Source organism: Pseudomonas sp. B1-22 (assembly GCF_050474425.1).
Classification (GTDB): Bacteria; Pseudomonadota; Gammaproteobacteria; order Pseudomonadales; family Pseudomonadaceae; genus Pseudomonas.
In genome coordinates this window covers 622,078-677,662 of record NZ_JBCHVH010000005.1, presented here as the reverse complement: position 1 = coordinate 677,662, position 55,585 = coordinate 622,078, and the positions used below count along the sequence as shown (strand labels likewise).

Annotated in this window: 50 protein-coding genes (2 of these 50 running past the window's edge); 33 read left to right on the top strand and 17 right to left on the bottom strand. The window is 67.3% G+C overall.

Features of this window, described 5'->3' with window-relative positions; genetic code table 11:
• Window positions 1–1,069, bottom strand: the 5' portion of a protein-coding gene (locus ACQ5BL_RS21960) for a TonB-dependent receptor plug domain-containing protein (RefSeq protein WP_430293261.1). 1,040 nt of this gene lie to the left of the window's left edge; 1,069 of the gene's 2,109 nt are visible here — the first part of the coding sequence; it begins with the start codon at window positions 1,067–1,069; the stop codon falls past the left edge of the window.
• A gap of 151 nt (window positions 1,070–1,220) precedes the next feature.
• Here ACQ5BL_RS21960 and ACQ5BL_RS21955 point away from each other — a divergent pair, with 151 nt between their 5' ends.
• From ACQ5BL_RS21955 to sixA, 3 genes are read left to right on the top strand one after another with little or no spacing between them, the layout of a single operon-like run.
• Window positions 1,221–2,243, top strand: a complete 1,023-nt coding sequence (locus ACQ5BL_RS21955) for an NAD(P)H-dependent glycerol-3-phosphate dehydrogenase (protein ID WP_243809317.1) — start codon at window positions 1,221–1,223, stop codon at window positions 2,241–2,243.
• An 11-nt stretch (window positions 2,244–2,254) separates the two neighbouring features.
• On the top strand, window positions 2,255–2,596 hold the full coding sequence (locus ACQ5BL_RS21950) for a DUF4389 domain-containing protein (RefSeq protein ID WP_207888232.1): 342 nt from the start codon (window positions 2,255–2,257) through the stop codon (window positions 2,594–2,596).
• Window positions 2,593–3,057, top strand: coding sequence for a phosphohistidine phosphatase SixA (gene sixA / locus ACQ5BL_RS21945; RefSeq protein ID WP_207888233.1), 465 nt, complete (start codon window positions 2,593–2,595; stop codon window positions 3,055–3,057). The genes ACQ5BL_RS21950 and sixA overlap by 4 nt, the downstream gene beginning before the upstream one ends.
• Window positions 3,058–3,101: 44 nt before the next feature.
• Here the strand turns inward: sixA and ACQ5BL_RS21940 are convergent, their stop codons facing one another.
• On the bottom strand, window positions 3,102–3,596 hold the full coding sequence (locus tag ACQ5BL_RS21940) for an MgtC/SapB family protein (RefSeq protein ID WP_243809318.1): 495 nt from the start codon (window positions 3,594–3,596) through the stop codon (window positions 3,102–3,104).
• 269 nt (window positions 3,597–3,865) lie between these two features.
• Between ACQ5BL_RS21940 and ACQ5BL_RS21935 the strand changes: the two genes are divergently transcribed.
• The 8 genes from ACQ5BL_RS21935 to ACQ5BL_RS21900 all read left to right on the top strand — a co-directional run bounded on the left by ACQ5BL_RS21935 (window position 3,866) and on the right by ACQ5BL_RS21900 (window position 11,699).
• Window positions 3,866–5,533: an AMP-binding protein gene (locus tag ACQ5BL_RS21935; protein WP_430293260.1), complete on the top strand. Its 1,668-nt coding sequence runs from the start codon at window positions 3,866–3,868 to the stop codon at window positions 5,531–5,533.
• Window positions 5,534–5,547: 14 nt separating this feature from the next.
• On the top strand, window positions 5,548–5,973 hold the full coding sequence (locus ACQ5BL_RS21930) for a hotdog fold thioesterase (RefSeq protein ID WP_243809323.1): 426 nt from the start codon (window positions 5,548–5,550) through the stop codon (window positions 5,971–5,973).
• Window positions 5,974–6,204: 231 nt separating this feature from the next.
• Entirely contained in the window at window positions 6,205–7,008 is an 804-nt protein-coding gene (locus tag ACQ5BL_RS21925; protein WP_430293259.1) for an AraC family ligand binding domain-containing protein, read from the top strand.
• A 44-nt stretch (window positions 7,009–7,052) separates the two neighbouring features.
• Window positions 7,053–7,700, top strand: coding sequence for a LysE family translocator (locus ACQ5BL_RS21920; protein ID WP_430293258.1), 648 nt, complete (start codon window positions 7,053–7,055; stop codon window positions 7,698–7,700).
• A 237-nt stretch (window positions 7,701–7,937) separates the two neighbouring features.
• Window positions 7,938–8,738, top strand: coding sequence for an alpha/beta fold hydrolase (locus tag ACQ5BL_RS21915; RefSeq protein ID WP_207888239.1), 801 nt, complete (start codon window positions 7,938–7,940; stop codon window positions 8,736–8,738).
• Window positions 8,739–8,747: 9 nt separating this feature from the next.
• On the top strand, window positions 8,748–9,608 hold the full coding sequence (locus ACQ5BL_RS21910) for an alpha/beta fold hydrolase (protein ID WP_207888240.1): 861 nt from the start codon (window positions 8,748–8,750) through the stop codon (window positions 9,606–9,608).
• Window positions 9,609–9,763: 155 nt separating this feature from the next.
• Entirely contained in the window at window positions 9,764–10,582 is an 819-nt protein-coding gene (locus ACQ5BL_RS21905; RefSeq protein WP_430293269.1) for a DUF4892 domain-containing protein, read from the top strand.
• Between the two features lie 67 nt (window positions 10,583–10,649).
• Complete coding sequence (locus ACQ5BL_RS21900; protein ID WP_207888241.1) at window positions 10,650–11,699, top strand: AI-2E family transporter; 1,050 nt, start codon at window positions 10,650–10,652, stop codon at window positions 11,697–11,699.
• 534 nt (window positions 11,700–12,233) lie between these two features.
• Here the strand turns inward: ACQ5BL_RS21900 and ACQ5BL_RS21895 are convergent.
• Both ACQ5BL_RS21895 and ACQ5BL_RS21890 read right to left on the bottom strand, forming a co-directional pair.
• Entirely contained in the window at window positions 12,234–13,514 is a 1,281-nt protein-coding gene (locus ACQ5BL_RS21895) for a CynX/NimT family MFS transporter (protein ID WP_430293257.1), read from the bottom strand.
• A gap of 30 nt (window positions 13,515–13,544) precedes the next feature.
• Window positions 13,545–14,192: a FadR/GntR family transcriptional regulator gene (locus tag ACQ5BL_RS21890; RefSeq protein WP_430293256.1), complete on the bottom strand. Its 648-nt coding sequence runs from the start codon at window positions 14,190–14,192 to the stop codon at window positions 13,545–13,547.
• Window positions 14,193–14,446: 254 nt separating this feature from the next.
• Here ACQ5BL_RS21890 and kdpF point away from each other — a divergent pair, with 254 nt between their 5' ends.
• The 6 genes from kdpF (at window position 14,447) to ACQ5BL_RS21860 (ending at window position 22,612) form a co-directional block, all read left to right on the top strand.
• Window positions 14,447–14,536 carry a K(+)-transporting ATPase subunit F gene (gene kdpF, locus ACQ5BL_RS21885; protein WP_090262021.1) on the top strand — a complete coding sequence of 30 codons (90 nt, stop codon included), beginning with the start codon at window positions 14,447–14,449 and terminating at the stop codon, window positions 14,534–14,536.
• A gap of 8 nt (window positions 14,537–14,544) precedes the next feature.
• Window positions 14,545–16,239 (top strand): potassium-transporting ATPase subunit KdpA, encoded by a 1,695-nt coding sequence (gene kdpA, locus ACQ5BL_RS21880; protein WP_430293255.1) that lies wholly within the window; start codon window positions 14,545–14,547, stop codon window positions 16,237–16,239.
• Between the two features lie 11 nt (window positions 16,240–16,250).
• Window positions 16,251–18,311, top strand: coding sequence for a potassium-transporting ATPase subunit KdpB (kdpB, locus tag ACQ5BL_RS21875; RefSeq protein WP_430293254.1), 2,061 nt, complete (start codon window positions 16,251–16,253; stop codon window positions 18,309–18,311).
• A 195-nt stretch (window positions 18,312–18,506) separates the two neighbouring features.
• Window positions 18,507–19,055, top strand: a complete 549-nt coding sequence (gene kdpC / locus ACQ5BL_RS21870) for a potassium-transporting ATPase subunit KdpC (protein WP_430293253.1) — start codon at window positions 18,507–18,509, stop codon at window positions 19,053–19,055.
• Window positions 19,056–19,221: 166 nt separating this feature from the next.
• Window positions 19,222–21,879, top strand: a complete 2,658-nt coding sequence (locus ACQ5BL_RS21865) for a DUF4118 domain-containing protein (RefSeq protein ID WP_430293252.1) — start codon at window positions 19,222–19,224, stop codon at window positions 21,877–21,879.
• A gap of 40 nt (window positions 21,880–21,919) precedes the next feature.
• Complete coding sequence (locus ACQ5BL_RS21860) at window positions 21,920–22,612, top strand: response regulator (RefSeq protein ID WP_243809372.1); 693 nt, start codon at window positions 21,920–21,922, stop codon at window positions 22,610–22,612.
• Between the two features lie 572 nt (window positions 22,613–23,184).
• On the opposite strand, the gene ACQ5BL_RS21855 is transcribed toward ACQ5BL_RS21860, so the two are convergent.
• Window positions 23,185–24,222 (bottom strand): patatin-like phospholipase family protein, encoded by a 1,038-nt coding sequence (locus tag ACQ5BL_RS21855; RefSeq protein ID WP_430293251.1) that lies wholly within the window; start codon window positions 24,220–24,222, stop codon window positions 23,185–23,187.
• A 107-nt stretch (window positions 24,223–24,329) separates the two neighbouring features.
• Between ACQ5BL_RS21855 and selD the strand changes: the two genes are divergently transcribed.
• Together selD and mnmH are read left to right on the top strand one after the other, a co-directional pair.
• The gene (gene selD, locus ACQ5BL_RS21850) at window positions 24,330–25,364 is read left to right on the top strand and encodes a selenide, water dikinase SelD (protein ID WP_430293250.1); all 1,035 of its coding nucleotides are present in this window, start codon (window positions 24,330–24,332) and stop codon (window positions 25,362–25,364) included.
• Complete coding sequence (gene mnmH / locus ACQ5BL_RS21845) at window positions 25,364–26,464, top strand: tRNA 2-selenouridine(34) synthase MnmH (protein ID WP_430293249.1); 1,101 nt, start codon at window positions 25,364–25,366, stop codon at window positions 26,462–26,464. Before selD ends, mnmH begins: the two co-directional genes overlap by 1 nt.
• Before the next feature lie 4 nt (window positions 26,465–26,468).
• Here mnmH and ACQ5BL_RS21840 read toward each other — a convergent pair whose 3' ends face one another.
• Window positions 26,469–26,930: a thermonuclease family protein gene (locus tag ACQ5BL_RS21840; RefSeq protein ID WP_430293248.1), complete on the bottom strand. Its 462-nt coding sequence runs from the start codon at window positions 26,928–26,930 to the stop codon at window positions 26,469–26,471.
• 59 nt (window positions 26,931–26,989) lie between these two features.
• Window positions 26,990–27,982, bottom strand: coding sequence for an aldo/keto reductase (locus tag ACQ5BL_RS21835; RefSeq protein WP_430293247.1), 993 nt, complete (start codon window positions 27,980–27,982; stop codon window positions 26,990–26,992).
• A 116-nt stretch (window positions 27,983–28,098) separates the two neighbouring features.
• Here ACQ5BL_RS21835 and ACQ5BL_RS21830 point away from each other — a divergent pair, with 116 nt between their 5' ends.
• The 6 genes from ACQ5BL_RS21830 (at window position 28,099) to ACQ5BL_RS21805 (ending at window position 39,373) form a co-directional block, all read left to right on the top strand.
• Window positions 28,099–28,998 (top strand): LysR substrate-binding domain-containing protein, encoded by a 900-nt coding sequence (locus tag ACQ5BL_RS21830; protein ID WP_430293246.1) that lies wholly within the window; start codon window positions 28,099–28,101, stop codon window positions 28,996–28,998.
• Between the two features lie 651 nt (window positions 28,999–29,649).
• Window positions 29,650–30,150: a thiol peroxidase gene (gene tpx / locus ACQ5BL_RS21825; protein ID WP_207888345.1), complete on the top strand. Its 501-nt coding sequence runs from the start codon at window positions 29,650–29,652 to the stop codon at window positions 30,148–30,150.
• Window positions 30,151–30,376: 226 nt separating this feature from the next.
• Window positions 30,377–31,675, top strand: coding sequence for an MdtA/MuxA family multidrug efflux RND transporter periplasmic adaptor subunit (locus tag ACQ5BL_RS21820; protein ID WP_430293245.1), 1,299 nt, complete (start codon window positions 30,377–30,379; stop codon window positions 31,673–31,675).
• Complete coding sequence (locus ACQ5BL_RS21815) at window positions 31,672–34,794, top strand: MdtB/MuxB family multidrug efflux RND transporter permease subunit (protein ID WP_430293244.1); 3,123 nt, start codon at window positions 31,672–31,674, stop codon at window positions 34,792–34,794. Before ACQ5BL_RS21820 ends, ACQ5BL_RS21815 begins: the two co-directional genes overlap by 4 nt.
• Window positions 34,794–37,904 (top strand): multidrug efflux RND transporter permease subunit, encoded by a 3,111-nt coding sequence (locus ACQ5BL_RS21810; protein WP_430293243.1) that lies wholly within the window; start codon window positions 34,794–34,796, stop codon window positions 37,902–37,904. Before ACQ5BL_RS21815 ends, ACQ5BL_RS21810 begins: the two co-directional genes overlap by 1 nt.
• Complete coding sequence (locus ACQ5BL_RS21805; protein WP_243809335.1) at window positions 37,901–39,373, top strand: efflux transporter outer membrane subunit; 1,473 nt, start codon at window positions 37,901–37,903, stop codon at window positions 39,371–39,373. Before ACQ5BL_RS21810 ends, ACQ5BL_RS21805 begins: the two co-directional genes overlap by 4 nt.
• Window positions 39,374–39,380: 7 nt before the next feature.
• On the opposite strand, the gene ACQ5BL_RS21800 is transcribed toward ACQ5BL_RS21805, so the two are convergent.
• From ACQ5BL_RS21800 to ACQ5BL_RS21780, 5 genes are all read right to left on the bottom strand, one after another.
• Entirely contained in the window at window positions 39,381–39,674 is a 294-nt protein-coding gene (locus ACQ5BL_RS21800; protein WP_430293242.1) for a hypothetical protein, read from the bottom strand.
• Window positions 39,675–39,714: 40 nt separating this feature from the next.
• Window positions 39,715–40,311 (bottom strand): C40 family peptidase, encoded by a 597-nt coding sequence (locus ACQ5BL_RS21795; protein WP_430293241.1) that lies wholly within the window; start codon window positions 40,309–40,311, stop codon window positions 39,715–39,717.
• A 145-nt stretch (window positions 40,312–40,456) separates the two neighbouring features.
• Window positions 40,457–41,041: a C40 family peptidase gene (locus tag ACQ5BL_RS21790; protein WP_368735953.1), complete on the bottom strand. Its 585-nt coding sequence runs from the start codon at window positions 41,039–41,041 to the stop codon at window positions 40,457–40,459.
• Between the two features lie 119 nt (window positions 41,042–41,160).
• The gene (locus ACQ5BL_RS21785) at window positions 41,161–41,484 is read right to left on the bottom strand and encodes an antibiotic biosynthesis monooxygenase family protein (protein WP_430293240.1); all 324 of its coding nucleotides are present in this window, start codon (window positions 41,482–41,484) and stop codon (window positions 41,161–41,163) included.
• Complete coding sequence (locus ACQ5BL_RS21780) at window positions 41,481–42,215, bottom strand: CTP synthase C-terminal region-related (seleno)protein (protein ID WP_430293239.1); 735 nt, start codon at window positions 42,213–42,215, stop codon at window positions 41,481–41,483. The genes ACQ5BL_RS21785 and ACQ5BL_RS21780 overlap by 4 nt, the downstream gene beginning before the upstream one ends.
• An 85-nt stretch (window positions 42,216–42,300) precedes the next feature.
• Here ACQ5BL_RS21780 and ACQ5BL_RS21775 point away from each other — a divergent pair, with 85 nt between their 5' ends.
• Entirely contained in the window at window positions 42,301–43,218 is a 918-nt protein-coding gene (locus ACQ5BL_RS21775) for a LysR family transcriptional regulator (RefSeq protein WP_368735954.1), read from the top strand.
• Between the two features lie 57 nt (window positions 43,219–43,275).
• Here ACQ5BL_RS21775 and ACQ5BL_RS21770 read toward each other — a convergent pair whose 3' ends face one another.
• Complete coding sequence (locus ACQ5BL_RS21770) at window positions 43,276–43,665, bottom strand: hypothetical protein (RefSeq protein ID WP_430293238.1); 390 nt, start codon at window positions 43,663–43,665, stop codon at window positions 43,276–43,278.
• A 215-nt stretch (window positions 43,666–43,880) separates the two neighbouring features.
• Between ACQ5BL_RS21770 and ACQ5BL_RS21765 the strand changes: the two genes are divergently transcribed.
• Window positions 43,881–44,207: an I78 family peptidase inhibitor gene (locus tag ACQ5BL_RS21765; RefSeq protein WP_430293237.1), complete on the top strand. Its 327-nt coding sequence runs from the start codon at window positions 43,881–43,883 to the stop codon at window positions 44,205–44,207.
• Window positions 44,208–44,780: 573 nt separating this feature from the next.
• On the opposite strand, the gene ACQ5BL_RS21760 is transcribed toward ACQ5BL_RS21765, so the two are convergent.
• Entirely contained in the window at window positions 44,781–45,704 is a 924-nt protein-coding gene (locus ACQ5BL_RS21760) for a LysR family transcriptional regulator (protein WP_243809349.1), read from the bottom strand.
• Between the two features lie 122 nt (window positions 45,705–45,826).
• On the opposite strand from ACQ5BL_RS21760, the gene ACQ5BL_RS21755 reads away from it, so the two are divergent.
• Window positions 45,827–46,576 (top strand): 3-oxoacyl-ACP reductase family protein, encoded by a 750-nt coding sequence (locus tag ACQ5BL_RS21755; RefSeq protein WP_243809350.1) that lies wholly within the window; start codon window positions 45,827–45,829, stop codon window positions 46,574–46,576.
• A gap of 74 nt (window positions 46,577–46,650) precedes the next feature.
• Here the strand turns inward: ACQ5BL_RS21755 and ACQ5BL_RS21750 are convergent, their stop codons facing one another.
• Together ACQ5BL_RS21750 and ACQ5BL_RS21745 are read right to left on the bottom strand one after the other, a co-directional pair.
• Window positions 46,651–47,739 (bottom strand): FUSC family protein, encoded by a 1,089-nt coding sequence (locus ACQ5BL_RS21750; protein ID WP_243809351.1) that lies wholly within the window; start codon window positions 47,737–47,739, stop codon window positions 46,651–46,653.
• An 85-nt stretch (window positions 47,740–47,824) separates the two neighbouring features.
• Window positions 47,825–49,261, bottom strand: a complete 1,437-nt coding sequence (locus tag ACQ5BL_RS21745) for an ArnT family glycosyltransferase (protein WP_243809352.1) — start codon at window positions 49,259–49,261, stop codon at window positions 47,825–47,827.
• A 119-nt stretch (window positions 49,262–49,380) separates the two neighbouring features.
• Here ACQ5BL_RS21745 and ACQ5BL_RS21740 point away from each other — a divergent pair, with 119 nt between their 5' ends.
• Window positions 49,381–50,442, top strand: coding sequence for a metallophosphoesterase (locus ACQ5BL_RS21740; RefSeq protein ID WP_243809353.1), 1,062 nt, complete (start codon window positions 49,381–49,383; stop codon window positions 50,440–50,442).
• Window positions 50,443–50,528: 86 nt separating this feature from the next.
• Window positions 50,529–52,592 carry a putative bifunctional diguanylate cyclase/phosphodiesterase gene (locus tag ACQ5BL_RS21735; protein WP_430293236.1) on the top strand — a complete coding sequence of 688 codons (2,064 nt, stop codon included), beginning with the start codon at window positions 50,529–50,531 and terminating at the stop codon, window positions 52,590–52,592.
• Here ACQ5BL_RS21735 and ACQ5BL_RS21730 read toward each other — a convergent pair.
• Window positions 52,576–53,442 carry a LysR family transcriptional regulator gene (locus tag ACQ5BL_RS21730; RefSeq protein ID WP_243809356.1) on the bottom strand — a complete coding sequence of 289 codons (867 nt, stop codon included), beginning with the start codon at window positions 53,440–53,442 and terminating at the stop codon, window positions 52,576–52,578. The genes ACQ5BL_RS21735 and ACQ5BL_RS21730 overlap by 17 nt on opposite strands.
• A gap of 191 nt (window positions 53,443–53,633) precedes the next feature.
• On the opposite strand from ACQ5BL_RS21730, the gene ACQ5BL_RS21725 reads away from it, so the two are divergent.
• The 3 genes in view from ACQ5BL_RS21725 to ACQ5BL_RS21715 are tightly spaced (at most 30 nt apart) and all read left to right on the top strand, a layout consistent with a single transcriptional unit that may run on beyond the window.
• Window positions 53,634–54,269 carry an ankyrin repeat domain-containing protein gene (locus ACQ5BL_RS21725; RefSeq protein ID WP_243809359.1) on the top strand — a complete coding sequence of 212 codons (636 nt, stop codon included), beginning with the start codon at window positions 53,634–53,636 and terminating at the stop codon, window positions 54,267–54,269.
• A 30-nt stretch (window positions 54,270–54,299) separates the two neighbouring features.
• Window positions 54,300–54,755 carry a nucleoside deaminase gene (locus ACQ5BL_RS21720; RefSeq protein ID WP_243809361.1) on the top strand — a complete coding sequence of 152 codons (456 nt, stop codon included), beginning with the start codon at window positions 54,300–54,302 and terminating at the stop codon, window positions 54,753–54,755.
• A protein-coding gene (locus ACQ5BL_RS21715; RefSeq protein ID WP_243809362.1) for a CynX/NimT family MFS transporter crosses the window boundary here: on the top strand, window positions 54,752–55,585 show its 5' portion. Its footprint extends 372 nt past the window's final position; 834 of the gene's 1,206 nt are visible here — the first part of the coding sequence; its start codon is at window positions 54,752–54,754; its stop codon lies off the right edge, out of view. Before ACQ5BL_RS21720 ends, ACQ5BL_RS21715 begins: the two co-directional genes overlap by 4 nt.

The window sequence follows — 55,585 nt, the reverse complement described above, 5'->3', positions numbered from 1 at the left end:
GCCTGGCCAGGGCCTGTTCCTGGGCGGTGCCCTTGGGGATGCTCGGCAACGCGTCGCCCAGCTTGTTCACGTACTTCGGGTTGAGTGCCCAGAGCTGCGCCAGTTGCGGGCTGAACACGATCTGCGCCTCGCAGGCGCGGAAGTCCTGCAGGCGCTCCCAATGCTCGGCGTAGCTCTGGACGTAGAAGCTGTGCTGCGGGTTGGCGTCGAAGGTCCAGCGCACGGAGCCGGCGTAGTCGCGGGCGGTCAGGTCGGAGTCGCTGTCGCCGGCGGGAATGCCGTCGAACACCGGGCGGTAGTTGTACGGGCGCTGGTTGCTGCCTTCCTTCGCGGCGATCTGCCAGTCCAGGCTGTTGCGCAGGTCGAGGCTGTGGTTGGCCACCAGGTTGAAGCGGGACAGGCGGCGGCCGTCGCGGTAGTCGCGGTCGAACTGGTCGTGGTCGAAGCCGTCGTCCGCCTGGCCCGAGAGCGACAGGCGATAGTCGCTGGCCTCGCCGCGCAGCCCCTGGCTCGCGTACCAGTCGCGGATGCCGTTCTGCCCGGCGGTGTACTTCAGGCGCGTGCCCTGGCTGTCGGCGGGGTGGCGGGTGAGGATGTTGATCACGCCCATCAGCGCGTTGGCGCCGTAGCTCACGGCGTTCGGCCCGCGGAAGACCTCGATGCGGTCGATATCCTCGATGGCCACCGGAATGTCGCTCCAGTCCACCGTGGCCAGGCCCGGGCGGTACACCGAGCGGCCGTCCACCAGTACCTGCAGGCGGCGCGCCTCGGTGACGTTGGTGCCGTGGTAGTTCACCGTGGCCTGGTTGCCCGACAGGTAGCCGACCATCATGCCCGGCACCAGGCGCATCAGCTCGGGGATGTCGCGGGCGCCGGTGGCGTGGATCAGGTCGCGGTCGAGCACCGTCATGCTGCCCGGCACCTCGGCGGGCGACTGCTTCAGGCGGCTGGCGGTGAGTACGTCCGGCACTTCCACGCGATCGACGAAGAGATCGCCGGCGACTGCCTGGCCCGCCAGCAAGGCGGCAAGCAGGGACAGCGGCAGGGGAGCGCGGGAGGAAAGCTGCACGGAACGGCCTTGTTCTCGATTTTTTCTTCAATGAACGGATGGTAAACGAGGCGCCGTTGTTTGCCAGTCCTGCGATCCGGACTGGTCGCTGCGCGACGGGGCCTTATAATGCCTCAATCGCCGCCACAAGGCGGCCCGTAATGGATCAGACATGACTGAGCAGCAACCGATCGCCGTCCTCGGCGGTGGCAGTTTCGGTACCGCGTTCGCCAATCTGCTGGCGGAGAACGGCCAGCGCGTTCGCCAGTGGATGCGCGACGAGGAACAGGCCGAAGCGATCCGCACCCAGCGCGAGAACCCGAACTATCTCAAGGGCGTGCGTATCCATGCCGGCGTAGAGCCGACCACCGACCTGCCGGCGACCCTGGCCGCGTGCGAAATGATCTTCGTCGCCGTGCCGTCCAGCGCGCTGCGCAAGGTGCTGGAGGGCCGCAGCGAAGCGCTGGCGGGCAAGATGCTGGTCAGCCTGACCAAGGGCATCGAGGCGCAGACCTTCAAGCTGATGAGCCAGGTCCTCGAGGAAATCGCGCCGAAATCCCGCATTGCGGTGATCTCCGGCCCGAACCTGGCTCGGGAGATCGCCGAGCACGAGCTGACCGCCACCGTGGTCGCCAGCGAGGACGAGGACGTCTGCAAGCGGGTGCAGGAAGCGCTGCACGGCCGCACCTTCCGCGTCTACGCCAGCGGTGACCGCTTCGGCGTCGAACTGGGCGGCGCGCTGAAGAACGTCTACGCCATCATCGCCGGCATGGCTGCGGCACTGGGAATGGGCGAGAACACCAAGGGCATGCTGATCACCCGCGCCCTGGCGGAGATGACCCGCTTCGCCGTCAAGCTCGGCGCCAACCCCATGACCTTCCTCGGCCTCGCCGGGGTGGGCGACCTGATCGTCACCTGTTCGTCACCCAAGAGCCGTAACTATCAGGTGGGCTTCGCCCTGGGCGAGGGCCTTTCCCTGGAAGACGCCGTGGCGCGCATGGGCGAGACCGCCGAGGGCGTGAACACCCTGCGGGTGCTCAAGGCCAAGGCCGACGAGCTGCAGGTCTACATGCCGCTGGTGGCCGGCCTGAACGCCATCCTGTTCGGCGGCCGCACGCTGGAGCAGGTCATCGGGGCGCTGATGAGCGGCGAGCCGAAGACCGATGTCGACTTCATTCCCACTACCGGTTTCTGAGGAAGGTCCCCATGTCCGCTGAACGTATGGAAAAAGAATCCCTCGTCCTGCGAGTCGTCTGGATGCTGGTGTTCGCCCTGGTCTGGTTCGTCGCCGAAATCCTGCTCGGCGTCGTGGTGGTGGTCCAGCTGATCTACCGCATCATCTACGGCGCGCCGAGCGGCAGCCTGATGGCCTTTGGCGACAGCCTCAGCCAGTACTTCGCGCAGATCGGCCGCTTCGGCACCTTCCAGACCGAGGAGAAGCCCTGGCCGTTCGCCGACTGGCCGGCAGCTCGCGCCCCCGAGGGTGAGCCGCCGCACAGCGTGCCGCCGGCCGAGCATCCGGCGCGTGACGAAGAGCCCAAGCTGTGAAGCTCTGGCTGCTGCGCCACGGCGAGGCCGAACCCCAGGCCCGCCGTGACTCGGAGCGGCGCCTGACCGCCCACGGCCGCAAGGAAGTGCTCAAGAGCGCGGCCCAGCTCGCCGGCCAGCCGATTGACGGCATCCTCGCCAGCCCCTATGTGCGCGCCCAGGAAACCGCCGAGCTGATCCGTGAGGCCCTGGGCTTCGACGGTTCCGTCGGCACGGCTCCCTGGCTGACCCCGGACGACGACCCCAAGGACGTCCTGCGCTTCCTTGACGGCCGCACCGAGCGCAACCTGCTGCTGGTCAGCCACCAGCCGCTGATCGGCTCCCTGGCCGGCCTGCTGGTTCACGGCAGCCGCAGCGATGCCGTGCCCTTCAGCACTGCATCGCTGGCCGAGCTGGAGGGCGAATGCCCGGTGGCAGGGCTGATGGAACTGATATCGCTGCACCATCCGCGGCACAACTGAGCGCGTGTGATGCCCCAAGAACAAGGCCCCGAAAGGGGCCTTGTTCATCTCAGCGGATCATCTTCGTCGGTCAGCTTGGGCGGCGGCTTGCGGAAGCGTGCATCGATGCGGCGTTCCAGCCAGCTGCCGAAACTGAGGATCAGCAGCGTCAGGACCACCCCGATGGCGGCGGTGAGCGCGTGGCCGCTGCCGCAGGCGATGCCGATCATGGACGACACCCAGATGGTGGCGGCGGTGGTCAGGCCTTCCACGCGGTAGCGGCGCTCGTGGTGGACGATGACCCCGGCGCCGATGAAGCCGATGCCGGTCAGCACGCCCTGGACGACCCGGCTGGCGGCGTCGGCGCTGGCCGGGTGCAGTTGCTGGATGACGCCCACCGCCAGCGCGGCGGCGAGAGCGGTGAGGGCGTGGGTGCGCAGGCCGGCGGGGCGGTTGTGCAGCTCGCGGTTGAGGCCGATCAGGCCGCCGCAGACGGTGGCGATCAGCAGGTTCAGCAGCAGGTCGAGCTGGCCTGGCGGTATCTGGAAGGCTTCCGGCATGGCGTATATCCGTCGGGGGATTCTCGAAAGGGTAGTGCGCCTTCGCTCCCGAGGCGCTGCCGCAGGGCAAATCGTCGCGGGAAATTTCGCCGAAAGTCCCGTGCTAGAGCAGCGGCACTCCAGGTGTAGGACGCACCCTACAAAAGTTCACACTCTCAGCCTTGTTTGCCGGGCCCGTGCATGGAATATTCAACCAAGCAAGTGCTTGGTTGATCCATCGCTCTACCTCTGAGCTACACCTCTGAACAAGAACAACAAAGGAGGGGCACGTGGTTAAAGCAGTCCGATTACCGCTCGAGCTGATCTATCAGCGCGAGACCAGTCACCCGAACAAGCCTTACCTCGTCCAGCCCCTGGGTGGTGGCGAGGTGGAAACCCTCACCTGGGGCGAAGTGGGCGATCAGGCGCGGCGCGCCGCCGCCTGGCTGCGCAGCCTGGAGCTGCCGGCCGGCAGCCGGGTGGCGATCATTTCCAAGAACTGCGCGCACTGGGTCGTCGCCGATATCGCCATCTGGATGGCCGGCCATGTCTCCGTGCCGCTGTATCCCAACCTTACCGCCGACTCCGTGCGCCAGGTGATGAACCACTCCGAGGCGGCGGTGGCCTTCGTCGGCAAGCTGGACGACTGGCCGGCGATGGCCGATGGCGTTCCGCCGGGCGTGCCGACCGTGGCGCTGCCGCTGCATCCGCCGGGGCACTTCGATCACCAGTGGGCCGATATCCAGAAACAGTCGCCGATCCGCGACGATCCGCGTCCCGACGCCGGCACCCTGGCGACCCTCATCTACACCTCTGGCACCACCGGCACGCCCAAGGGTGTGATGCACACCTTCGGCAACTTCGCCTTCGCCGCCAGCCATGCCATCGACCTGTTCGGCGTCGGCGAGCAGGACCGGCTGCTGTCCTACTTGCCGCTGTGCCACGTGGCCGAGCGCATGTTCGTGGAAATGGCCTCGATCTATGCCGGCCAGACGATCTTCTTCGCCGAGAGCCTGGACACCTTCGTCGCCGACATGCGCCGCGCGCGGCCCACGGTGTTCTTCGGCGTGCCGCGTATCTGGACCAAGTTCCAGATGGGCGTGTTCGCGCAGATGCCAGCGCAGAAGCTCGACCGCCTGTTGCGCCTGCCCATCGTCGGGCGCCTGGTCGGCCGCAAGGTGCTCGCGGGCCTTGGCCTGGATGCCGTGCGCTACGCCCTCTGCGGCGCCGCACCGGTGCCCGACGCGCTGCTCGACTGGTACAAGCGCCTCGGCCTCAATGTCCTGGAGGTCTACGGCATGACCGAGAACTGCGGCTATTCCCATGTCTGCCGTCCCGGCGAGCAGCGCAAGGGCTGGATCGGCCGCAACAGCCCCGGCGTGGAAGTGCGCATCAGCGACGAGGGTGAGGTGCAGGTGCGCAGTGGCGCGACCATGCTCGGTTACTACAAGGACCCGGAACGCACCGACGAGGCCATCACCCGTGACGGCTTCCTGCGCACGGGCGACAAGGGCGAGCAGGATGCCGAGGGCAACTTGCGCCTGACCGGCCGCATCAAGGAAATCTTCAAGACCGCCAAGGGCAAGTACGTGGCCCCTGCGCCCATCGAGAACCGCCTGGCCGTGCACTCGCGCATCGAGCAGATATGCGTGGTTGGCGACGGCCTGATCGCCCCGCTGGGGCTCTGCGTGCTGTCGGAAATCGGCCGGCAGGAAGCGGCCAACGGCGCCCGTGGCGAGTTGGAGCAGAGCCTGAAAACGCTGCTGGAAGAGGTGAACAACGCCCTGGACAAGCACGAGCGGCTGGCCGGACTGGTACTGGTCCGCGATGTCTGGACGGTGGACAACGGCTTCCTCACCCCTACGCTGAAGATCAAGCGCAACGTGGTGGAAGGCACCTACGGCCAGCGCTTCAATGAATGGGCGGAGCGTCGCGAGGCGGTGCAGTGGCATGACTGAACGGGGGGACGGCAATGATCTGGCGCAATCAGCCCAATCTGGAAACGCTCAATGCGAACCTGAAGAACACCATCGGTGAAGTGCTCGACATCCGTTTTGAGGCCTTCGATGACGACTCGATCACGGCCAGCATGGTGGTCGATTCACGCACCCATCAACCCTACGGCCTGCTGCATGGTGGCGCTTCGGTGGTGCTGGCGGAAACCGTCGGCTCCACCGCCAGTTATCTGTGCCTGGATAACAGCAAGTATTACTGCGTGGGCCTGGAGGTGAACGCCAACCACCTGCGCGGCCTGCGCAGCGGGCGGGTGACGGCGGTGGCGAAAGCGGTGCACATCGGCCGCTCGACCCATGTCTGGGAGATCCGCCTGCATGGGGATGACGGCAAGCCCAGCTGCATTTCGCGGTTGACCATGGCCATCGTGCCGCTGGAGCGCTGAGTCTGAGAGGGCTCTGGGCAGGGCGGGGCGTGCGAGATTTGTGCGGGGCTCGGCCAATCGCGGACGGAGTCCGCTCCTACGCTCTCTGCTAATCCGCGCCGATGCGGGGTTTAGTGTAGGAGCGGACTCCGTCCGCGATGTTTTCGCCCAATGCCAGGAGCTGGCGCCGAACAACCTGCCGCTCGCAATTTTGTCCAAGACCCACTGTTCCAGCGCCGGTAAAGTAGGCCCATGGAACGCATCGAACATCACAGCAGCGGCCTGCCCGGCGTCCGTTTCATCGACGCCGAGTACCGTCGTTTCGCCTTTCCCCGGCATTTTCATCTCGACTACCACGTCGGGCTGATGCTGGACGGCTGCCAGCGCTACACCCATCGCGGTGAGCGTTCGCTGGCCGGGCATGGCGACATCCTGCTGATGAGCCCCGAGAGTATCCACGACGGTGCCAGCGAGGATGACGACGGCTATCGCATCCGCGTGCTGTCCATCGACCCGCACTGGCTGGACGACGCCTGCCGCGCCTTCAGCGATGGCCGCCAGGGTGCGCCGCGCCTGACTGCCGCGCAACTGCGCGACCCGCGTCTGCAAGCCGAACTCCAGCACGCCCACTCACTGCTGCTGGGCGGCGAGCGTCTGGCCCAGGAAGGCCAGCTCTGGCAGGCGCTGGCCGCGCTGCTGGAGCGCGCGTCCAGCCTGCGCATCCGCGAGCCGGGGCAGGGCTTCGACGCCGTGACCTGGGCGCGCATCCGCGAATGGCTGGAGTCGCGCCTGGAAACACCGCCCACGCTGGAAGAGATCGCCGCGTTCTGCGACCTCAGCCCCTGGCAGGTGCTGCGCCGCTTCCGCCACCAGTGCGGGCTGCCACCGCACCAGTGGCTCACCCAGCTGCGTCTGGAGCGTGCATTGCCGCGGGTGATCAAGGGCCAGCCGTTATCGGAGATTGCCCTGAGTCTGGGCTTCTACGATCAGGCCCACTTCAGCCGCCTGTTCCGCCGCACCTACGGATTGCCGCCCGCGCGACTACGCCAGCGCTGATCCGCCACCCAATCCCGTTTGCTTTCCCACTGGAGAATCCCGCCATGCAGGAGGTTCACGTCTTGCTCATGCTCACCGCCGTGTTCGCCGTCGCCCTGGTCAGCCCCGGCCCGGACGTCGCGCTGGTGGTGCGCACCTCGTTGCACCAGGGCCGCCGCACCGGCGTGCTCAGTGCCCTGGGGCTGGCCTGCGGCATCCTGGTCCACGGCACCCTGGTGCTGACCGGCGTGTCGCTGCTGCTCAGCCAGTCGCCGCTGCTGTTCAGTGCGCTGCAACTGGTGGGCGCGGCCTATCTCGGCTGGCTCGGCATCGGCGCGCTGCGCGCACTGCCCAAGCCGGGCGGGGCAGGGCGGATTGACGGCGAGTTGGCCGAATCGAAACTCGGCCCCTGGCTGCGCGGCCTGGCGACCAACCTGTTCAACCCGAAGGCGCTGGTGTTCTTCCTGGCGTTGCTCAGTAGCCTGATCCCGGCGGACATGTCCGCACCGGGCAAGGTCGCCGTGGCGGTAATGCTGTTCGGCACCGGCTTTGCCTGGTTCAGCCTGCTCAGCATCACATTGACCCGGCCGCTGTGGCAGCAGCGCCTGCTGCGCGCGGTGCCGGTGATCGATGGTGCTTGCGGACTGGTGTTCCTGCTGGTGGCGAGCGGCATCCTGTTCAGCGTGGTGAATCACGCGGCGCATTGGGTTTGAAGGCAAAGCGGCGGATAACGCGTGCCGCGTTATCCGCCCTACAGTGGGCTCATCGTAGGGCGCATAACCGTTCGCGGTTATCCGCCATAAGCGTCCGGCACAAGGTCGGATCAAGGCAATTCCGCCGGAGCACCATGGACTTTGGCCGTACTGCCATCATTCGCGGCAGCGCGGGTCATTGCCGCGCTCCCGGTGCTGTCGGAAAATTCAGACTGTCATTTCCCTGAGTTCGCCGGCATGTCGCAATCGGTCTTCTTCGCCCACGCCAATGGCTTCCCCTCGGGCACCTACAGCAAGCTGTTCGACGCCCTGGAACCGGATTACCGGGTTCACCGGCTGGACATGCACGGCCACGACCCGCGCTTCCCGGTGAACGCCAACTGGGAAAACCTGGTGGAGGAGTTGCTGCATCACCTCGAAGGGATGGACGAGCCGGTCTGGGGCGTCGGTCATTCCCTCGGCGGCGTGCTGCATTACCACGCCGCGCTGCGCCGCCCGGAGCTGTACCGGGGCGTGGTGATGCTCGATTCGCCGCTGCTGACCTTCGCCGACCAACTGGTGATCCGCGTCGCCAAGCGCTTCGGCTTCATCGACCGTCTCACGCCGGCCGGGCGCACACTGGGCCGTCGCGAAGACTTCAGTGATTTCGCCGAGGCCCTGGAGTACTTCGCCGGCAAGCCGCTGTTCAAGCGCTTCGACCGCGACTGCCTGGAAGCCTATGTGCGTCACGGGCTGGCGCAATCGACGGCGCAGGGGCTGCGGCTGAAATTCGACCCGGCCACCGAGATCAGCATCTACCGCAACGTCCCGCACACCAGCCCCGGCCGGCCGAAGCAGTTGGCGGTGCCGCTGACCATGGTGCGTGGCCGCCACAGCCGCGTGGTATTGCCGCATCATGCGCGGCTGGTGAGCCGCGTTCCGCTGGGCGAGAACCTGTCGCTGCCCGGCGGGCACATGTTCCCGCTGGAGCGCCCGCAGGACACCGCCGCGCTGCTCAAGACCGTATTCGCCCGCTGGCAGCAGCGCACAAGCCAATAAGGAATTGCCATGACCGCCCACGTCCAGGAAATCCGCCTGAACCTGCCGCATATCGAACTGGCCGCCCACCTCTTCGGTCCGGAAGACGGCCGCCCGGTGATCGCCCTGCACGGCTGGCTGGACAACGCCATGAGCTTCGCCCGCCTGGCGCCGAAACTCCCCGGCCTGCGCATCCTCGCCCTCGACTTCGCCGGCCACGGCCTCTCGGCGCACCGCGCGCCGGGTGCCAGCTACCTGCTGTGGGACTATGCCCTGGACGTACTGATGGTGGCCGACCAGATGGGCTGGGAGCGCTTTACCCTGCTCGGGCACTCCATGGGCGCCATCGTCTCGGTGCTGCTGGCCGGCGCCATGCCCGAGCGCATCGAGCGCCTGGCGCTGATCGACGGCCTGGTGCCCTACACCGGCGAGGCGGACACCTCGCCACAGAAGCTGGGCGAGGCGCTGCGCGCGCAACTGGCCCTGCCGAACAAGCGTAAACCGGTGTACGAGATGATCGACCGCGCCGTGGAGGCGCGCATGAAGGGCGTCGGCGCGGTCAGCCGCGAGGCGGCGGAGCTGCTGGCATCCCGTGGGCTGATGCCGGTGCCCGGTGGTTACACCTGGCGCAGCGACTCGCGCCTGACCCTGCCGTCGCCGCTGCGCCTGACCCGTGCCCATGCGCGGCAATTCGTCCAGGCCATCCAGTGCCCGACCAGCCTGGTGCTGGCGCAGCAGGGGCTGCTGGCGGTGGAGCCGGCCACCCGCGAGCTGCTCAAGGATCGCCCCATCGAGGTCCATGAACTGCCCGGCCAGCACCACCTGCACCTGGACGACGAGGCCGGCGCCGAGGCGGTGGCCGCCGTGTTCCGGCCGTTCCTGCAGGGCTGAGAGAAATACCCCGTAGCGCCGTTCGGCTTGACTAAACCGGGGCCTGCCGCGAGTCTGCACGGATCGTTTCAGGGAGATAGTGCATGCTCGACATCCAGACCGCCGCGCGCCCGTGCTGCAAAGGGACTTACCAGGCCGCCGCGCAGAGGCTCCGGATGCCACGTCGGCTGCACGCCCTGCTGCTGGGCGGCCTGCTCGCCGCCGGCAGCGGCAGCTTCGCCGCCGACCTGCCCGACAGCCACGACCTGGACATCCTGCCGCGCTTCCCGCGCTCGGAAATCGTCGATTTCAACCTGGCGGCCAGCCAGGAACGGACCTATCCGCAAGGCTCGATCAGCCGCATCAGCGGGCGCCTGCGCATGGAAGGGGAGGTGCGCGCCGTCGGCAACCTGACCGCCGTAACCTACCGCCTGCCCGATGAGGACTCCAGCCAGAGCGCCTTCGCCGCCGCGCGCAAGGACCTGCTCAAGGCCGACGCCACGCCGCTGTTCTGGTGCGAAAGCCGCGACTGCGGCTCCAGCAACCTGCTGGCGAATTCGGTGTTCGGCAACTCCAAGCTCTTTGGTCCGGACGACCAGCAGGCCTACCTGCTGGTGCGCCTTGCCGCACCCCACGAGAACAGCCTGCTGGCGGTCTACACCATCACCCGCGGCAACCGCCGCGCCTACCTGCACGCCGAACAGCTGGACAGCGGCGCCGCCCTCGGCGAATTGCTGCCCAGCCCGTCCACCCTGATGCGCCTGCTCAAGGCCAATGGCGAGTTGACCCTGAGCCATGTGCCGGAGCAACCCGGCGGTGCCTGGCTCGACCTGCTGGTGCGCACCCTGCGCCTGGACACCGGCGTGCGCGTCGAGCTGGCCGGCAAGCACGCCGGCGACTGGCGCACCGCGCTGACCGCCCAGGGTGTGCTCGATGCGCGCCTGGAGCAGGGCAAGGATGACAGCGACGGTCTGCACCTGACCTGGCTGCGCTGATTCGCCTACGCTGAAGTCTGGCGCTCTGGACAGGGCGTCTCACCGTTTTCGATTTTCTGGAGTCTCGATGTTCGACAATGATCGTCTGCTGCTGCGCCTGCTGTTGATGGTGCTGCTCGCCGCCAGCGTCTGGGTGTTGCTGCCGTTCTGGTCGGCGCTTGTCTGGGCCGCCGTGCTGGCCTTCGCCAGTTGGCCGCTGATGCGCCTGCTCACCCAGTTGCTGCGTGGCCGGGAAGCCGCCGCCGCCGGTCTGCTGACCTTCTGCTGGATCGTACTGGTGGCCTTGCCGCTGATCTGGCTGGGCTTCGGCCTGGTGGACCGGGTGCGCGAGGGCGTCGAGCTGGTGAAGAACCTGCAGGTCTCCGGCCTGCCGCCGCCACCGTCCTGGATGGCGCGCGTGCCCTTGGTCGGCGGTCGCCTGATCGGCTGGTGGAACCAGGTCGACCAGCAGGGCGTGGCGATGTTCTCCGCGCTCAGGCCCTACATGGGCGAGGTCGGCAACTGGGTGCTGGCGCGCAGCGCCAAGCTCGGCACGGGGGTCTTCGAGCTGGTGCTGAGCCTGGTGCTGATGTTCTTCTTCTACCGCGACGGCCTGCGCCTGCAGGCTTTCGCCCATGCCATGCTGCAGCGCCTGATCGGCAATGCGGCGTCGCAGTACATGGAGATCATCGCCGGCACCGTGCAGCGCGTGGTCAACGGCGTGATCGGCACCGCCGCCGCGCAGGCGGTGCTGGCCACCATCGGCTTCCTCATCGCCGGCGTTCCGGGGGCCTTCGTGCTGGGGTTGCTGACCTTCGTCTGCAGCCTGCTGATGGTCCCGCCGCTGATCTGGGGGCCGGCGACGGTCTGGCTGTTCTACCAGGAGAGCTATGGCTACGCCGTGTTCATGGCGATCTGGGGGTTCTTCGTGATCAGTGGCGTGGACAACATCTTGAAGCCCTACCTGATCAGCCGTGGCGGCAACCTGCCGCTGGTGGTGGTGCTGCTGGGGGTGTTGGGCGGGTTGCTCAGCTTTGGCTTCATCGGGCTGTTCCTCGGGCCGGTATTGCTGGCGGTGATGTACAACCTGATCAGTGCCTGGATCGACAGTTCGGATCGGTCGCCGCCGAGGGTTTGATGGCTCGCTTGGGGGCAGGAGTCGTAGGAGCGGACTCTGTCCGCGATGCTCTTGTAGGGCGAATAACGCGTAGCGTTATCCGCCGTCTTGCTCGGTGTTTCTGCGTCGCTTCTGCGTGTGCTGAGAGATTTTGTTTCGCCCCCTCGGGCGAGTTACTTTCTCAAACGACAGAAAGTAACCAAAGGTCTTGCCCCTGCATCCGGGCCCCGCTTCGCGGGACTCCCCTCGTTCCATCGAAGTTTCAGGGGCACGCGTCGACGGGCCATCCCTGGCCCGACGACGCTCTCGCGGCATCCATGCCGCTCAACCCCTGAAACTCCGATTCCACTCGGCCTCCTGAAGGGGCGCCCCGGAGCATGCGGAGGTTTCTCTGGAAGTCTTCAAGAGCTAAAGCCAAAACGTCCGGTGTGCGCCGGACTGGCTCTTCGTAGGAGCGGACCTTGTCCGCGAAGCCCCCCGGCCCGCTCGGAACCGCCGGCAGAGTGCGCTTCGTGATCAAGAACCAGGCGTCCCCCTCGCTCCTACAGAAAAGCGCTATACGTGCTCGCTCTTCGCCCGCACCAACCGATCCCGCCCAGCCCCCAGGCCGAAGCCGATCGCCGCGACCGAAACCACCACGAAGATAACCCCGGTCGCGCCCCAGCCGCCGGTGGCGTCATGCACCACGCCGACCAGGAAGGGCCCGCAGGCCGCCAGGGTGTAGCCCACGCCCTGGGCCATGCCGGAGAGGCTGGAGGCGACGTGGGAGTCCGGCGAGCGCAGCACGATCAGCGCCAGCGCGATGGCGAAGGTGGCACCCTGGCCCAGACCGAGCACCACCGCCCAACCCCAGATGCCCGACAGCGGCGCGTAGAGCAGCCCGAGCAGGCCGGCCAGGGTCAGGCTCATAACGATCACCACCGCCAGGCGCTGGTCCTTGCCGCGGGTGGCCAGCCAGGGGCCGGCCAGCGCGCTGAACAGTTGCACCATCACCGAGCCGGACAGCACCAGCCCGGCTTCGGTGGGGCTCAGGCCCCGGTCGATAAGGATCGACGGCACCCAGCCGAAGACGATGTAGGCCAGCGACGACTGCAGCCCCATGTACAGCGTGACCTGCCATGCCAGCGGCTCGCGCCACAGGCCCTTCACCTTGTACACCGCGCGGTGGGCATGGTGGTTCTGCCGGGTCTGCGGTAGCCAGACCAACGCGGCAAGTACCGCCGGCAGCGCCCAGAAGGCCAGCGCCAGTTGCCAGCTGTCGCCCATCAGACCGGCCAGCGGCACGGTGGCGCCGGCGGCGGTGGCCGCGCCCAGGCACAGCGCCATGGTGTAGACGCCGGTCATGGTCCCGGCGATGTGCGGGAAGTCGCGCTTGACGATGCCCGGCAGCAGCACGCCGATGATGCCGATGCTGGCGCCGGCCACCAGGCTGCCGAGGAACAGCCCGGCTACCGGGAACAGGCTGCGCAGCACGATGCCGGCAGCCAGGGTGAGCAGGATCAGCAGCACGGTGCGCTCGGCGCCCAGGCGGCGGGCGAGCATCGGCGCCAGAGGCGCGAACAGGCCCAGGCAGAGTACCGGCAGGGTGGTCAGCAGGCCGGCGGCGGCTGCCGACAGCCCGGTGCCGTCGCGCACGGTGTTGAGCAGCGGGGCGAGGCTGGACAGCGCCGGGCGCAGGTTCAGCGCCACCAGCACCAGGCCCAGGAGCAGCAGCCAGGGGCGCGGTGGGTTGGCCGGAGGCGTGGGTTCATCGTTGGCTTCGGCGTCGACCAGCAGTTCCTCCGGAGGGCAGGAGCGCTTGTGTTCGGCGTCGCGTGGATCGTGGGGCAGGGACATGGCGGGTATTCCGGCAAAAGGCAGAAAACGTCAGATCAGCAGGGCGCGGTTGGCGCGGGCGGCGGCGTCGGCATCGCCGCGTTCGATGGCGTCGAGCAGCTCGCGGTGCAGCTCGAAGCTCGGCTGCGGACGGCTGGGGTCGCCGATGGTGCGTTCCAGGCCGGCGCGGATCACCTGGGAGAAGTAGCGGTACAGCTCGCTGAGCACCGGGTTGTGGGCGCTGTCCACCACGCGCTGGTGGAACACCAGGTCGTGGGCGATGTAGTCGTCCAGCGCGCCGCCATGGCGTATGGCGGAGGCTTCCAGCGCCTCATGCAGGGCGAGGATGTCCGCGTCGGTGCGGCGTTCGGCGGCCAGCCGGCTGGCTTCCACTTCGATGATGCCGCGCGCTTCCAGCGCCTGCTCCACCGAGCTGCGCGCCAGCACCAGCATGGTGTCCAGCGGGTTGGCGCAGGCGCGCACGTAAGTGCCGTCGCCCTGGCGCACTTCCAGCACGCCGGAGAAGGTCAGCACGCGCACCGCTTCGCGCACCGTGTTGCGGCTGATGCCGAGGGTTTCGGCCAGTTCGGGTTCCGGCGGCAGGCGCTGGCCGAGCGGCCAGCTGCCGTCGTCGATACGCAGGCGGATCTGCTCGAGGGCGATGTCCACCAGCGAGCGCTTCTGAATGGGGTTTGGCATGGAAACATCCAATCATCGGATGAATTTACAGATGCAAAGCCTAGGGCATGGGCGGGACGGCTGGCAAATGTGTCGCCGCCACTGGAACGAGCCGCTCCGGAGGGGGGGCTTCGCTGGCCACCCGCCAGGGCCGCGCCAGAGCAGTTTTTACGCTTTCTTTATGCCTCGCCGGCACCCCGGGAATCGCTCCTTTACGCCGTCCTTGCGGAAAATTTCCATCAGGCGGCAAGCGCCGCGAGAAGGAGAGAGAAGCCATGAGCGTGCTCGACGGAGTGTCCCTGGTCCTGGCCACGGCACTGTTCATTTACCTGCTGGTGGCGCTGCTGCGCGCCGACCGTTCCTAGGAGTGGCCATGAACAGCCATGACGTATTGCTGATCGTCGCCTTCCTGGTGCTGGTGCTGGTGCCGGCGCCGTTCCTCGGGCGTTTCTACTACAAGGTGATGGAGGGCCAGCGCACTTTCCTCAGTCCCGTGTTCCTGCCGGTGGAGCGGGCCATCTACCGCGCCTGCGGCATCCACCCCGAAGACGAGCAGGACTGGAAGGGCTACACCGTCGCGCTGCTGGCCTTCAACCTGGCCGGGCTGGCGCTGCTGTTCGCCATCCTCATGCTGCAGGGCTCGCTGCCACTCAATCCGCAGCACCTGCCGGGCCTGGAGTGGACCCTGGCGTTCAACACCGCGGTGAGCTTCGTCACCAACACCAACTGGCAGTCCTACAGCGGCGAAGCCTCGCTGAGCTACCTGAGCCAGATGCTCGGCCTGACCGTGCAGAACTTCGTCAGCGCCGCCGTCGGCCTGGCCGTGCTGGTGGCGCTGGCCCGTGGCATCGCGCGCAAGTCGACGCACAACCTGGGCAACTTCTGGGTCGACCTGACCCGCGCCACCCTCTACGGCCTGATCCCGCTGTGCCTGCTGCTGGCGCTGCTGCTGGTCTGGCAGGGCGTGCCGCAGACCTTCCTGGATTACGCCCACGCGCTGACCGTACAGGGCGCCGACCAGACCATCCCGCTGGGCCCGGCGGCCAGCCAGATCGCCATCAAGCAACTGGGCACCAACGGCGGCGGCTTCTTCGGCGTGAACTCGGCGCACCCGTTCGAGAACCCGACCATCTGGAGCAACCTGTTCGAGGTCGCCTCGATCATCCTGATCCCGGCCGCCCTGGTGTTCACCTTCGGCCATTACGTGAAGGACCTGCGCCAGAGCCGCGCCATCCTCGGCTGCATGCTGGTGTTGTTCGCCCTCGGCCTGGGCGCGTCGCTGTGGGCCGAGTACCAGCCCAACCCGGCGCTCAGCGCGCTGCCGGTGGAGCAGGTCGCTCCGCTGGAAGGCAAGGAGAGCCGTTTCGGCACCACCGCCAGCGTGCTCTGGTCGGTGACCACCACGGCCGCTTCCAACGGCTCGGTGAACGCCATGCATGACAGCCTCAACCCGCTGTCGGGCATGGTCGCCATGCTCAACATGATGGTCGGCGAAGTGATCTTCGGCGGCGTCGGCGCCGGCCTTTACGGGATGCTGCTGTTCGTGCTGATCGCCGTGTTCCTCGCCGGGCTGATGGTCGGCCGCACCCCGGAATACCTCGGCAAGAAGCTGGAAGCGCGGGAAGTCCGCCTGCTGGTGGCGATCCTGCTGGTGATGCCGGTGGGTGTGCTGGTGCTTGGCGCCATTGCCGCCAGCCTGCCGGGCCCGGCGTCGGCGGTGACCAATCCGGGGCCGCACGGCTTCAGCCAGTTGCTCTACGCCTACACCTCGGGCACCGCGAACAACGGCTCGGCGTTCGCCGGCTTCGGCGCCAACACCCCGTTCCACAACCTGATGATCGCCCTGGCCATGCTGATCGGCCGCTTCGGCTACATCCTGCCGGTGCTGGCGATCGCCGGCAGCCTGGCGGCGAAGAAGGCCACGCCGGTCGGCCCCAACAGCTTCCCCACCCACGGCCTGCTGTTCGTCAGCCTGCTGACCGCCACCATCCTGCTGGTGGGCGGCCTGAACTTCCTGCCGACGCTGGTGCTGGGCCCGGTGGCCGATCACCTGACGCTTGGTTTCTGAGGAGCCCTGTCATGAACGCACAAACCCAGGAATTCGCGCTGAAGAAGGCCGCCGAGAAGCGCCCGACCACCGCGCTGTCCGCCCTGTGGAAACCGGCGCTGGTGCAGGCCTTCGTCAAGCTCGACCCGCGCCAGCTGCAACGTTCGCCGGTGATGCTGGTGGTGGCCCTGACCGCCGTACTGACCACCGTGCTCTGCGCCGTGGGCGGCGACTCGGTGCCCACCTTCGTCGCCGTGCAGATCGCCGTGTGGCTGTGGTTCACCGTGCTCTTCGCCAACTTCGCCGAAGCCCTCGCCGAGGGCCGTGGAAAGGCCCGTGCCGACAGCCTCAAGGCCGGCACCCAGGGCCTGCAGGCGATGCGTCGCACCGCCAGCGGCAACTTCGAGAAGGTCGCCGCCAGCAGCCTGCGCAAGGGTGACGTGGTGCGCGTCGAAGCCGGCGAGCTGATCCCCGGCGACGGCGAGGTGATCGAAGGCGTCGCGGCGGTCAACGAGGCCGCCATCACCGGCGAATCCGCGCCGGTGATCCGCGAGTCCGGCGGCGACCGCTCGGCCGTGACCGGCAATACCCGGCTGGTCTCCGACTGGCTGCTGGTGAAGATCACCGCCAACCCCGGCGAGTCCACCCTCGACCGCATGATCGCCCTGGTGGAAGGCGCCAAGCGGCAGAAGACCCCCAACGAAGTGGCGCTGGACATCCTGCTGATCGGCCTGACGCTGATCTTCCTGCTGGTGGTCGTCACCCTGAAACCCTTCGCCCTGTTCGCAGGCGGCAACCTGCCGCTGGTGTTCCTGGTGGCGCTGCTGGTGACGCTGATCCCCACCACCATCGGCGGCCTGCTCTCGGCCATCGGCATCGCCGGCATGGACCGCCTGGTGCGCCTGAACGTCATCGCCAAGTCCGGCCGCGCCGTGGAAGCGGCGGGGGACGTGCACGTGCTGATGCTCGACAAGACCGGCACCATTACCTTTGGCAACCGCCGCTGCAGTGCGCTGCACACCGCCCCCGGCGTGCAGCCGCTGGAGCTGGCCGAGGGCGCGTTCCTCGCCTCGCTGGCCGACGATACACCCGAGGGTAAATCCATCGTCGAGTTCCTGCGCGCGCAGGTCATCCTGCCGGAGCCGGACCGCAACCGCGTGACGCCGATTGCCTTCAGCGCCGAGACGCGCCTGTCGGGCATCGACTTCGACGGCCATGTGTACCGCAAGGGCGCAGTGGATGCCGCGCTGGCCTTCGTTGGCCTGGATCGCGCACAGATGCCCGAGAGTCTCGCCAAGGAAATCGAGCGCATCGCCCAGAGCGGCGGTACTCCGCTGCTGGTGGTGGCCGACGGCAAGCTGCTGGGCGCCATCCACCTGAAGGACGTGGTCAAGCCGGGCATCCGCGAGCGCTTCGCCGAACTGCGCCGCATGGGCATCCGCACCGTGATGGTGACCGGCGACAACCCGCTGACCGCCGCTGCCATCGCTGCCGAGGCCGGGGTGGACGACGTGATCGCCGAAGCCACGCCGGAGAAGAAGCTGGCGCGCATCCGCCAGGAGCAGGGCGAGGGACGCATGGTCGCCATGTGCGGCGACGGCGCCAACGATGCGCCGGCGCTGGCCCAGGCAGATGTCGGCATGGCCATGAACGACGGCACCCAGGCCGCCCGCGAGGCCGCCAACCTGGTGGACCTGGACAGCGACCCGACCAAACTGCTGGACGTGGTGCAGGTGGGCAAGGAACTGCTGGTGACCCGCGGCGCGCTGACCACCTTCTCGGTGGCCAACGACGTGGCCAAGTACTTCGCCATCCTCCCGGCGCTGTTCGCCGGCATCTACCCGCAGCTGGGCGTGCTCAACCTGATGAAGCTGGCCAGTCCGCAGAGCGCCATCCTCTCGGCCATCGTGTTCAACGCGCTGATCATCGTCGCGCTGATCCCCCTGGCCCTGCGCGGCGTGCGCGTGCAGGCCAGCGACGCCTCGCAGCTGCTGCGGCGCAACCTGCTGATCTACGGCGTGGGCGGGCTGCTGGCGCCGTTCGTGGGGATCAAGGTGATTGACATGATCCTGGTCGCCGTGGGCTTGGCGTAGCGGCTCTTCGTAGGAGCGAGCTTGCTCGCGAACGGATTTCCCGGCAGCTCAGGCGCTCGGACAGTTCGCGAGCAAGCTCGCTCCTACAGGCCGACTCTGAGCTGGCCGGATGCACCGGATAACTCCCTCTCCCTCTGGGAGAGGGCAGGGGTGAGGGTAATCCCTCGCTCCGAACCCAACAGAGGAACACGAAAAATGCTCAACCAACTCCGTCCTGCCATCGCCTCGCTGGTCCTGCTCAGCGCCATCACCGGCATCGCCTACCCCCTTGCCGTCACCGCCATCGCCCAGGTGGCCTTCCACGACCAGGCCAATGGCAGCCTGGTGCGCGATGACCAGGGCAACGTGCGCGGCTCCGCGCTGATCGCGCAGAAGTTCGACGGCGCGCAGTGGTTCCACTCGCGCCCGTCGGCCGGCGATTTCGCCACCGTTTCCAGCAGCGCCAGCAACCTCGCGCCCGGCAACCCGGCGCTGGCCGAACGCATCGCCAAGGATGCCGCCGCGCAACAGATCGGTGGCCAGCCGGTGCCGCTGGCGCTGGTCACCACCTCCGGCAGCGGTCTCGACCCGCAACTGCCGCCCGCCGCCGCGCTGTACCAGGTGCCGCGTATCGCCCTGGAGCGCGGCGTACCGGCGGCGAGCCTGGAGAAACTGGTGGAAGCCAACACCGAGCGCCCGCTGATCGGCCCCGCCGTGGTCAACGTGCTTGCGCTGAACATGGCCCTGGCCAGCCTGCCTCGCTAGACTCCAGCGCCAGTGCCGACCACTGCCGCGGTACCAGGAAGAACGCCGGGCCGTCCGTTGGCAGAGGACGGCTCCCTCTCCCTCTGGGAGAGGGCTGGGGTGAGGTTTTTTTGCAGTCTCATTCCACCCATGAAACGAGCGCCCCGAGTGCTCCAAGGATAACCCCATGACCGACCCCAACCGCGCCGACGCCCTGCTGGCCGACCTGCCCGCCATGGGCCGTGGCCGCCTCAAGGTCTTCCTCGGCGCCGCACCGGGCGTCGGCAAGACCTACGCCATGCTGCTGGCCGCCCAGAGCCAGCTGCGCCAGGGCGTGAAGCTGCGCGTCGGCGTCGTCGAAACCCATGGCCGCGCCGAGACTGAAGCCTTGCTCGCCGGCCTGCCGCAGCAGGCGCTCAAGCGCTCCGTGTATCGCGGCATCACCCTGGAGGAAATGGACCTCGACGGCCTGCTCGCCGATCCGCCGACGCTGGCGCTGGTGGACGAACTGGCCCACAGCAACGCCCCCGGCAGCCGCCACGCCAAGCGCTGGCAGGACATCCAGGAGCTGCTCGCGGCGGGTATCGACGTCTACACCACGGTCAACGTCCAGCACCTGGAAAGCCTCAACGATCAGGTGCGCGACATCACCGGTGTGCAGGTGCGCGAAACCGTGCCCGACTGGGTGCTGCAGGAGGCCTTTGAGCTGCTGCTGGTGGATTTGCCGCCCCGCGAGCTGCTGGAGCGCCTGCGCGAAGGCAAGGTCTACGTGCCCGAGCAGGCCCGCGCCGCCATCGACGCCTTCTTCAGCCAGACCAACCTCACCGCCCTGCGCGAGCTGACCATGCAGACGGCGGCGGCGCGAGTCGACGCCGACCTGGCCCACCGCTATCGCCAGCAGGGCGGAGAGGCCCCGGCTGTGCGTGGGCGACTGCTGGTCGGGGTGGACGGCGAACGCAACGCCGAGCGCCTGGTGCGTCATGCCTGCCGCGTGGCCGAGCGTCGGCACCTGCCCTGGTCGCTGGTGCATGTTGAGACCGGCGAGGCGCGCAGCGAAGAGTCGCGCATGCAGTTGCAGAGCGCCCAGCAGCTGGCCGAGCGCCTGGGCGGCGACGTGGTGGAACTGCGCGGCGGCGAAGTCGCGCGCACCCTGGTCGAACATGCCAAGGAGCGCCGCGCAACCCTGCTGCTTGTCGGCCGTTCGCGGCAGCGCTGGTATCGCCAGCTGTTCGGTGGTGGCCTCGCCGCGCGTCTGCTGCGCCTGGGCGACGGGCTGGAGATCAGCGTGCTCGACAGCGAGGCCGATCTCGCGCCACCCAAGGCGCGCCCGCAGTCGCCCTGGCCCTGGGGCAGCTACCTGCTCGCCGCCCTGGCCGCCGCCGGCGCCAGCGCGCTGGCCTGGGCCGTGGCGAGCGTACTGGAGCTGCCGAACATCTCCCTGGTGTTCCTTGCCGCCGTGCTGCTGGTGGCGGTGCGCAGCAGCCTGGGCCCGGCGCTGGCCTGTGCGGTGCTGTCGTTCCTGGCCTATGACTTCCTGTTCATCCCGCCGCATTTCTCCTTCGCCATCCAGCGCGAGGAGGACGTGCTGACCCTGTTGTTCTTCCTGCTCATGGCCGGCCTCACCGGCAACCTCGCGGCCCGCCAACGCCGGCAACTGCAGGCGCTGCGCGAGACCCAGGAAGAGACCAGCCAGATGCTCGAACTGTCGCGCAAGCTGACCGCCGCCACCGACCGCAAGGCGGTGATGACCGCTGCCGCGCAACAGCTGGGCGGCTGGGCAGGCTTGGACATCTGCCTGCTCGGCCAGGCCCACGGCGAGTGGAAAGTGGAGGGCGGCTTGAGTCGCCCGCTGGACGACCAGGAGCGCGCCGCCGCCGATTGGGCCTGGCAGCATGACCAGCCGGCCGGACTGGGCACCGGCACCTTGCCGAGTGGGCGTTGGTGGTGGTGGCCACTGTCCGGCGAGGAGGGGCCACTGGCGCTGCTGGGCGTCAGCCCGCGCGATGCCCAGCCATTGCCCGGCTCGCGCCGTCGTCTGCTCGCAGCGCTCGGTCAACCGCTGGCGCAGGCGCTGGCCCGCGCACGCCTCGCGGAAGACCTCGAAGCCGCGCGCCTGCATGGCGAAACCGAACAATTGCGCAGCGCGCTGCTGGCCTCCGTCAGCCACGATCTGCGCACCCCGCTGACCTCTATGCGCGGCGCCATCGACAGCCTGCTGGCCCTCGGCGACGCGATTCCGCCCGACGACCGTCGCGAACTGCTGGAAAGCACCCGCGACGAAGCCGAGCGCCTGGACCGCTATATCCAGAACCTGCTGGACATGACCCGCCTCGGCCACGGCGGCCTGAAGCTATCGCGCGACTGGGTGTCGCCCGGCGATATTGTCGGCAGCGCGCTCAACCGCCTGCGCGCGGTGGTCGCCCCGTACCGTGTGGAAACCCATGTGCCACCGGAACTGCCATTGCTCTACGTACACGCCGCGCTGATCGAACAGGCGCTGGTCAACGTGCTGGAAAACGCCGCGCGTTTCTCGCCGCCCCAAGGTCGCCTGCGGGTGGCGGTGGAGCAGGGGGAGGGCGAATTGCGCTTCTCGGTGAGCGATGAGGGGCCGGGGATTCCGCTGGCCGAGCGGGAGAAGATCTTCGACATGTTCTACACCGCCGCGCGCGGCGACCGGGGCGGGCAGGGCACCGGGCTGGGCCTGGCGATCTGCCAGGGCATGGTCGGCGCCCATGGCGGGCGGATCACGGTGGAGGACGGCATCGACGGACGCGGCACCACCCTCGTGCTGCACCTGCCGCTGCAGCAGCAGCCGGACCTGGAGCAGCTTGATGCCGCTGTCTGAAAGGCTCAAGCTGGATGCCCCCAGCCAGCCCGGACTGCCGATGAACGCCAGCGCCGCCACTATCCTGGTCGTCGACGACGAACCGCAGATCCGCAAGTTCCTCCGCATCAGCCTGAGCGCCGGCGGCTACAAGGTGCTCGAAGCCGGCACCGGCGAAGAGGGCCTGGCCCAGGCCGCGCTGGGCCGCCCGGACCTGGTGGTGCTCGACCTCGGCCTGCCGGACAAGGACGGCCAGGACGTGCTGCGTGAACTGCGCGAGTGGTCGCAGGTGCCGGTGCTGGTGCTGTCGGTGCGTGCCAGCGAGAGCGAGAAGGTGCTGGCGCTGGACGGCGGCGCCAACGACTACGTGACCAAGCCCTTCGGCATCCAGGAATTCCTCGCGCGCATCCGTGTGCTGCTGCGCCAGGGGGCTGGTGGCGAGACGCAGGAAGCGGTGGTCGCGGTGGGGCCGTTGAGTGTGGACTTCTCCTACCGCCGGGTGCTGCTGGATGGCGCCGAAGTCTCGCTGACGCGCAAGGAGTATGCGGTGCTGTCGACTCTGGCGCGGCACGTTGGGCGGGTGGTGACCCAGCAGCAGTTGCTCAAGGACATTTGGGGGCCGACGCATACCGAGGACACTCACTATCTGCGCGTCGTCGTAGGCCACCTGCGGCAGAAGCTCGCCGATGACCCGGCCAGCCCGCGATTCATCGTTACCGAAGCGGGGGTTGGTTACCGCTTGCGCGAGAGTTGATCGCACGGCGCTCCTGCAGGCTGACTCTGGTATCACCGTTTTCGTAGGAGCGGACTCCGTCCGCGATGCTCTTGTAGGGCGAATAACGCGTAGCGTTATCCGCCGTCTTGCTCGGTGTTTCTGCGTCGCTTCTGCGTGTGCTGAGAGATTTTGTTTCGCCCTCTCGGGCGAGTCCCTTTTGTCAAACGACACAAAAGGAACCAAAAGGTCTTGCCCCATCATCCGGCCCCGGCTTCGCCGGGGTTCCCTCGCTCCATCGGAGTTTCAGGGGCACGCGTCGACGGGCCATCCCTGGCCCGACGACGCTCTCGCGACATCCATGTCGCTCAACCCCTGAAACTCCGATTCCACTCGGCCTCCTGAAGGGGCGCTTCGGTGTGCGCGGGCGTTTTTCTGGAAGTCTTCAAAATCCAGAGCCGGGGCCGGAGCAATGCTCTCGTAGGAGCGGACCTTGTCCGCGAAATCCATCGCGACGAAATCTGCGCTAACAGGGATACGCCTGGGTATGTCGCCGACCTGTAGGACCGAGGGGGACGCCCAGTCCTTGCTCGCGAACCGCACAACACCGGCGGTCAATACCGATTCTCTTCCTCATACCGATCCAGCGTATCGCTGGCGATCTGTCGGCCGAGGGCGATCAGTTCCGGGGCCTTGTAGAACTCGAAGAAACGGCACACGCGCTTGGGGACGTTGATCAGGATGTCCGGCGGGTAGCCGGCGATCTTGTATTGCGCCAGCGACGTCTGCATCACCTCGAAGCTCTGGTTCACCAGCTCCAGCAGCGAGGCCGGGCTGCTGCTGTCGATCACCCGGCTGCCGGTGGCCGAGCGTGGCGAGCCCTTGGCCAGGGGGGCGGCGGCCGGTTGCTGCATTTCCGGTTCGGGCGGCTCCTCCGCGAGGGCCGGCATCGGATTGAGCAGGGCATCGGGCAGCAGCTCCGGTGGCGGCTCGCTCTCGGTGCGGCGGAAGAAGTTCAGCTTGCTGGAAAGACCGGAAATCACCGCGTCGAAGCGGCCCATGAGCGCGGGCGGGCGCTCGATCACTGGCAGGGAATACTGGCGCTGATTGGTGGCGTTGAGGTTGACCGCGACGATCAGGTCGGCGTGGGTAGAAACCACCGGGACGATCGGCAGTGGGTTGAGCAGGCCTCCGTCCACCAGCATGCGGCTGCCCTGCATGACCGGGGTGAACAGGCTGGGGATCGCCGCCGAGGCGCGCATGGCCTGGTGCAGGCAGCCTTCCTGGAACCAGATTTCCTGCTGGTTGGTGAGATCGGTGGCCACGGCGGTGTAGGGGATCGGCAGGTCTTCGATGTCGATCTCGCCGAGCATTTCGTGGATCTTGCCGAATACCCGCTCGCCACGGATGGCGCCGAGGCGGAAGCTCACGTCGAGCAGCCGCAGCACGTCCAGGTAGTCCAGGCTTTCCACCCACTCGCGGTACTCTTCCAGCTTGCCGGCGGCGTAGATACCGCCGATCACCGAGCCCATCGAGCAACCGGCGATGCAGACGATCTCGTAGCCGCGCCGTTCGATCTCCTCGATCACGCCGATATGCGCGTAACCCCGTGCGCCGCCGGAGCCGAGTACCAGCGCGATCTGTTTTGACATCGGGTATTCCCCCTTGCGAAACATTTCGACGATACGCCGGGGCACAAGCCGCGCCAAGGTCGGCTTTGCTAGAATCGCGGTCTGATTTTCTTTCGCCGGAGTCCGCGATGAGCGAACCGATCCGCCTGACCCAGTACAGCCATGGTGCCGGCTGTGGTTGCAAGATTTCCCCCAAGGTCCTGGAGGTCATCCTCGCCGGCAGCGGCGCGCAGAACCTCGACCCGAACCTGTGGGTGGGCAATGCCTCGCGCGATGACGCCGCTGTCTATGCTATCGACGCCGAGCGTGGCGTGGTGTCCACCACCGACTTCTTCATGCCGATCGTCGACGATCCCTTCGACTTCGGCCGCATCGCCGCCACCAACGCCATCAGCGACATCTACGCGATGGGCGGCGACCCGTTGATGGCGATCGCCATCCTCGGTTGGCCGGTGAACGTGCTGGCGCCGGAAATCGCCCGCGAGGTGATCGCCGGCGGCCGTAAGGTCTGCGACGAAGCCGGCATCCCGCTGGCCGGTGGCCACTCCATCGACGCGCCCGAGCCGATCTTCGGCCTGGCGGTGACCGGCATGGTCGAGAAGCGCTTCATGAAGCGCAACGACACCGCCACCGTCGGCTGCAAGCTGTACCTGACCAAGCCGCTGGGCATCGGCATCCTCACCACGGCCGAGAAGAAGGCCAAGCTGCGCGCCGAAGACGTGGGCGTCGCCCGCGACTGGATGTGCACCCTGAACAAGCCCGGCTCGCGCTTCGGCAAGCTCGACGGCGTGAAGGCGATGACCGACGTCACCGGTTTCGGCCTGCTCGGCCATCTGGTGGAAATGGCCGACGGCAGCGGGCTGACCGCGCGCATCCGCTACGACGCCGTGCCGCGCCTTGCCAGCGTCGAGTACTACCTGGAAGCCGGCTGCGTGCCGGGCGGTACCCTGCGCAACTTCGACAGCTACGGCGAGCGCATCGCGCCGCTGCCGGAGCTGCACAAGCTGTTGCTGTGCGACCCGCAGACCAGCGGCGGGCTGCTGGTGGCGGTGGAGCCGGCGAGCGAGGCGCAGTTCCTCGCCGCCGCGAAGGAGCTGGGTCTGGACCTGACGCCCATCGGCGAACTGGTTGGCCGACAGCGTCACGCGGTCGAGGTGGTGTGATGCGCGACAACACCCGCCACTACCGCGAGCTGTTTCTGAACGATGTGAAGATGATGGACGTGCGCGCCCCGGTCGAGTTCGACAAGGGCGCCTTCCCGCACACCGTGAACCTGCCGCTGATGAACGACATCGAGCGGCAGAAGGTTGGCACCTGCTACAAGCAGAATGGCCAGCAGGCGGCCATCGCCCTGGGCCACGAGCTGGTCTGCGGCAAGGTCAAGACCGCGCGCATCGAGGCCTGGGCGGCGTTTGCCAAGGCCAATCCGGAGGGCTACCTGTACTGCTTCCGCGGCGGTCTGCGCTCGCAGATCACCCAGCAGTGGCTCAAGAGCGAGGCCGGCATCGAGTACCCGCGTGTGGTCGGTGGCTACAAGGCGATGCGCGCCTTTCTTTTCGACACCACCCAGGCGGCGGCCGAGGAGTGCCAGTTCGTGCTGGTCGGCGGCCTGACCGGCACCGGCAAGACCGAAGTGATCGCCCAACTGGCCAACAGCCTCGACCTGGAAGGCCATGCCAACCACCGGGGTTCCGCCTTCGGTCGTCGCGCCACGCCGCAGCCGGCCCAGATCGATTTCGAGAACCGCCTGGCCATCGACATCCTGAAGAAGCGCCATGCCGGCATGGAGCAGTTCGTGCTGGAGGATGAAGGGCGCATCGTCGGTAGCTGCTCGGTGCCGCTGGAGCTGTACCAGGGCATGCAGCACTACCCGCTGGTGTGGCTGGACGACAGCTTCGAGCAGCGCGTGGAGCGCATCCTCAAGGACTATGTGATCGACCTGTGCGCCGACCATGTGCAGGTGGTGGGCGAGGAGGGCGGTTTCGACGCCTTCGCCGCCTACCTGCGCAAGAGCCTGTCGGGGATCGTCAAACGCCTGGGCGGCGAGCGCTACCAGCGCCTGGCCGCGATCATGGACGCGGCGCTGGACGAGCAGAAGCGCAGCGGCGCGGTGGATCTGCACCGGGGCTGGATCGAAGGGCTGCTGGGCGAATACTACGACCCGATGTACGCCTTCCAGCGTGAGAGCAAGGAGTCGCGCATCGAGTTCCGTGGCACCCAGGCCGAAGTGGTGGAGTACCTGCGTTTCCGCGCGGAGCGCTGAGTTCTCAAGGGGCGCGCCACAGGCCGATGCGGCGCGCCCGTGCTTCCTGCTCCTCGAATTCGTACTGGCCTTTCTCCTCGGCCGTCTGCGCGTCGGTCTGACGCCAACGTGCCAGACCCACGCTCAGCAGCGCACGGCCCACGTCCAGCGTGTGGCCGCAGCCGGGGCAGTCGGCCGGCTCGACCCAGACCGCTGCGCGCAGTGATCCGTCCGCTTCTCGTCGTGCTGCGTGCAGGCTGGCGGTCTTGCCCAGCGCCAGTTGCTGCAGCGTCTCCCGCGCTTGCTCGCCGAGCGCCTGATCCGTCGCAGGGGCGTCAATGCCGCGCAGGTGAATGCTCGCGGAGGTGCCATCGCTGCCCTGGCAATTGAGCAGGTCGCCGCTGTGAACGGCGGTGATCCGGCAGTCTTCCTGCGCCAGTGCGGCGCAGGACAGGGTCAGCAACAGCAGGGCGGGAATCCGTCGCATGGGGCCTCCATCAAGCGAACGCCAGCATAACCGCTGGCGTTCGCTTGCGTGGCGCAGGCTCACTGGATCAGGCGCATCACCTCTTCGCTGTAGCGCCCGCCGGCGGCGGCTCCGGCGGGGAAGATGGCGTCGATTTCGGCCAGCTCCGCCGGACTGAGCTCCAGCGCCACGGCGGCGACGTTCTCCTCCAGGTACTTGCGCTGCTTGGTGCCGGGAATCGGAACCAGGTGCTCGCCTTGCGCCAGCACCCAGGCCAACGCCAGCTGCGAGGGTTTCACCCCGCGCTCGGCGGCCATTTCGCCGACTTTCTCCACCAGTTGCAGGTTTTTGGCGAAGTTTTCCCCGGTGAAGCGCGGGTTGAAGCGGCGGTAGTCATCTTCGGCGAAATCGTCCGGACTCTTCAGGGCGCCAGTGAGGAAGCCGCGCCCCAGCGGGCTGTAGGGGACGAAGCCGATACCCAGGCGGCGGCAGGTGTCCAGCACGCCGTTTTCCTCCGGGTCGCGGGTCCATAGGGAATATTCGCTTTGCAGGGCGGTGATCGGGTGGACCTTGTGGGCGCGCTCCAGAGTCTCGGCCGAGGCTTCGCTCAGGCCCAGGTAGCGCACCTTGCCGGCCCGCACCAGCTCGGCCATGGCGCCGACGGTTTCCTCGATGGGCACCGACGGGTCGACGCGGTGCTGGTAGTAGAGGTCGATGTGGTCAGTGCCCAGGCGCTTGAGGCTGCCTTCCACGGCTTGCCGCACGTACTCCGGGCGTCCGTCGGCACCACGGCTCGCGGGCTGGTCCGGGTTGCGTACCAGGCCGAACTTGGTGGCCAGGAAAATCTGCTCGCGCTTGCCTTTCAGTGCGCGGCCGAGGAGTTCTTCGTTGGTGTGCGGGCCATAGACGTCGGCGGTGTCGAACAGCGTGACACCCAGTTCCAGGGCGCGGTGCAGGGTAGCGATGGATTCCTTCTCGTCGATGCCGGTGGTGTAGAAGTCGGACATGCCCATGCAGCCGAGGCCGATGGTGGAAACGCTGGGGCCCTGCGGGCCGAGACGGCGGGTTTTCATGCTCAGTTCTCCGGGAAATGGGGAAGCGGATTCATTCTTGTTGTTTGGCTGGAATGGATAAACCGGCTGATTACGGTTTAACTATTTGCTCGGAATGAATAATCGGAGTCCTCGCCATGGATCGCGTGCAGGCCATGCAGGTGTTCACCCGCATTGTCGAGCTCAAGGCCTTCGGCAAGGCCGCGGACAGCCTGCAGCTGCCGCGCGCCAGCGTGACCCAGCTGATCCAGCAGCTGGAGTCGCACCTGAGCGTGCAACTGCTGCGTCGCACCACCCGCCAGGTCAGCGTCACGCCTGACGGCCAGGCCTACTACGAACGCTGCGTGCGGTTGCTGGAGGACCTGGAGGAGGCGGAGAACTGCTTTTCCGAGTCGCCGGGCAACCCGCGCGGCAAGTTGCGGGTCGACCTGCCCAGCTCGCTGGGGCGGCTGGTGGTGATCCCGGCACTGCCGGCGTTCTGCCGCCGCTATCCGCAGATCGAGCTGGAGCTGAGCCTCAACGATCGCCAGGTGGACCTGGTGCGCGAGGGCGTGGATTGCGTGCTGCGCGCGGGCGATCTGCCGGATTCCAGCCTGGTGGGCCGGCGTATCGCCGAGCTGGAGCAGCTCACCTGCGTGAGTCGCTCCTACCTGGAGGAATATGGCGTGCCGGAGCATCCGGATCGGCTGGCCGGGCACCTGGCGGTGAACTACCAGTCGGCATCCAGCGGACGCATCTTCGACCTGGAGTTTCGTTTCGGGGACCGGTTGCTTACCACCCGGTTGCCGAGCCGGATCACGGTGAACAACGCCGATGCCTATATCGCCGCCTGCCGTGCCGGTTTCGGAATGATCCAGGCGCCGCGTTATCACCTGTGCGACGGGCTGGCCAGTGGCGAGCTGGTGGAGGTGCTGGAGCAGTGGCGACCACCGCCGTTGGCACTGAGTGTTCTGTATCCGGTGCGACGGCAGATGTCGCGGCGGTTGCGGGTGTTTTCCGATTGGCTCGCGCAGCTGTTTGCGGAGCGGAGGTGGTGAGGGGGCTTCGGTCCTACAGGCGTTCATCCTGAAACGTGGGTGCAGTGGCAAGATTTCGCGGACAAGGTCCGCTCCTACGGGGGCTTCTCATTGCTCCGGCTTTTGCTCTGAGGATTTCCAGAAAAACGCCCGCGCACTCCGGAGCGCCCCTTCAGGAGGCCGAGTGGAGTCGGAGTTTCAGGGGTTGAGCGGCATGGATGCCGCGAGAGCGTCGTCGGGCCAGGGATGGCCCGTCGACGCGTGCCCCTGAAACTTCGACGGAGCGAGGGCATTTTTCGCCTAAGCGAAAAACCGGATGCAGGGGCAAGGCCTTTTGGTTCCTTTTGGGCCCCAAAAGGGACTCGCCCGAGGGGGCGAAACAAAATCTTTCAGCACACGCCGAAGCGGCGCAGAAACACCGAGCAAGACGGCGGATAACGCCAGAGGCGTTATTCGCCCTACGAGAGCAAGAGCATCGCGGACGGAGTCCGCTCCTACAGGGGCCAGGTTTCGCTGTCGATATCCGAGGAAATCCGCAGCCGGAACCCACGCCCCAATATCCCGAGCGTTCCACTCAGGCAAGTCGTGCTAGGATTTGCCCCCGGCCCCGATACCTCGGGCGGTGTTGGCACTCCGCCAGCGCTGCCACCCCTCACCAGAAGGATCCAAGCAATGGCTCAAGTCACCCTCAAGGGCAATCCGGTTTCCGTCGACGGCAAGCTGCCGCAGAAAGGCGAACAGGCTCCGGCCCTCAAGCTGGTCGCTGGCGACCTGTCCGACGTCTCCCTGGAAAACTACGCCGGCAAGCGCAAGGTGCTGAACATCTTCCCCAGCGTCGACACCCCGACCTGCGCCACCTCCGTGCGCAAGTTCAACGCTGAAGCCAGCAAGCTGGCCAACACTGTCGTGCTGTGCGTTTCCGCCGATCTGCCGTTCGCCCAGGCGCGCTTCTGCGGCGCCGAAGGCCTGGAGAACGTGGTCAACCTGTCCACCCTGCGTGGCCGCGAATTCCTCGCCAACTACGGTGTGGCCATCTCCAGCGGTCCGCTGGTCGGCCTGGCTGCCCGCGCAGTCGTCGTTCTGGACGAGCAGAACAAGGTGCTGCACAGCGAGCTGGTTGGCGAAATCGCCGACGAGCCGAACTACGCCGCCGCCATCGCTGCCCTGAGCTGATACTCCGGCGCTGATGCTCCTGCGTTGATGTGACAACCGGGCCGATCTGCAAGGTCGGCCCGGCTGGTCGGAACCCTTCCGGCCGATCCGGGTCGCAACGTCCTGGAAAATTCGTAACCTCCGGTAAATCAAAGGTAAATAGCGGGTAAAGAGACTTTGCCTGCGGCCTCGCTGTGCTTATCGTTCAGCCTCGCTATCCTCTTTTCTTTTCGCCATGACGACGACCATGACCCCAAGCAATGGAATGCCCTCCAAACTCCGCACCCTGCGCCCCTGGCTCTTCACCGCGCTGATCTTCGCCGCCGTGGTGGGGCTGATCATGTGGCTGCACTCGACGTCCAGCGGGGCGCCGGCGGCCCAGGGCGGCGGACGTGGCGGGCGGCCGAGTGCGGGACAGATGGCGGCGGGGCAGGGCGCGGCGGTGACGGTCAGCGTCGCGCCGGTGCTCAAGGGTGACCTGCCGGTGCACTACCACGCGCTGGGCACCGTCACGGCCTACAACACGGTCAACGTCCGCGCGCGGGTCAGCGGCCAACTGGTCAAGGTGCCGTTCCAGGAAGGCCAGGAGGTTAAGGCCGGCGACGTGCTCGCGGTGATCGACCCGCGCCCGTTCCAGGCCGCGCTGGATCAGGCCCAGGGCACTTTGCTGCAGAACCAGGCGCAGCTGAAGAACGCGCAGATCGATCTGGCTCGCTACAAGGGGCTGTACGCCGAGGACTCCATCGCCAAGCAGACCCTGGACACCCAGGAAGCCCTGGTGCGCCAGTACCAAGGCACCCTGAAGACCAACGAAGGCCAGGTCGCCGACGCCAGGCTCAACCTCGAATTCACCCAGGTGCGCGCGCCCATCTCCGGTCGCGTCGGCCTGCGCCAGGTGGACGTGGGCAACCTGGTCACCTCCGGCGACACCACGCCGCTGGTGGTCATCACCCAGGTCAAGCCGATCTCCGTGGTGTTCAGCCTGCCGCAGCAGCAGCTCGGCACCATCGCCCGCGAGCTGTACGGCAACAAGCCGGTGCCGGTCCAGGCGCTGGACCGCAACCAGAACCAGACCCTGGCTACCGGAGTGCTGAAAACCCTGGACAACCAGATCGACACCACCACCGGCACCGTCAAGCTCAAGGCCGGTTTCGATAACGACGACCACAAGTTGTTCCCCAACCAGTTCGTCAACGTGCGCCTGCTCGCCGAGACCCTGCAGGGCGTGCTGACCATCCCGGCCAACGCCGTGCAGCGCGGCAACGACGGCACCTACGTGTATAGGGTCGGTGAGGACGACAAGGCCAAGCGCCAGCTCGTCACCCTGGGCACCAGCGAGGGCGAGCGGGTGGTGGTCAGCGAGGGCCTGAAGGAGGGCGACCGGGTGGTCGTCGAGGGCACCGACCGCCTGCGCGACGGCATGCGCCTGAACATCGTCGCTTCCGACGAGAAGGCCCGCGCCGCCGCCAGCCAGGACGGCGACAAGTCCACCGCCAAGCCGTTCGGTTCGGACAGCCCGGTCCAGGACAGCGGTAAGAGCGAATGAACCCGTCACGCCTGTTCATCCTGCGGCCGGTCGCCACCACGCTGTTGATGGTGGCAATCCTGCTGTCGGGGATCATCGCCTACCGCTTCCTGCCGATCTCGGCGCTGCCGGAGGTGGACTACCCGACCATCCAGGTGGTGACCCTGTACCCCGGCGCCAGCCCGGACATCATGACCTCCTCGGTCACCGCGCCGCTGGAGAACCAGCTGGGGCAGATTCCCGGCCTGAACGAGATGTCGTCCACCAGCTCCGGCGGCGCCTCGGTGATCACCCTGCAGTTCAGCCTGCAGGTGAACCTCGACGTGGCCGAGCAGGAAGTGCAGGCGGCGATCAACACCGCGCAGAGCCTGCTGCCCAAGGACCTGCCGAACCAGCCGGTGTACAGCAAGGTGAACCCGGCGGATGCGCCGATCCTGACCCTGGCGGTGATGTCCAAGGACATGCCGCTGCCGCAGATCCAGGACCTGGTCGACACCCGTCTTGCGCAGAAGATTTCGCAGATTTCCGGCGTCGGCCTGGTCAGCATCAGCGGCGGCCAGCGCCCGGCCGTGCGCATCCGCGCCAACCCGGCGGCCCTGGCCTCGGCCGGCCTGAGCCTGCAGGACCTGCAGACCACCGTCACCAACAACAACCTCAACGGCCCCAAGGGCAGCTTCGACGGTCCGACCCGCTCCTCGACCCTGGACGCCAACGACCAGCTCAAGTCCGCCGACGCCTACCGCGACCTGATCATCGCCTACAAGAACGGCTCGCCGTTGCGCGTGCGTGACGTGGCCAGCGTGGAAGACGACGCCGAGAACGTGCGCCTGGCCGCCTGGGCCAACACCTCGCCGGCGGTGGTGCTGAACATCCAGCGCCAGCCGGGCGCCAACGTCATCGAGGTGGTGGACAGCATCAAGCAGATGCTGCCGCAGTTGCAGGCGAACCTGCCGGGCAGCCTCGAAGTGACGGTGCTCACCGACCGCACCACGACCATCCGCGCTTCGGTGGCGGACGTGCAGTTCGAGCTGCTGCTCGCCGTCTGCCTGGTGGTGATGGTCACCTTCCTGTTCCTGCGCAATCTCTCCGCGACCCTGATTCCCAGCTTCGCCGTGCCGCTGTCGCTGATCGGCACCTTCGGCGTGATGTACCTCGCCGGCTTCTCGATCAACAACCTGACGCTGATGGCCCTGACCATCGCCACCGGCTTCGTGGTGGACGACGCCATCGTCATGGTGGAGAACATCGCCCGCTACCTGGAGCAGGGCGACTCGCCGCTGGATGCCGCGCTCAAGGGCTCGAAACAGATCGGCTTCACCATCATCTCGCTGACTTTCTCGCTGATCGCCGTGCTGATCCCGCTGCTGTTCATGGGCGACGTGGCCGGGCGGCTGTTCCGCGAGTTCGCCATCACCCTGGCGGTGGCGATCCTGATTTCCGGCTTCGTCTCCCTGACCCTGACGCCGATGCTCAGCGCCAAGCTGCTGCGCCACGTCGAGCCGGAGAAGGAAGGGCGCTTCGCCCGGGCCGCCGGCCGCTTCATCGAGCGCATGATCGAGCGCTACGCCGCCGCGCTGCGCGTGGTCCTGCGTCATCAGCCGCTGACTCTGCTGGTGGCCATCGCCACCCTGGCGTTCACCGCGCTGCTCTATGTGGTCATGCCCAAGGGCTTCTTCCCGGTGCAGGACACCGGGGTGATCCAGGGCATCGCCGAGGCGCCGCAGTCGATTTCCTTCCAGGCCATGGCGGGCCGCCAGCAGGACCTGGCCAAGGTGGTGCTGCAGGACCCGGCGGTGGAAAGCCTGTCGTCCTTCATCGGCGTCGACGGCACCAACGCCACGCTCAACACCGGCCGGCTGCTGATCAACCTGAAGCCCCACGCCGACCGCGACGTCACCGCCACCGAAGTGATCCAGCGCCTGCAACCGGAGCTGGACAAGGTCCCGGGCATCCGCCTGTACCTGCAGCCGGTGCAGGACCTGACCATCGAAGACCGCATCGCCCGTACCCAGTACCAGTTCACCCTGCAGGACGCCGACCCTGAGGTGCTGTCCGAATGGGTACCGAAACTGGTGGACCATCTGGAGCAGTTGCCGGAGCTGGTGGATGTCGCCAGCGACTGGCAGGACAAGGGCCTGCAGGCCTACATCAATATCGACCGCGACACCGCCTCGCGCCTGGGCGTGAGCCTGTCGAGCATCGACAGTGTGCTGTACAACGCCTTCGGCCAGCGGCTGATCTCCACCATCTTCACCCAGGCTACCCAGTACCGCGTGGTGCTGGAGGTGGCGCCGGAATTCCAGATCGGCCCGCAGTCGCTGGACAACCTCTACGTGCCCGCCAGCGACGGCACCCAGGTGCGCCTGTCGAGCCTGGCGAAGGTCGAGGAGCGCCACACCCTGCTGGCGGTCAACCACATCGCCCAGTTCCCGGCCGCGACCATCTCCTTCAACCTGGCCAAGGGCGTCGCCCTGGGCGAGGCAGTGCAGGCGATCCGCGGCGTCGAGGCGCAGATGGAACTGCCGGTGAGCCTGCAGGGCAGCTTCCGTGGCGCGGCGCAGGCGTTCGAGTCGTCGCTGTCGAACACCCTGCTGCTGGTGCTGGCGTCCATCGTCACCATGTACATCGTGCTGGGGATTCTCTACGAGAGCTTCATCCACCCGGTAACCATCCTCTCCACGTTGCCCTCGGCGGGCGTGGGCGCGCTGCTGGCGCTGATGCTGGCGGGGCAGGACATCGGCATCGTGGCGATCATCGGCATCATCCTGCTGATCGGCATCGTCAAGAAGAACGCGATCATGATGATCGACTTCGCCCTGGATGCCGAACGCAACGAGGGCAAGCCGCCCCATGAGGCGATCTACCAGGCCTGCCTGCTGCGCTTCCGGCCGATCCTGATGACCACCATGGCCGCACTGCTCGGCGCGCTGCCGCTGATGCTCGCCGGCGGCGCCGGCGCCGAGCTGCGCCGGCCGCTGGGCGTGACCATGGTCGGCGGCCTGCTGCTGAGCCAGTTGCTGACCCTGTTCACCACCCCGGTGATCTACCTGTACTTCGACCGCCTGGCCGCGCGCTGGGCCGCCTGGCGCGGCCGCCATGGCCTGGACGTGAACAGCATCGATCCGGCGGAGCGCGGGTGATGAATCTGTCGCGCCCGTTCATCCTGCGTCCGGTCGCCACCAGCCTGCTGACCCTGGCGCTGATGCTGGCCGGCATCCTGTCGTTCGGCCTGCTGCCGGTGGCGCCGCTGCCCAACGTGGATTTCCCGACCATCCTGGTGCAGGCGGCGCTGCCCGGCGCCAGCCCGGAGACCATGGCCTCCTCCGTGGCGACCCCGCTGGAACGCGCCCTGGGGCGCATCGCCGGGATCACCGACATGACCTCCAGCAGTTCGCTGGGCAACACCACCATCATCGTGCAGTTCGACCTGTCCAAGGACATCGACGGTGCCGCGCGGGAGGTGCAGTCGGCGATCAACGCGGCGATGAGCCTGTTACCCACCGGCATGCCGAACAACCCGACGTACCGCAAGGCGAACCCGTCGGACATGCCGATCATGATCCTCACCCTGACCTCGGACACCTATTCCCGCGGGCAGATGTACGACCTCGCCTCGACCATCGTCTCGCCCAAGCTGGCGCAGGTGAAGGGTGTGGGCCAGGTGAGCATCGGCGGCTCCTCGCTGCCGGCGGTGCGGGTCGACGTCAACCCGGACCAGCTCAGCCAGTACGGCATCTCCCTGGACAACGTGCGCACCGCCATCGACAACACCAACGCCGATGGGCCCAAGGGCTCGCTGGAATTCGGCGGGCGGCACTGGCAGGTGGACTCCAACGACCAGCTGCGCAAGGCCAGCGAATACGCGCCGCTGATCGTCCACTACAACGCCGAGACCGGCGCGGCGGTGCGCCTGAGGGATGTGGCCAAGGTTTCCGACTCGGTGGAGGACGTGCGCAACGCCGGCTTCTCCGACAACCTGCCGGCGGTGCTGCTGATCATCACCCGCCAGCCGGGCGCCAACATCATCGAGGCCACCGACGCCATCCACGAGCAGCTGCCGATCATCCAGGACGTGCTCGGCCCGCAGGTGAAGCTGTCGGTGATGGACGACCGCAGCCCGTCGATCCGCTCCTCCCTGGACGAGGCCGAGCTGACCCTGATCATCTCGGTGATGCTGGTGATCCTGGTGGTCTACCTGTTCCTGCGCAACGGCCGCGCCACGTTGATCCCCAGCCTCGCGGTGCCGGTGTCGCTGGTGGGCACCTTCGCGGTCATGTACCTGTGCGGCTTCTCGCTGAACAACCTGTCGCTGATGGCGCTGATCATCGCCACCGGCTTCGTGGTGGACGACGCCATCGTCGTCGTGGAGAACATCGCCCGGCGCATCGAGGAGGGCGACCCGCCGCTCAAGGCGGCCATTCGCGGTGCGCGCGAAGTGAGCTTCACCGTGCTGTCGATGACCCTGTCGCTGGTGGCGGTGTTCATCCCGCTGCTGCTGATGGGCGGCATCACCGGGCGGCTGTTCCGTGAATTCTCGGTGACCCTGGCGGCGGCCATCCTGGTCTCGCTGGTGGTGTCCCTGACCCTGACGCCGATGCTCTGCGCGCGGCTGCTCAAGCCCATCGAGCGGCCGCAGAAAGCCTCGGTGGCGCGCCAGACCAATCGCTACTTCGTCGCCTTCATGCTGCGTTACCGCGCGAGCCTGAGCTGGGCGCTGGAGCATTCGCGGCTGATGGTGGTCATCATGCTCGGCTGCATCGCGCTGAACGTCTACCTGTTCGTGGTGGTGCCCAAGGGCTTCCTGCCGCAGCAGGATTCCGGACGCCTGCGTGGCTTCGCGGTGGCCGACCAGAGCATCTCGTTCCAGGCGCTGGACCAGAAGATGGCGCAGTTCCGCACCATCCTCTCCGCCGATCCGGGCGTGGAGAACGTGGTGGGCTTCGTCGGCGGCGGCAAGTGGCAGTCGAGCAACACCGGCTCCTTCTTCGTCACCCTGAAGGACATCGGCGAGCGCGACTCGGCGGATGTCATCGTCAACCGTCTGCGCAAGCAGCTGGCGAAGATTCCCGGCGCCACGCTCTACCTGCAGGCCGGCCAGGACGTGCGCATCGGCGGCCGGCAGAGCAACGCCCAGTACGAATTCACCCTGCGCAGCGACGACCTGGCTCTGCTGCGCGAGTGGGGGCCGAAGGTCGAGGCGGTGCTGAACAAGGTGCCGCAGCTGGTGGACGTCAACAGCGACGCCCAGGACAAGGGCGTGCAGAGCCGCCTGGTGATCGACCGCGACCGCGCCGCCAGCCTCGGGGTCAACGTCGCCGACGTGGACGCGGTGCTGAACAACTCCTACGGCCAGCGCCAGGTGTCGACCATCTTCAATCCGCTGAACCAGTACCACGTGGTGATGGAGGTGGATCAGCCCTACCAGGAGTCGCCGGAAGAGCTGCGCCAGGTCTACGTGATCGGCGGCGACGGCCAGCGCGTGCCGCTGTCGGCCTTCACCCACGTGGAGCCGAGCCGCGCGCCGCTGACGGTCAACCACCAGGGGCAGTTCGCCGCGACCACCTTCTCCTTCAACCTGGCGCCCGGCGCGCTGATCGGCCCGGCCCGCGACGCGGTGATGGCGGCGCTGGAGCCGTTGCACCTGCCCATCGATATCCAGGCCACCTTCGAAGGCAGCGCCGGCGCGGTGCAGGACACCCAGAACAACATGCCCTGGCTGATCCTGCTGGCGCTGGTGTCGGTGTACATCGTGCTCGGCATCCTCTACGAGAGCTACGTGCACCCGCTGACCATCCTCTCGACGCTGCCGTCCGCCGGCGTGGGGGCGCTGCTCACGCTGATGCTGTTCCGCACCGAGCTGTCGCTGATCGCGCTGATCGGGGTGATCCTGCTGATCGGCATCGTGAAGAAGAACGCCATCATGATGATCGACTTTGCCCTCGACGCCGAACGCAGCCTCGGCCTGTCGCCGCGCGACGCGATCCTGGAGGCCTGCATGAAGCGCTTCCGGCCGATCATGATGACCACCCTGGCCGCCATCCTCGGCGCCTTGCCGCTGATCTTCGGCGTCGGCGGCGACGCCGCGCTGCGCCGCCCGCTGGGCATGACCATCGTCGGCGGCCTGATCGGCAGCCAGTTGCTGACCCTGTACACCACCCCCGTCGTCTACCTCTACCTCGACCGCCTGCGCCATTGGGTCAACAAGAAGCGCGGCGTGCGCACCGACGGCGCCCTGGAGACACCCGTATGATCCGCTCCCGTTCTCTTCTCCCATTGGCGCTCGCCGTGGCCCTGGCCGGTTGCGCCATCGGCCCGGACTACCAGCGCCCCGAGCTGACGGTGCCCGCCGGCTTCAAGGAGGGCGAGGGCTGGCAACTGGCCAAGCCCCAGGACGGCTTCAACCACGGCGCCTGGTGGGAGCTGTACGGCGACGCCACGCTGAACGACCTGCAGACCCGCCTGGTCGCCGCCAACCAGACCCTGGCGCAATCGGTGGCGTCCTATCGCCAGGCCCAGGCATTGGCCAAGGGCGCGCGTTCTTCGTTCTTCCCGACTATCAGCGCCGACGCCGGCAAGACCCGCTCCGGCCAGGGCACCGGCAGCGGCGGCAGCGTGCGTCTGCCGGATGGCTCCACCGTGGCCAGCGGTGGCGGCGGTGGCATCTCCAACAGCTATGACGCCAGTCTCGGCGTGAGCTGGGAACTGGACCTGTGGGGCAAGCTGCGCCGCCAGCTGGAAGCCGACACCGCGAGCATGGATGCCAGCGCCGCCGATCTCGCCGCCTCGCGCCTGTCGCTGCAGTCGGAGCTGACCCAGGACTACCTGCAACTGCGTGTCATGGACCGGCAGATCAAGCTGCTCAACGACACGGTGGTCGCCTATGAGCGCTCGCTGAAACTCACCGAGAACCAGTACAACGCCGGCATCGTCACCAAGGCCGACGTGGCCCAGGCGCGCACCCAGCTCAAGAGCACCCAGGCCCAGGCCATCGACCTGAAATACCAGCGCGCCCAGCTGGAGCACGCCATTGCCGTGCTGGTTGGCGTGCCGCCGGCGCAGTTCTCCCTCGCCGCCGTGGATGCCGTGCCGGCGCTGCCGCAGGTGCCCGGTCTGCTGCCGTCGGAACTGCTGCAGCGTCGCCCGGACGTGGCTTCGGCCGAGCGCAAGGTGATCGCCGCCAACGCGCAGATCGGCGTGGCCAAGGCTGCCTGGTTCCCCGACCTGACCTTGACCGCCGCCGGTGGCTACCGCAGCGGCAGCTTCCAGAACTGGATCGAGACGCCCAACCGCTACTGGTCCATCGGTCCGCAGTTCGCCATGACCCTGTTCGACGGTGGCCTGATCGCCTCCCAGGTCGAGCAGGCCGAGGCCAGTTACGACCAGACCGTGGCCAGCTACCGGCAGACCGTGCTGGACAGCTTCCGCGAGGTGGAGGACTACATGGTCCAGCTCAAGGTGCTGGAAGAGGAGAGCGGTGTGCAGCAGGAAGCGCTGGACGCCGCCCGCGAAGCGCTGCGCCTGACCTTCAACCAGTACAAGGCCGGCACCATCGACTACAGCAACGTGGTCACCACCCAGACCAGCGCGTTGTCCAACGAGCGCACCCTGCTGACCCTGCAGGGCAGTCGGTTGACCGCCAGCGTGCAACTGATCGCCGCGCTGGGCGGTGGCTGGGATGCCGCGAAAATCGCTGAGGAAGGGCAGGCAACGCGGGACTGACGGGGAGTCAGTCCTCGATCAGCGCGCTCAGCGGGATACGGAAGCGGCTCTCGCCGTCGATGGACTTGATGCCGCGCGGCTTGGCGGTGCTGACCAGGGCGGTGCCGTTAAGGCGTTCGAGCACCTCGCAGTCGATGCGGCCGACGGCGGGCAGCTGATCATCGGCGTCATCCGCCTGGACCAGCGAACGGCGCTTGAGGAAGCGCCAGTCACGACCTCCGGCATCGATCAGCCGGCACTCTGCCCAGCCGGCGAAACACTCGTCGGTAAAGCGCACTATTTCGACCATCAGGCTGGGCATCGTCGGGTTCTCAATCGGTTCTTGCAGTGGCGGCGGAGGGTCAGCCGTTGAAGCGGCGAGCGGTGGTGAAACTGCGTTCCCAGTAACTGTTGGCCAGCGAATCCTGGCGGATACGGCCGCCGGAACTGGGCGCATGAATGAACTGGTCGTTGCCGATGTAGAGGCCGACATGGCTGACGTTGCCGCGCCCATTGCGGTTGAAGAACACCGCATCGCCCGGCTTGAGTTGATCCCGGCCGACGCGCTGGCCACCCTTCTGGATCATTTCCCCGGTGGTACGCGGCACCTTCATGCCCGCTTCGGTACGGAACAGGTAGACCAGCAGGCCACTGCAGTCGAACCCGCTGCTCACCGAGGTGCCGCCGCGGCGGTAGGGAATGCCGAGCAGCTGGCGGGCGCGGGCGACCACGCGGGAATTGGTGGCACGACGGCTGTCGTGTACCCCGGCCTGCAGCGGGCGGGTGGCCGGCTGGTGCAGGCGCACGACATTGCGATTGAGCGTCTTGGCCTGTGCCGTACGCGAGAGGCCGGCAACAGCCTTGTGGCCATGGGCAGCTTTTACGGGCTCCCTGGCCTCGCAAAACGGAGCGGCCAGGGCAATTAGCAGGGTTATGTTGAGGAAAAGAAGCGGACGCATGGTTCGTACATCGTGTGGCCTGGGTGAAACGGAGCGCTATCTTAGGAACCTCGCGGCGTGCAGGAATGTGGTGATAGACCTATTCCGTGTAGGTCTTTTCTGATTCGAAATCCGCTAGTGACTCGGGTTTCATCTTTTCGATGGATCACCCACTGAACCGCCGCGCGGTGGTGTAGCTGCGCTGCCAGTAGCTGTTGTCGAGCGAGTCGATGCGGATGGTCTTGCCGGTGCTCGGCGCGTGGATGAAGCGCTGCTCGCCGATGTACAGGCCGACGTGGCGGGTCTGGCCGCTGCCGTTGTGGTTGAAGAACACGGCGTCGCCGGGACGCAGCTCGTCGCGGTCCACTTCGTTGCCGCGCTGGGCAATCATCGAGGCCGTGGTGCGGGGCAGCTTGCGGTTGGCGATGCTGTCGTACAGGTAGACCAGCAGGCCGCTGCAATCGAAACCTTCTTCCAGGCTTTCACCGCCCCAACGGTAGGGCTCGCCGATCAGCTCGTGGGCACGGGCGACGATGCGGGTCGTGTCGACAGAGCGTCGCCCGCGGGTCGGCGCAATGGTCGTTGCCGGGCGCGGTGGGCTCTGGCGCATGGCCGGGCGGACGAGTTGCTGCTCCAGCGCGTCGAGCTCGTAGCGTCGCCAGGAGGGCGCATCGAAGTCATCGGCCAGCGCAAGGCCGGGAGAGCAGGTGGCGCACAGCAGGAGCGCGGGAAGCCAGCAGGGGAGACGCACGTCGATTCACCTCGCGGCGAGTGATCAGGACGGCGTCATCCTAGGAATGGGTGGGGAAATCGAATGTAGGATTTCTCCACTGCCAGTGAAGGCGATTTCCATGAGGGACCAGCGGTCGTTCAGCGTTCGAATCCGTAGGCGCGCTCGACCCGACAGACCCTCACCTGGAAGGTGTCGTACCAGTCCTGCCGCCCGCGCTTCCGGGCATTGCGGTGTTCGCACTCTTCCCGCCAATGGCCGATGGCGGCTTCGTCGCGCCAGTAGGACACGGTGATGCCGAGCCCGTCGGGTCCCCGAGCGGACTCGACGCCGAGGAAACCCTCCTGCCCGGCGGCCAGCTCCAGCATGCGCGCGGCGGTGTCGGCATAGCCTTCGTCCTGCTCGCTGCGCAGGGAAGTGAAGACCACGGCGTAGTAAGGCGGTTGGGGTGTGCTGGCGATCATGCGGGGCTCCCGACTCGGCTGGCTGCGTATTTGAAGGCGGCGGTGAGAAAGGCCTGGGCCAGCGGCACGCCGACGCCGGCGAGCGCCTTGCGTTCGGGCTGGAACAGAGTGGCGAGGAAGAACGGGTGGTCCGTGGCCTCCAGCGCACGGATGCTGCCGTCCTCGCCATGGGCACAGGCGCGCAGGGTGTCGCCGAACAGCTCGTCCTGGAACTCGGGGTTCACCCCGTAGCTGCAGCGATAGCCTTCGCGGATGCTGGGCAGGCCGTAGATCGCGGCCAGGCGCGAGCCGGGACTCAGCGCGATGGTTTCGCTGACTTCCACCAGCGAGCAGGGCAGGGCATGGATCACCGGGCGCCCGGCGTCCGGGTCGGTCTCTCCATGGGCGGCGTCCTGCCAGCCGAGCACCTGGCGGGCGCGTTCCAGCAGGGCGTGCTGGAAGCCGCCGCAGGTGCCGAGGAACGGCACGTCGTGGGTACGGGCATGGGTGATCGCCCGCAGTGCTCCTTCGGTGTCGTGATAGGGGCTGCCGGGGATGCACCAGAAGCCGGAATAGGTATGCAGCGGCAGGCCGGCCGCCAGGCGGGGCGTATCCAGCCAGTCCACGCGCAGGGTGCCGCTGTGGGGCAGCAGGGACTGTTGCAGCGCCAGGGGAATCGCCCAGTGCGCGATGACGCGACTGTCACGGTCGCCGATCAAACCAATGCGCAGAACCTTGCGTTGCCGTCCCATGTGTCGCTCCCCTTTGCGCCGAGGCCCATTGGCGGGCCGATGGGAGCAATTTATAGTTGCGCTGGTGCAACCAAAATTGGCGGTTGTGCAATGCCGGAGTGCGTCTATGCAATATCGTCTCGAGTACGCCGATCTCGCCCTGGTGCTGGCGCTGGTGCGTGGCGGCAGCCTGGCCCGCGCGGCGGAGTTGCTGGACGTGGATGTCTCCACGGTGTTCCGCGCCGTGCGCCGATTGGAGAAGGCGTTGGGCACTGCGTTGTTCGAGAAGGGCCGTCACGGCTACCTGCCCACCGCCACCGCCCAGCAGATCGCCAGTCAGGCGGAACTGGCCGAGCAGGCGCTGGAGACCGCGCGGCTGAGCCTGGAACAGGGGCACGACGTGCTCAGCGGCACCGTGCGCCTGACCTGCTCCGACACTGTGCTGCAAGGCCTGCTGCTGCCGGCACTGGCGCGTTTCATGAAGCGTTACCCGGCGCTCAACCTGGAACTGACCACCTCCAACGCCTTCGCCAACCTCAGCCGCCGCGATGCTGATATCGCCCTGCGCCTGACCACGTCGCCCCCGGAGCACCTGGTCGGGCGCAACCTCGGCGATGTGCATTACGTCCTCTGCGCCCACCGCGACTACCTCGCCGAGCAGGGCAAGCGGCCCTGGCAGGAGATGAGCTGGATCGCCCCGGACGACTTCCTGCCCGATCACTCCAGTGTCGCCTGGCGCCGCCAGGCATTCCCGGCGGTGGTCCCGGCCTACCGCTGCAACAGCATGCTCTCGGTGCTCGATCTGTGCCGCGCGGGCCTCGGGTTGGCGGCGCTTCCCGCCTTCCTGCTGCGTCCTGACGACGGCCTGCGAGTGCTGGAGGGGGAGCTGCCGGGATGCAGCACACACCTGTGGCTGCTGACGCGCCCCGACTGCCGTGCCCTGCGTGCGGTGGTGACGTTGTTCGAGGAACTGGCCGGCAACCTGTTCATGGACAAGCGCGCGGGGACCGGGCGCCACGGCTAGCGCCCTCTACGGGGTCATGGAATCGAAAGGCCCCGCGCGAAACGGGGCCTGCGTGGTTTACCAGTGGCGGTAGTAGTGTCCCGGCGGGCCGTAATAACCCGGGCCGTAGTAGCGGGGCGCGTAGTAGCGCGGACCGTAGTAGCGCGGCCCCGGCACCACCACGACCGATCGGTAGTAGGGCCGATAGACCGGTTGGTAGACCGGAACCGGCTGGTAGTACACCGGCGGCGGTGGCGGGTAGTAGGCCACCGGGGGCGGCGGGTAATAGGCAGGCGGAGGCGGCGCATAGTAAGGCGCCGGCGTTGACCCGGCGACGATCGCCCCGCCGACCACGGCGCCGACTACCGCGCCGATGGCGGCGGCATCGCTGTTGCTGTTGGCCGCTGCCTGTCCGGCAAGGGCCAGGCAACCGCAGAGTACGGCGAACTGGGGAAGACGACGAAGCATGATGGACCTCCTGGGGCCCCGGCATGGTGCCCGTTATCCATGAGACATCCGCCCGCAACGATTGGTAAGGCCGCCCAGTGTAAAAGTTGTGTAAAAGGCAGCGTGCCGGCTCTGCGCCGGGCGTTCCGTGCATCAGGTTGCAATACTTCGATGCCCCGTCCGGGACGTCATGCTGGTAAGGTGCCGCTTTTCACCAACCCTCAGGGAGACTTTCCATGCCCTTGAACCGAGTGACCCTGCTGTCGCTTTTCGCCGTGGCCGCGCTGACCGGTTGCAGCGCCAAGGACACCTCGTCCGACACCGCCTCGCAAGCTTCGCAAACGCCGTCGGAGCAGTCCGCCAGCTGTGACGCCAAGGCCGCGCAAGCGCTGATCGGCAAGATCATCGACCCGACCCTGACCGAGCAGGCCCGCCGCGATGCTGGCGCCAGCGTGGCGCGTGTGCTGCGTCCGCATCAGCCGGTCACCATGGAGTACAACTCCCAGCGGTTGAACATCGACGTCGATGATCATCAGGTGGTGCAGCAGGTCAACTGCGGCTGATTACCCGCGCAAGATGAAAGCCCCGCCAGTGCGGGGCTTTTCATTTCGCGGACGGAGTCCGCTCCTACACGGGTGCCAAGCCACGTGCCTCCCTGTAGGAGCAGGTTCATCCGTGATGGATTTCGCGGACAAGGGCTAGGCGCCCCCGTCTCTCCTACGGGGGAATGCCGTGCCGTGCGGTTCGCGAGCAAGCTCGCTCCTACGAAGAGCCCATATCTCCGGTTTTGGGTTTTGCTCTGAAGACTTCCAGTGAAACATCCGCGCACTCCGAGTGCCCCTTCAGGAGGCCGAGTGGAGTCGGAGTTTCAGGGGTTGAGCGGCATGGATGCCGCGAGAGCCGCGATGGGCCAGGGATGGCCCTTCGCGGCGTGCCCCTGAAACTTCGATGGAGCGAGGGAACCCCGGCGAAGCCGGGGCCGGATGATGGGGCAAGACCTTTTGGTTCCTTTTGTGTCGTTTGACAAAAGGGACTCGCCCGAGGGGGCGAAACAATAAGTCCCCGCGCACGCCGAAGCGGCGCAGAAACACCCAAAGCCAAAGCGGCGGATAACGCCAACGGGTAACTCGGCCGCGTTAGATCGCCGAAAACCGCTGCCCCAGCCCGCTCTCGCGGAAGTGCTCCACCACGTACTCGACGAACACCCGGGTCTTGGCCGGCAACAGCTTCTGCGCGGCGTAGTAGATGGCGGTGTTGCCGGCATCCACGTACCACTCCGGCAGCACCCGTACCAGCCTGCCGTCATCCAGGTAGGGCAACGCGTGCTGCATGCTGACCAGGGTGATGCCCAGCCCCTTCAGGGCGGCGAAGCAGGCCGCTTCCGGGTCGCTCAGGGTCATGCGCTCCTTCAGGGCGATGGGCGCCTGCGCGTGCTGGCGGTTGACCAGCGGCCAGGGGCGCACCCGACCGGTCTGCGGCGAGCGGATGCGGATGCCATCGTGGCTGGGCAGGTCGCTCGGGTAGCGGATCGGCGGATGGGCGTCGAGATAGGCCGGCGAGGCCAGCAGCACCAGGTGCGCCGGCGACAGCTTGCGCGCCACGACGCCCGGTGGCAGTTCGAAGCCGCCGCCGATGGCTGCGTCGAAGCCCTCGGCGATCAGGTCTACCTGGCGGTTGTCGAAGTGCCAGTCCGGGCGGATCGCCGGGTAGCGGTCGAGGAAGTCCGGCAGCAGCGGCAGGATGTAGTCGCGGCCGAACACCAGGCCCATGCTCACTTTCAGTACGCCGCTGGGCTGGCCGTCGGCGCTGGCCAGGTTGGCGATCGCGCTCTGCAGGCTGGCCAGGCCGCCGCTGGCTTCATCGAGAAATCGTTCGCCCGCTTCGGTCAGGGCCAGGCTGCGGGTACTACGCTGGAACAGCCGCACTCCCAGGTTGTTCTCCAGCCGGGCGACGTTCTTGCTCACCGCCGCCGGTGTCAGCCCCAGGCGCCGCGCGGCGGCGGCGAAACTGCCGGCTTCGGCGCTGCGTACGAAGCATTCGATACTGATCAGGCTTTCCATGGGCGGTATTCCGGACGTTTGGTATCGACTGAATATAGCGATTACCGGCTACCGGGTCAGGAGTATGAGCGAGAAACTGGCCCCGTCGAATTGACTCCCCCACTGATTCCCGGAGACACGCAATGACCACTACTCAATCCCTCACCGGCAAAGTCGCTTTCGTTCAAGGCGGCTCCCGCGGCATCGGCGCCGCCATCGTGCAGCGCCTGGCCAATGAAGGCGCCGCCGTGGCCTTCACCTACGTCAGCTCGGCGCAGAAGGCCGAAGACCTCGCCGCCAGCATCGAAGCCAGCGGCGGTCGTGCCCTGGCGATCAAGGCCGACAGCGCCGACGCCGCCTCCGTGCAGGCCGCCATCGACAGCGCCGCCCAGCGATTCGGCCGTATCGACATCCTGGTGAACAATGCCGGCGTGCTGGCCATCGCCCCGGTGGAAGAATTCAGCCTGGACGACTTCGACCGCACCCTGGCGGTGAACGTGCGCAGCGTCTTCGTCGCCACCCAGGCCGCCGCACGGCACATGGGCGAGGGCGGCCGGATCATTACCATCGGCAGCACCAACGCCGATCGCATGCCCTTCGGTGGTGGCTCCGTGTACGCCATGAGCAAGTCGGCCATTGTCGGCCTGACCAAGGGCCTGGCCCGTGACCTCGGCCCGCGCGGCATCACCGTCAACAACGTGCAGCCCGGCCCGGTGGACACCGACATGAACCCGGCCGACAGCGACTTTGCGGCATCCCTGATGGATTTGATGGCAGTGGGCCGTTATGGCCGCGCGGAAGAAATCGCCGCCTTCGTGGCCTACCTGGCCGGCCCGGAAGCCGGCTATATCACGGGTGCCAGCCTGACCATCGACGGCGGTTTCGGGGCTTGATTGGCGGCGCGTCGCAAGCCTTGCGTTGAACACCGGCCCGGAGCGCAAGCTGCCGGGCCGGTTTCATTCTCCACTCAGCTGCGGTCGCGGCTCTGGATGTTCCAGTGCGGTGCCGTGGCGGCGAGCTTCTCCGAGAGCATCTCCACCTGTTCGTACAGGCGCAGCGTCAGCCAGTAGAAGCCTTGCTTCTCGAAGGAATCGGTGAGGTTGAGCGGGCGCGCGGAGAGGTTCTCCAAACCCTGGCAGGCCTGCACCAGCTTGCTGGTGCGGCTGAATTTCAGGGCATGGGCCGATTGCAGCAGCAGGCGGCCGATCAGTTGCCGGTGGTGATCCAGGCTGGCTGGCACCGGTTCGATCTCGCCGGCCTGGGCGGCGAACTGGCGCGAGGCGATCAGCGATTCGAGGGTGCCCATCACCGCGCGGTGGATGCGCTGGATGATCTCCAGGTCGCGCAACGGCATCCCGGTTTCCCGTGCCACCGGCCCCAGGTGGGCGCGCGAGGCCACCAGGCGGTGGTCCAGTTCTTCCAGCTGGCGGGCGAAATGTTCCGGGCTGAAGTCGTGGTTGGACGAGAGTTGCCCGTACATCCGCGCGCAGGCCCGCAGGTTGTCCGAGAGCAGGTAGCGCCAGACGTAGACTGCCCGCAGCGGGTAGATCTGCGAAAAGAGCAGGGCGACGGCGACCCCGATCAGCACGTTGGCCGAGCGCCACAGCCCCTCGGTGAACCCGGTTTCGCCGGGGCCGGCGACGATGCACAGGGTGATCCCCGCCAGCAGCGCGACATAGCCCGGGCGGCGGATGGCGAAGAACGCCGAGGCGGCGCCCAGCACCGACATCAGCAGGTAGGCCAGGAGTTGGGAGCGGGTCTGGTCGTAGACGGCGATCACGCACAGGCCCAGCGCTGCGCCGACCAGGGTGCCGACGACCCGTTCATAGGACTTGCCGCGAATGGTGCCCTGGTGCACCAGCCCGCCCATCACTACCAGCACCGTTATCGAGGCCCAGAGGCCGTGGGGCAGTTTCAGCGCGCTGGTCAGCAGCATCGACGCCAGCAGCGCCAGGCCGACCCGGATGCAGTGGATCCAGGCGGCGTAGCGGTAGCGGGTGTAGGGGTTGGCCAGGCGGCGAAAGGGCAGGCTGAGGATCGACGGGGGCTTCGCCAAGGGAAGCGGCTCCTGTGCGGCAGTGGCGATGCAGCAAGGTTAGCCGCTTGCGGCGGCCTTGGTACGCGGGCAGGTCAATGCCGCCTCATTCGTGACCGACGAAGTAGTAGTCGCGCTGGCCGACGCGGTAATGCTGCAGCACGCTCAGCGGCGGCTGTGGCGTCTCCAGGCTTTCCAGCACGGCCACGTGGCCGCCGGGCTGGGTCAGTTGCGCCATCAGTTGCTCCTGCGTGTCCAGCGCCGGCAGGCGGCTGCGGCTGTAGAACACGGCGGCGCCGGCCAGGCGTTCGCTGGGTTGGAACAGCGTGACCTGCCGGCCCGCCGACTCCTGCTGGCGAATCTCCTGGGTCAGCGGCAGGAAGGATTCCTTCTGGTCCGCGCGCGGTTCGATCCACAGCGCGTAGCCCAGGTAGAAGCCGGGTACCAGCAGCATCAGGACGAGCAGCGTGCTGCGGCCCCGCTGCGCCCATTCCGCGTCACGGGCCTGCCAGCGCTGCAGCAGTTCGTGACCATACTCGGCGCCGATCACCGCCGCCGCCGGGGCGAGCGACATCAGGTAGACCATGCGCTTGCTGGAGGCGAAGGTCAGCAGGGTGAATTGCGCCGCCAGCCAGAGGCAGAAGAACAGCAGGTAGCGGTCGCTCGCCAGGCGTTTGCGGAAATGCCAGAGCCCGAGATAGAGCAGCAGGTTCCACGGCAGGAACGCCTGCGGCAGGCGCACCAGGTAGTAGTAGAAAGGTTCGAAGTGCCCGGCTTCGCTGAACGAGCCGCTGAAGCGTCCGACGCTGTTGGTCCAGAGGATTTCCTGCAGCGCCGCGACGCCGCCGTCGCGGTAGAGGAACATCAGCCAGACGAGCAGCGGGACCAGGCCCAGCACTGTCCAGAGCGCCGGACGGAGCCAGGCGCCGATCTCCAGGCGGCGTCGGGCGAAGGTGTCCCAGAGCAGGCAGGTGAAGATCACCACGCCGGGCAGAGCCAGGCCCAGCACGCCTTTGCTCAGGGTGGCGAGGGTGATGCCGAACGCGAAGGCCAGCCAGTGGCCCGGCTTGCCCGGCGACCTGAGCCAGGCCTGCAGGTAGGACAGCAGCGCCAGCGTCACGCCGAGGGCGAGCAGGGCGTCTTCGCCCACCTGGCGGGCGTTGCTCCAGAAGCTCGCCATGGTCAGCAGCATCAGCGCGGCGAACAGCGTCAGCAGCGGCGGCCGGCCGATGCGCCTGAGCGTGCCGTAGAGCAGCAGGACGCAGAACAGCCCGGCGAACGCCGAGGCCAGGCGCGCTGCCAGCGCAGTCGGCCCGAACAGGCGCATGGCGGTGACGTCCAGCCACAGGCTGAGCGGCGGCTTTTCCAGGAAGGGCAGGCCGTTCAGACGGGGCGTCACCCAGTCGTGGTCGAGGTACATCTCCATCGCGATGCCGGCCACCCGCGGCTCGGTGGAACCCTGCAACTGGTGATTGCCCAGGGCGGTAAAGAACAACAGGCCGCCCAGCAGGATGAGCAGGGCGAGGTGGCGGTGGGAAACCATAACGTGTCCGGTGTGATTCGGTATGGCTGCAGATATAGGTGAAGGAGCCTTAACACAGAATTAACCTACTGCATGCTCCACTGCGGCGACCTCCAACCGGTATGTCCCAGGGGACCGCCATGCCTGCCCGCCCGCTGAGTCCCACTGTTTCTCCCGCGCCACGTCGACATCTTCTGCGCAACCTGCTGCTCACCCTCGCCGCGTCGCTCGTGGTGGCGGGGTGCATGGTGGCCTACCTGATGATGGTTCCGCCGCCGCCCTATACCCCGCTGTCCGGCCAGCCGGCCTCGCAGGTCACCTTGCTGGCGCTGGGCGACCAGGGCAGCGGCGATCTCCAGCAATGGCGCGTGGCGCGCGGGATGGAGCGGGTCGCGGAAAGCGAGGGTGGGCTGAACATGGTCCTGCTGCTGGGCGACAACTTCTACGGCAAGCCGCTCAAGGGGACCGGCGATGCCGCCTGGCAACTGAAGTTCGAGCGCGTCTATCGCGGTGACTGGCTGAGCCACGTGCCGTTCTATGCGGTGCTGGGCAATCATGACTACCCCAGCTCCGCCGCCGTGGAACTGGACTACGGGCGCAAGGGGGCAGGCTCCGGTCGCTTCCAGATGCCCGATCCGTTCTATGTGCGGGACTTCGGCGAGACCGAAGGGCGCCCGCTGCTGCGCGTAGTGTTCCTCGATACGTCCCAGAACGCCGCCGGCCGCCAGCGCCAGGCCGACTTCCTGCAAGCGGCCTTTGCGAAGGACGGCCCTGCGCCCTTGTGGAAAATGGTCGTGGCGCACCATGCGATCCGTAGCGGCGGAGGCAAGCACGGTGAAGATCAGGAGCTGCTGGCGCAGTTGTTGCCGGCGATGCAGCGCAGCGGCGTGGACATCTATCTGTCCGGTCATGAGCACAACCAGCAGGTGGTGGTGCACCCTGGCGAGCCGGCCTGGCTGATTTCCGGCGGCGGCGGGCAGACCATCGACGGCTTCAAGCCCGCGCCGCCGACCGATGACGTGCCGTTCGCCGTCGCGCAGCCGGGATTCGCTCGCCTGGCGTTCACCCCGGAGCAGCTGCAACTGGCTTACTACGACGCCGATGGACGCCAGGAGCAGCGCTTCCTCTGGGCGCGGGCCTGTCCCTGGATGGCGCAGGGGTGCCTGCATCGCAACGGCCTGGCGCAGATGGCGACGAACTGACATCTCTGCCAGTGTTTTGCCACCAGGGATTTCGCTAAAATCCGGGCCTTTTGCGCGCTTCTCTTCCGCGCGCCTCGAGAGCACCCATGCTGACTGGTAGTTACGATCCCTCCCTGGTCCTGATATCGCTGTGTGTCGCAATCCTGGCGTCCTACACGGCCCTAGACCTCGCCGGCCGGATCGCCACTGCCAAGGATTGGTCGGCGACCCTGTGGGTCGCTGGCGGAGGCATGGCGATGGGCATTGGCATCTGGTCGATGCACTTCATCGGCATGCTCGCCTTCAGCCTGCCCATCGCCCTGGACTATGACCTGAAGCTCACGCTGCTGTCGCTGGCCATCGCGGTGATCAGTTCAGGATTTGCCCTGGCGCTGGTCAGCCAGGAGCGCCTGCCCGCGTGGCAGTTGGTGATCGGTGCGCTGGCGATGGGCAGCGGAATCAGTTGCATGCACTACGTGGGGATGTCCGCGATGCTGATGCAGCCGGGCATCGACTACGACCCGCTACTGTTCGGCTTGTCCCTGCTGATCGCCGTACTGGCCTCGGGGGCTGCGCTGTACATCGCCTTCCGCCTGCGCCGCAACACGCCCTATGTGCGCCTGGCGCGGGCCGGCGCGGCGCTGGTGATGGGCGTGGCGATCGTCGGCATGCACTACACCGGCATGGCCGCGGCGCGCTTCCCCGAGGGCAGCTTCTGCGGCGCCGCGCCCAGCGGACTGGGCAATGAATGGATGGCGGTGCTGATCATCGTCGTCACCCTGGCCATCATCGGCATCGCCCTGCTGACCTCGGTGCTCGACGCGCGCCTGGAGTCGCGTACCGCGCTGCTGAGCTCATCGCTGGCACGGGCCAACCAGGAGCTCACCCAGTTGGCCCTGCACGACAACCTGACGCGCCTGCCCAACCGTGTGTTGCTGGAGGACCGCATCGAGCAGATGATCAGCAAGGTGCAGCGCAACGGCGGGCATTTCGCGCTGATGTTCCTCGATCTGGACGGCTTCAAGCCGGTCAACGATGCCTTCGGCCATCATGTCGGCGACCTGCTGCTCAAGGACGTCGCCAGCCGCCTGCGCGACAGCCTGCGCAGCGAAGATACGGTGGCACGCATCGGCGGCGACGAGTTTGTCCTGCTGGTCGCGCTCAACGACCCGGACGATGCCATGACCGTCGCCAGCCAGCAGGTCAGCCTGCTGGCGCAGCCGTTCCTGGTGTCCGGGCAGGAGCTGCGCATTGCCGCCAGCCTCGGCATCGCGCTGTATCCCGGCGATGGTGCCAGCCAGCAGGAACTGCTGCGCAATGCCGACGCCGCGATGTACCACGCCAAGGACAACGGCAAGAACGGCTACAGCTTCTTCGAGCAGTCGATGAACACCAACGCCCGCAACCACCTGCAACTGCTCCACGACCTGCGGGCGGCCCTGGCGCGGCGTGAGTTCGTCCTGCATTACCAGCCCAAGTTCGCCGCCAGCGGCGAGCCGGTCGGCGCCGAGGCGCTGTTGCGCTGGAAGCACCCGCAGCGCGGCCTGCTGATGCCCGATACCTTCATCACCCTGGCCGAGCGCACCGGGCTGATCATCGCCATCGGCGAGTGGGTGCTGGGCGAGGCCTGCCGGCAGATGAGCCTGTGGTATGCGCAGGGCTACCGCGACTGGCGCGTGGCGGTGAACCTCTCGGCGCTGCAGTTCTGCCATGCCGGCCTGGTGGACTCGGTGGCCGGCGCCCTGAACCGCTACCAGTTGCCGGCCAACTGCCTGACCCTGGAAATCACCGAGACCACGGCCATGCGCGACGCCGATGCGAGCCTGGCGATCCTCGGACGCCTGGCGGAGATGGGCGTGGACCTGTCCATCGACGACTTCGGTACCGGCTATTCCAGCCTGCTGTACTTGAAGCGCCTGCCGGCCAACGAGCTGAAGATCGACGGCGGCTTCGTCCGTGACCTGGAGCAGGACAGCGACGATGCGGCGATCGTCTCGGCCATCGTCGCCCTGGGCCAGGCGCTGGAGCTGCGGATCGTCGCCGAAGGGGTGGAAACGCCGCGCCAGCAGGACTTCCTCACCCGCCTGGGGTGCGATTCGCTGCAGGGTTTCCTGTTCGGCAAGCCGGTGCCCGCCGAACAGTTCATCGATCACCTCAGCGCGACGGCGTGACCTCGGCGAGCTGCGCGCACACGCTGCGCAGCTGTTCGTACAGGGTGCGTCCGGCGCTGCCCAGCTCGGGCCGGGCGTAGAGCGCCAGCTCCAGCCCGTCGATCGGGGCGAAGCCCTGGGCGGCGTCCAGCAGCCGATGCCCGGCGTGACGGCCGCGCAACGGCAGCAGGCTGACCCCCATTCCCGCCGCCACCGCCGCCGACAGGCTGGCCAGGCTGCCGCTGCTGTAACTGATGCGCCAGCGCCGCCCGCTGGCTTCCAGCGAGTGGATCATCTCCTGGCGGTACAGCGCGCCGAGCGGGAACACCACCAGCGGCAGCGGATCGCGGGCGGCGGCCGGGTTGTCGGCGCTGTCCAGCCAGGCCAGCGGCTCCGGCCAGTGCGCCAGGCAGTCGCTGTCGGCGCCCCATTGCTTGACCAGCGCCAGATCCAGCTCGCCGCTGCGGTACTGGCGCAGCAGTTCCTGGCTGAGGCCACTGGAGACTTCCAGGCGCAGGCGCGGACGCTCCACGCTGAAGGCCGCCAGCAGCGGCATCATGCGTTCGCCGGCAAAGTCCTCGGGCATCCCCAGGCGCAGCACGCCTTCGCTGTGCTCGCTGCTCAGCGCCTCGCGGGCCTCACCGCCGAGCTGGAGGATGCGCCGGGCGTAGCCGAGCAGGCGTTCACCCTGTTCGGTGGGCAGCACCTGGCGCTGGCTGCGATCCAGCAGGCGACAGTCCAGGCTCTGCTCCAGCCGCAGGATCTGCTGGCTGACGGTGGATTGGGTCAGGTGCAGCAGCTCGGCGGCGCGGGTGAAGTTGCCGGCATCCACCACCATCACGAAGCTGCGCAGGAGGTTGGGGTCTAGCATTTTGTTTTCCACTGAAAGGCATGTTTCTATTTAATTTCAACATAGAATGTCCCTTCGTCATACTAGCGGCATTCTTTTGGAGGCTGTTTCCGCTTCGCCGCGCCTGCCACGGGCCGCATTTCGTCTGGCGACGCGAGCGGGTGTCGTCATCCCGACAGCCTCTGGGCACGACAGCCGACAGAGGAGCGCCAATGGACACGCCGACCATCCAGACCGAAGACGTGCACAGCCGCGCGGCCGCAGAGGCCCTGCTGGGCGCCGCCAGCGCCGGGCGTGAAGCCGACGTGGCTGAGCTGCTCAAGCGCGGAGTGCCGGTGGACGCTACCGACAGCCAGGGCAACACCGCGCTGCTGCTGGCCACCGCCCACGACCACATCGGCGTGGCACGCCTGCTGATCGCCGCCGGTGCCGACGTCAACCGGCAGAACCGTATCCACGACAGTGCCTACCTGCTGGCCGGGGCCTCCGGGCGCCTGGAAATCCTCAAGCTGACCCTGGCCAACGGCGCCAACCTGCGCAGCACCAACCGCTACGGCGGCACCGCGCTGATCCCGGCCTGCGAGCGCGGCCATGTGGAAGTGGTGGAGACGCTGCTCAAGGCGGGCGTCGATCCGGACCACGTGAACAAGCTCGGCTGGACCGGGCTGCTCGAAGCCATCCTGCTCAGCGATGGCGGCCCGCGTCACCAGGCCATCGTGCAACGACTGATAAGCGCCGGGGCGAACCTGAACCTGGCCGACAACGACGGCATCACGCCGCTGCAACACGCCCGCCAGCGCAACCAGACCACCATCGCCAGGATGCTGGAAGCCGCCGGCGCGCATTGAGCCCATGCCGAATTCTTGAAGAGAACTGCCATGCAACACGAAAACTTCATGCGCGAGGCCCTGCAACTGGCCCGCGACAATATCGAGGCCGGTGGCCGCCCGTTCGGCGCCGTGCTGGTCAAGGACGGCCAGGTAATCGCCCGCGCCGCCAACTCCATCCACCTGGACTGCGATCCGACCGCCCACGCCGAACTGCTGACCATCCGCCAGGCTTCCGCCGCGCTCGGCACACCGCGCCTGGAAGGCTGCGTGATCTACGCCAGCGGCCATCCGTGCCCGATGTGCCTGGCGGCCATGCACCTGTGTGGCGTCGAGGCGGCGTACTTCGCCTATTCCAACGACGAGGGCGAGCCGTTCGGGCTGTCCACCGCCAGGGTCTACCAGCAGATGACCCTGCCGCCCCAGCAGCAGGCGCTGCCGCTGCGGCCCTTGCGCCCGGTCGGCGAAGAGGGGCTCTACGCGCGCTGGCAGGCGCACGGCAAATGAGCCGGAGTATTGCGGTACCCGCGGGCGAAGCGGCCCGCGCCAGCTGGATCGGTCTGCTGGTGATCGTCGCCCTGGGCATCAACCTGCGGCCGATCCTCACCTCCATCGGCCCCTTGCTCACCGATATCCGCGACGCCACCGGCCTGGGCTTCCAGGGCGCCTCGATGCTCACCGTGTTGCCGGTACTGTGCATGGGGCTGTTTGCCCTGGCCTTGCCCTGGGTCGGCCCGCGCCTGGGCGAAAGCCGTGGCGTGGTCGCCGGCCTGCTGGCCATAGGCGCTGCCTGTTTCTGGCGCCTGCTGCTGGACAGCGGCTTCGCCCTGATCGCCAGCGCCGTGCTGGCCGGCACCGGAGTGGCGATCATCCAGGCGTTCGTGCCGGGGGTGATCAAGCGCTGGTTCCCGCACAAGGTGCCGTCGGCCATGGGGCTGTATTCGGCCTCGCTGATGGCAGGCGGCGGCAGCGCCGCGGTGCTGGCGCCGATGGTGTCGGAGCACTTCCATCGCTGGCAGGACGGCCTCGGCGCCTGGCTGCTGCTGGCGATCGTCGGGCTGCTGCTGTGGGCAGTCGCGCGCCCGCGCGAAACGCCGGTGGCCACGCCGCCCCGGCAGGCGGTGCAGCACTATTTCGGCAGCCGCCGCGCCTGGCTGCTGGCGCTGTACTTCGGGGTCATCAATGGCGGCTACACCAGCATGGTGGCCTGGCTGCCGGTTTACTACCGCCAGCTGGGCTGGAGCGCCCAGGCCAGCGGTGGGCTGATCGGCCTGATGACCATCTTCCAGGTGATCGCGGCGCTGACCATCCCGATGCTGAGCCGCGGTTCGCTGGAT

Coding starts and splice junctions, on each gene's coding strand:
- ACQ5BL_RS21785 (WP_430293240.1), bottom strand. CDS start 41,484: ATGATCGCCAGCACACCCCAACCGCCTTACTACGCCGTGGTCTTCACT.
- ACQ5BL_RS21915 (WP_207888239.1), top strand. CDS start 7,938: ATGTCGCAATCGGTCTTCTTCGCCCACGCCAATGGCTTCCCCTCGGGC.
- ACQ5BL_RS21895 (WP_430293257.1), bottom strand. CDS start 13,514: ATGTCCCTGCCCCACGATCCACGCGACGCCGAACACAAGCGCTCCTGC.
- ACQ5BL_RS21920 (WP_430293258.1), top strand. CDS start 7,053: ATGCAGGAGGTTCACGTCTTGCTCATGCTCACCGCCGTGTTCGCCGTC.
- ACQ5BL_RS21760 (WP_243809349.1), bottom strand. CDS start 45,704: ATGGAAAGCCTGATCAGTATCGAATGCTTCGTACGCAGCGCCGAAGCC.
- ACQ5BL_RS21905 (WP_430293269.1), top strand. CDS start 9,764: ATGCCACGTCGGCTGCACGCCCTGCTGCTGGGCGGCCTGCTCGCCGCC.
- ACQ5BL_RS21950 (WP_207888232.1), top strand. CDS start 2,255: ATGTCCGCTGAACGTATGGAAAAAGAATCCCTCGTCCTGCGAGTCGTC.
- ACQ5BL_RS21955 (WP_243809317.1), top strand. CDS start 1,221: ATGACTGAGCAGCAACCGATCGCCGTCCTCGGCGGTGGCAGTTTCGGT.
- ACQ5BL_RS21855 (WP_430293251.1), bottom strand. CDS start 24,222: ATGTCAAAACAGATCGCGCTGGTACTCGGCTCCGGCGGCGCACGGGGT.
- kdpB (WP_430293254.1), top strand. CDS start 16,251: ATGAACGCACAAACCCAGGAATTCGCGCTGAAGAAGGCCGCCGAGAAG.
- ACQ5BL_RS21820 (WP_430293245.1), top strand. CDS start 30,377: ATGACCCCAAGCAATGGAATGCCCTCCAAACTCCGCACCCTGCGCCCC.
- ACQ5BL_RS21795 (WP_430293241.1), bottom strand. CDS start 40,311: ATGCGTCCGCTTCTTTTCCTCAACATAACCCTGCTAATTGCCCTGGCC.
- ACQ5BL_RS21900 (WP_207888241.1), top strand. CDS start 10,650: ATGTTCGACAATGATCGTCTGCTGCTGCGCCTGCTGTTGATGGTGCTG.
- mnmH (WP_430293249.1), top strand. CDS start 25,364: ATGCGCGACAACACCCGCCACTACCGCGAGCTGTTTCTGAACGATGTG.
- ACQ5BL_RS21865 (WP_430293252.1), top strand. CDS start 19,222: ATGACCGACCCCAACCGCGCCGACGCCCTGCTGGCCGACCTGCCCGCC.
- ACQ5BL_RS21745 (WP_243809352.1), bottom strand. CDS start 49,261: ATGGTTTCCCACCGCCACCTCGCCCTGCTCATCCTGCTGGGCGGCCTG.
- ACQ5BL_RS21720 (WP_243809361.1), top strand. CDS start 54,300: ATGCAACACGAAAACTTCATGCGCGAGGCCCTGCAACTGGCCCGCGAC.
- ACQ5BL_RS21830 (WP_430293246.1), top strand. CDS start 28,099: ATGGATCGCGTGCAGGCCATGCAGGTGTTCACCCGCATTGTCGAGCTC.
- ACQ5BL_RS21740 (WP_243809353.1), top strand. CDS start 49,381: ATGCCTGCCCGCCCGCTGAGTCCCACTGTTTCTCCCGCGCCACGTCGA.
- ACQ5BL_RS21735 (WP_430293236.1), top strand. CDS start 50,529: ATGCTGACTGGTAGTTACGATCCCTCCCTGGTCCTGATATCGCTGTGT.
- ACQ5BL_RS21840 (WP_430293248.1), bottom strand. CDS start 26,930: ATGCGACGGATTCCCGCCCTGCTGTTGCTGACCCTGTCCTGCGCCGCA.
- ACQ5BL_RS21910 (WP_207888240.1), top strand. CDS start 8,748: ATGACCGCCCACGTCCAGGAAATCCGCCTGAACCTGCCGCATATCGAA.
- ACQ5BL_RS21930 (WP_243809323.1), top strand. CDS start 5,548: ATGATCTGGCGCAATCAGCCCAATCTGGAAACGCTCAATGCGAACCTG.
- kdpF (WP_090262021.1), top strand. CDS start 14,447: ATGAGCGTGCTCGACGGAGTGTCCCTGGTCCTGGCCACGGCACTGTTC.
- ACQ5BL_RS21765 (WP_430293237.1), top strand. CDS start 43,881: ATGCCCTTGAACCGAGTGACCCTGCTGTCGCTTTTCGCCGTGGCCGCG.
- ACQ5BL_RS21815 (WP_430293244.1), top strand. CDS start 31,672: ATGAACCCGTCACGCCTGTTCATCCTGCGGCCGGTCGCCACCACGCTG.
- ACQ5BL_RS21730 (WP_243809356.1), bottom strand. CDS start 53,442: ATGCTAGACCCCAACCTCCTGCGCAGCTTCGTGATGGTGGTGGATGCC.
- ACQ5BL_RS21770 (WP_430293238.1), bottom strand. CDS start 43,665: ATGCTTCGTCGTCTTCCCCAGTTCGCCGTACTCTGCGGTTGCCTGGCC.
- kdpA (WP_430293255.1), top strand. CDS start 14,545: ATGAACAGCCATGACGTATTGCTGATCGTCGCCTTCCTGGTGCTGGTG.
- ACQ5BL_RS21725 (WP_243809359.1), top strand. CDS start 53,634: ATGGACACGCCGACCATCCAGACCGAAGACGTGCACAGCCGCGCGGCC.
- selD (WP_430293250.1), top strand. CDS start 24,330: ATGAGCGAACCGATCCGCCTGACCCAGTACAGCCATGGTGCCGGCTGT.
- ACQ5BL_RS21890 (WP_430293256.1), bottom strand. CDS start 14,192: ATGCCAAACCCCATTCAGAAGCGCTCGCTGGTGGACATCGCCCTCGAG.
- ACQ5BL_RS21835 (WP_430293247.1), bottom strand. CDS start 27,982: ATGAAAACCCGCCGTCTCGGCCCGCAGGGCCCCAGCGTTTCCACCATC.
- tpx (WP_207888345.1), top strand. CDS start 29,650: ATGGCTCAAGTCACCCTCAAGGGCAATCCGGTTTCCGTCGACGGCAAG.
- ACQ5BL_RS21805 (WP_243809335.1), top strand. CDS start 37,901: ATGATCCGCTCCCGTTCTCTTCTCCCATTGGCGCTCGCCGTGGCCCTG.
- ACQ5BL_RS21925 (WP_430293259.1), top strand. CDS start 6,205: ATGGAACGCATCGAACATCACAGCAGCGGCCTGCCCGGCGTCCGTTTC.
- ACQ5BL_RS21810 (WP_430293243.1), top strand. CDS start 34,794: ATGAATCTGTCGCGCCCGTTCATCCTGCGTCCGGTCGCCACCAGCCTG.
- ACQ5BL_RS21780 (WP_430293239.1), bottom strand. CDS start 42,215: ATGGGACGGCAACGCAAGGTTCTGCGCATTGGTTTGATCGGCGACCGT.
- ACQ5BL_RS21860 (WP_243809372.1), top strand. CDS start 21,920: ATGAACGCCAGCGCCGCCACTATCCTGGTCGTCGACGACGAACCGCAG.
- kdpC (WP_430293253.1), top strand. CDS start 18,507: ATGCTCAACCAACTCCGTCCTGCCATCGCCTCGCTGGTCCTGCTCAGC.
- ACQ5BL_RS21940 (WP_243809318.1), bottom strand. CDS start 3,596: ATGCCGGAAGCCTTCCAGATACCGCCAGGCCAGCTCGACCTGCTGCTG.
- ACQ5BL_RS21755 (WP_243809350.1), top strand. CDS start 45,827: ATGACCACTACTCAATCCCTCACCGGCAAAGTCGCTTTCGTTCAAGGC.
- ACQ5BL_RS21800 (WP_430293242.1), bottom strand. CDS start 39,674: ATGCCCAGCCTGATGGTCGAAATAGTGCGCTTTACCGACGAGTGTTTC.